Consider the following 55,343-nt stretch of genomic DNA (forward strand, 5'->3'; position numbering starts at 1 on the left):
ACCCACGCGAGCGCCCGCCGGAGCGCCAACAGGCCGCCGACCAGGCTCATGCTCAATGGAAAGACCCGGATTCGGATTTCGCCGGCTTGGTCAATCTATGGCGCGGTTTCGAAGAGCAGCGCCAGGAACTGACGGCCAGCCCGCTGCGTAACTGGTGTCGCAAGAACTTCCTCAATTATCTGCGCCTGCGCGAGTGGCGTGATTCTCATCGTCAGTTGAGCCTGATCTGCCGCGACATGCAGTTGACGGTCAACAAAGAGCCGGCGGACTTCCCGAAACTGCACAAGGCGGTGTTGTCCGGCCTGCTCAGCCAGATCGGCCAGAAGACTGAAGACGGCGATTACCTTGGCGCGCGTCAACGGCGTTTCTGGATTCATCCCTCGTCGGGCATCGGCAAGAAGCGTCCGCAATGGTTGATGACCGCCGAGTTGGTGGAGACCACCAAGCTGTATGCGCGCATGGTCGCCAAGATCGACGCCGACTGGATCGAGCCGCTGGCCGGGCACCTGATCAAGAAAAACCACTTTGAGCCCCACTGGGAGAAGAAACGCGGCCAGGTCGTGGCCTTTGAGCAGATCACCCTGTTCGGGCTGATCGTGGTCGGCCGTCGCCCGGTGCATTACGGGCCGATTGACCCGGTGGTGTCCCGCGAGTTGTTTATCCGCGAAGGCCTGGTGCGTGGCGAGATCCAATCGCGGGCTAAATGCCTCACCGCCAACCAGCAGTTGCTGGAGCAACTCGACGAACTGGAAGCCAAGGCGCGCCGTCGCGATATCCTGGCGGATGAAGAAACGCTGTTCGCCTTCTACGATGCGCGTTTGCCGGCGGAGATTCACCAGACCGCGACCTTCGACAGCTGGTACAAGGTCAACAGCCAGAAAGACCCGCAATTGCTGATCATGCGCGAGGAAGACGTGCTGGTCCGCGAGGCCAGTGAAGTCACCGCCGCGCATTACCCGGACACCCTGCACCTGGGCGACCTGGAACTGGCGTTGAGTTACCACTTCGAACCCAACCACCCGCGTGACGGCGTGACCCTGCGCGTGCCGGCACCGTTGCTGCCGGCGCTGCCGCCCGAGCGCCTGGAGTGGCTGGTGCCCGGGGTGATCGAAGCCAAGTGCATCGCCCTGGTGCGCAACCTGCCCAAGGCGCTGCGCAAGAATTTCGTGCCGGTGCCGGACTTCGTCAAGGCCGCCCTACAACGCATCGAATTCGGCCAGGGCTCGTTGCCCCAGGCGCTGGGCCGCGAGCTGCTGCGCATGACCGGGGCACGGGTCAGCGATGAGGCCTGGAACGAAGCCGCGCAGCAGGTCGAAAGCCACCTGAAGATGAACCTGGAAGTGGTCGACGGCCAGGGTAAGTTCCTCGGCGAAGGCCGCGACCTGGCTGAGCTGACGGCGCGGTTTGCCGAGGCCAGCCAGGCCGCGCTGGCCGTGCCGCAGACTGCGAAAAGCCAACAGCCGGTGGAAGCCAAGGTATTTGCGGCGGTGGCCGAAAAGACGCAGCAGAAGATCGCCGGGCTGTCGATGACGGTGTACCCGGCGCTGGTGGAAGACAATGGCACGGTCAAGGAAGGGCGCTTCTCCACCGCCGCCGAGGCTGAATTCCAGCATCGCCGTGCGTTGCAGCGCCTGCTGATGAAGCAACTGGCGGAACCGGCGAAATTCCTGCGCGGCAAATTGCCGGGCCTGACCGAACTGGGGCTGATGTACCGCGAACTGGGGCGTATCGATGCGCTGGTAGAAGACATTCTGCTGGCCAGCCTCGACACGTGCGTGTTGGAAGGCGAAGCCAGCCTGCCGCGTGACGGCGCCGGTTTGGCGGCCTTGGCCGAGCGCAAGCGCGGCAGTTGGACAGAACACGCCGAACGGCTGGCGCGCCTGACCCTGGAGGTGCTGAAACTCTGGCACGGCTTGCAAAAACGCTTCAAAGGCAAGATCGACCTGGCCCAGGCCGTGGCGTTGAACGACATCAAGCAGCAGTTGAGCAACCTGGTCTACCCAGGGTTTGTGCGGGAAACGCCGGCGCAGTGGTTCAAGGAGTTGCCGCGTTACCTCAAGGCCATCGAGTTGCGCCTGGAGAAATTGCCCAGCCAGGTGCAAAAAGACCGGGTGTGGAGCGGCGAACTGGGCGGTCTGTGGACGCAGTATGAAAACCGTTTGAAAAAACATGCCCAGGAAGGCAAGCGCGATCCCCAGCTGGAGCTGTATCGCTGGTGGTTGGAGGAATATCGGGTGTCATTGTTTGCCCAGCAGTTGGGGACCAAGGTGCCGATTTCCGACAAGCGCCTGAGCAAGCAATGGAGCCTGGTAGAGGCCTGAACCTTTCCCGGTTTCCCAGGCGAGGCAGGTCCAGTGTAGGCGCGGGCTTGCTCGTGATGCGGCCATTCAGTTGACACCTGCGTGACTGAAGCGCCGCTTTCGCGAGCAAGCCCGCTCCCACATTAAAATGGGCTCATCTGCGAGATGGCGCCAAATGCCGGGGTTTGTGGCAAACTTCGCGGTTATAAATGCCGGGATCGTCGTGAAGGGCTGCGACGCGATGGAATAAAGCGATGCCAGTTTGGTGTCCGCGGTGCGGAATCGGACTACTTACAGTTTGGTACGACGGTACCAATATCTTCTGCCTGACAGATTTAGAGGAACGACCGTGCATAACGTCGTCATCAGCGGCACTGGCCTGTACACCCCGGCCAACAGCATCTCAAACGAAGAGCTGGTGCAGTCTTTCAATGCCTACGTGCATCAGTTCAACAGCGACAATGCCGACGCCATCGAGCGCGGTGAAGTGCAGGCGCTGACTGAATCCAGTGCAGCCTTCATCGAAAAAGCCTCGGGTATCAAGAGTCGCTTCGTGATGGACAAAGACGGCATTCTCGACCCTCAGCGCATGACCCCACGCCTGCCCGAGCGCAGTAACGACGAGTGGTCGGTACTCTGCCAGATGGCCGTCGGCGCCGCTGAACAAGCCTTGCAACGCGCCGGCAAGACCGCCGCTGACATCGACGGTGTGATCGTCGCCTGTTCCAACCTGCAGCGCGCCTACCCGGCCATCGCCATTGAAGTCCAGGAAGCCCTGGGCATCGAGGGTTTTGGATTTGACATGAACGTGGCGTGTTCCTCGGCCACCTTCGGCATCCAGAATGCCGCCAACAGCATCCAGCTGGGGCAGGCGCGGGCGATCCTGATGGTCAACCCGGAAGTCTGCACCGGTCACCTGAACTTCCGCGACCGCGACAGTCACTTCATCTTTGGTGACGCGGCCACTGCCGTGGTCCTGGAGCGTGCCGACCTGGCGACCTCCAAGCATCAGTTCGACGTGGTAAGCACCAAGCTGCTGACCAAGTTCTCCAATAACATCCGCAATAACTTCGGTTTCCTCAACCGCACTGCGCCAGAGGGTGTCGGCGCGCCAGACAAGCTGTTCGTACAGGAAGGCCGCAAGGTGTTCCGTGATGTGTGCCCGATGGTGGCTGAGCTGATTGGCGTGCACCTGGAAGAAAACCAGCTGAACGTGGCCGATGTGAAACGCTTCTGGCTGCACCAGGCCAACCTGAGCATGAACCACCTGATCGTGAAGAAACTGCTGGGCCGCGAAGCGTCGGTGGAAGAAGCACCGGTGATCCTCGATACCTACGCCAACACCAGCTCGGCGGGGTCGGTGATTGCGTTCCACACCTACCAGGATGACCTGCCCGAGGGCTCCATTGCGGTGCTCAGTTCGTTCGGCGCGGGTTACTCGATCGGCAGCGTGATCCTGCGCAAACGCTGATCGAGCGGGTTAACACCGTCAAGTGTGGGAGCCGGGCTTGCCGGCGATGCAGGCACCTCGGTCTGTCAGTCAGGTCAAGGTGATGCCATCGCAGGCAAGCCAGCTCCCACATCGATTGCATTCCCACAGTGGGATTGAGGTAGACATGGCAGCAGCGGACGACGCGCACCTGCTTGAACGGCTGCTCCAGGGTGAGCAACGGGCCTTCAAGGAGCTGGTCACCACCTACCAGAGCGCCATGCGGGCGGTGGCCTATGCCATCGTCGGCCAGCGCCACGCCGATGAAGTCGTGCAGGATGCGTGGCTGTCGGTGGTGCGCAACCTGGCCAAGTTCGAAGGGCGTTCCAGCCTAAAGACCTGGCTGCTGACCATTACCGCCAACGCCGCCAAGGGGCGCTACAAGCAGAATCGACGCGAGGTATTGCTCGACGACCTGCCTTCGCCCCATGGCACGATCGGCGATGATCGCTTCACCCCCGACGATGGGCACTGGGCGGTAGCGCCCTACGCCTGGCACCAGGACACCCCGGAAGCCCTGCTGACCGAGGATGAGCTGCGTAAATGCCTGGAGCATACGTTGCTGAGTCTGTCGGCGTTGCAAAGCAGCGTGCTCGTGCTGCGTGAACGCCAGGGCCTGGAGTTGGAAGAAATCTGTAATCTTCTGACGCTGTCGCTCTCCAATGTCCGTGTGCTGTTGCATCGAGCACGGCTTAAAGTCTTCGCGACGGTGGAGCATTTTGAGGAAACGGGCGAATGTTGACCTGTAAAGAACAAGTGGCACGTTCCAGTGACTATCTCGATGGGCAACTGACCTTTCGCGAGCGTCTGCTGGTGCGTCATCACTTGATGTTTTGCCCGAACTGCCGGCGCTTTATCCGTCAGATGCGCCTCATGCAGGCAACCCTGAAGATCATGCCGGACGAGCCGGTAGAGGGTGTGGATGCCCTGGCGCAGCGGCTGGCTGCCGAGCGGCTCAAGGATCACAAAGGCGGGGAATAACCAGGCTCGCGTGGGGGGAGCGGACGGATGATGGGGACCGGCCCACCCACGCAAGGCTGTAAGGAAGCAGCTTCAAGCGGTTAGCTCCAAGCTGCGAGTGGCCTGCTCTTCCTTGAAGCGTGTAGCTTGAAGCGTTCAGCGGTCTTTCTTAGAACTTCGCTTCTGCGTCCAACTGCAGGGTATTGGCGTTGGCATCGCGATAGCCAGTGGCGCTGGCGTAGTCCGCTTTGGTCAGGAAGTATGTGGCGCCGATGGCAAAGTTCTTGTCGATGTCGTAACCGACTTTGAACTTGTGACCGCGTGCACCGGTAAAGCCGCCGGCGAAGTCCGAGTCGGTGAAGGCACCCACCACCGCATACCGTTGTACATCGCGGTAGTTGTAGTCCAGGTTGAAGCCGAACACTTTGGACTTGGCACCGAGCAGCCAGGCGGTGTCCTTGTCTTTATCCGTGGCCTTGGTGTTTTGCACGTACTGGCCATAGAACGACAACGGAACAGCCAGGCCGCCGATATCCACTTGGCTGAAGCCTTCGTACAGGCGGTACTCGCTGGCATTGCCGGCCGTTGTATTCGCCACTGTTTCGCTTGGGGTCAAGCAGCCAGGCGTGGTGCCGGTGGTGGTCGGGCAACGGCTGTCTTCATCGTTCTGGAAGGCATAGACGCTGCCGCCCAGGGTCAGCTTCAGATTGTCGGTCAGCGAGAAACGAGACCCCAACTGGCCGGCGGTCATGCGCAGGTCATTGCGAAACTGCACGCCGTCGCCGTTGACGTTGTCCTTGAGGCTGTAGTTACCCAGGCTGCCGAACAGCTCGGCGCTGCTGCCCAGTGGGTATTTGTAGGTCAGGGCCAGGCCTTCCGGGTTGATATCGCTGTCCCAGATCACGTCACCCATGCTGACCCAAGGTTGCAGCATCTTGCCGCCGATCACGTGCAGGTTCTTGATTTGGGTCGGGTGGTAGTCGATGTAGCCCAGGTCCAGCCAGATCGACTTCTTGTTGAAGTAGCCATCCAGATCCTGGTTGGTGGAGCGAGCGTCGTCACTGCTGCCGGTGGCGACACGAATGCCAGTGTCGACTTGCGAGTTGATCTCGGTGAACGCGCCCAGGCGGGCACGGATACGCTCGCGGTCCTTGTCCTTGCCGCCATTGTTGGGGGTGCCGTCGATCTTGATGGTCTCGTGGCGGAAGCGCACGTCGCCCTTGAGCTGGGTCTTGGCAGCCCAGGCCAGCTTCTGGTCGAAACTGCTCAGCTCATTGGTTTTCTTCGCGGTGGCCGCGATCTGTTCGTTGGTCTCTTGTTGAGCTTGCCGTGCGATCTGCTGTTCTTTCTGGTCTTTGGCCAATTCACTTTGCAGTTCGGTGTACTGCGCAGCGGTGATCTGGCCGTTGGCCTTGAGCATGTCGAGCAATTTAGCGTCGACTGCAGCGCTGGCTGGAACGCTCAGGGCCAGTAGCAGGCCACCGCACAGGACCGCCGCAGTTTTAGTGGAAGCAAGACGCATATCAATCTCCGAAAGTGAGGAGGGATGGCAGACCATCCAGGACACAACCGACCGATGACGGACGGAAAAATAACCACCTGCTAGAACCAGGCGCTCTAAAAACAGGCGTCAGTATCACGACCGTTTATGACGACGCAGTGGCGAAGTGATGTCATCTACATGACAAATTTTTCATGTTCGGAACTATTGTTTTAGAGCCTTGTCGCGCGAAACGGGGGTGTGCGATGTCCGGCGATCAGCGATACTCGCCAAGCTTTCACGCCCTGAAGTAGTGAGGATGCCGATGCCGTTGCAACGCCTGGACAGCTTGTCCGAAATCGCCCCGCAGGCCTGGGATGCCTTGGTGCCACAGGCCCAGCCGTTCGTGCGCCATGCCTTCCTGAGTGCCTTGGAAGACAGCGCCAGCCTGGGCCCGCAATCGGGCTGGCAGCCTGAGCATCTGTTGCATTGGGAGGGCGATCGGCTGGTGGCAGCGTTACCCAGTTATCGCAAGTGGCACTCTTACGGCGAGTATGTGTTCGATCACGCCTGGGCCGATGCCTGTGAGCGTGCCGGTATCGACTATTATCCCAAGCTGCTGACGGCGGTGCCCTTCAGCCCTGTGAGCGGTCCGCGTCTGTTGGCCGCCAGTGCTGATGAGGGTTTCGAGCTGCTCAAGAGCCTTCCGGGCTACCTGGAGATCGAAGGGCTTTCCAGTGCCCATATCAACTTCACAGATGACCTGGCCGACGCTGCACTGGCCCAGCAACCGGGTTGGTTGCAGCGCCTTGGTTGTCAGTTTCACTGGCAGAACCGTGGCTACCGCGACTTCCAGGACTTCCTCGACGCCCTGAGCTCTCGCAAGCGCAAGCAGATGCGCAAAGAGCGCGAACAGGTGGCGGGGCAGGGCATCGATTTCGAGTGGCTGCAAGGCCATGAGCTGAGCGAAGCGCAATGGGACTTTGTCTACGCCTGCTACGCCAACACCTACGCTGTGCGCCGCCAATCGCCCTACCTGACCCGCGCGTTTTTCAGCCTGCTGGCCGAGCGCATGCCCGAGGCGATCCGCGTGGTGCTGGCCAAACAAGGCACACGCCCGGTGGCCATGGCCTTCAGCCTGATCGGTGGCGACAGTTTCTACGGCCGCTACTGGGGCTGCCTGGCCGAGTTCGACCGCCTGCACTTCGAAACCTGCTTCTACCAGGGCATGGACTACGCCATCGCCCACAGCCTGCAACGCTTCGACGCGGGCGCACAGGGCGAACACAAGTTGATTCGCGGGTTTGAACCGGTGATTACGCGGTCGTGGCACTACCTGCGCCATCCGGGGCTGAAGAATGCCGTTGAGGATTTCCTGGAGCGCGAGCGGATTGGGATCGCGGCATATGCCGAGGAGGCGAGGGCAGCCCTGCCTTATCGGCAGGGCTGAGTCCACCGGTCGGGTAGCGCTTTCCTGAACGGCTGAGATCGCTACCCTGTATGTACAAAAGTACATACAGGATGTGCCATGTTATTTGAGTGGGATGAGTCCAAAAATAAAGCCAATATTGTTAAGCACGGCATCGATTTCAATGACGTCCCAGATATCTTTAGGCACCCAATGCTGGCCTTACGCGATGATCGAGCGGATTATGGCGAGGAGCGTTGGATTAGTATTGGCTGGATCAAATTGTTAATGGGTGTGGTCGTATACACCGAGCGACGTGGTGACGTGATCCGTATCATCTCCGCCCGAAAAGCAACCAAGAAGGAGGCCAAATATTATGACGCAAACATCGAAAACTGATTGGGAGCGCTTGGCCAAGATGAATGATAAAGAGATCGATACCAGCGATATTCCTGAGCTGGATGCCGATTTTTTCCGGCATGCAGAGTTACGTGTTCCAGTGAAGCAGGCGGTCACTATCCGGCTGGATGCTGATGTACTGGAGTGGTTCAAAGGTCAAGGGTCTGGTTACCAGACGCGTATCAACCAGCTATTGCGCCAGTACATGCAGGCCCATCAAGGGTGAGAGTCCGCCCTATGAGGGCAGCCCTGCCTTACCGGCAGGGCTGAACCCGTTTTGCCTCAGCCTGGCGCCTCCTCGCCCAGCCAACGGTAGGTGAGACCACCGGTTACCGCGCCGAGCATCGGCGCGAGCCAGAACATCCACAATTGCTGGATCGCCCACCCGCCGACGATCAGTGCCGGGCCCGTACTGCGGGCCGGGTTGACTGATGTGTTGGTGACGGGGATGGAGATCAGGTGGATGAGTGTCAGCGCCAGCCCGATTGCGATGGGCGCGAGACCCGGTGGGGCGCGACGGTCGGTGGCGCCGAGGATGATCAACACGAACATGGCAGTCATCACCCACTCAGTGACAAACCCCGCCGCCAACGAATAACCGCCCGGCGAATGTTCGCCATAGCCGTTGGACGCCAGGCCTGATGCCAGTTCGAACCCCGGTTTGCCGCTGGCGATGAAATACAACAGCGCAGCGGCGATGGTGCCACCGACGACCTGCGCCACGATATACGCCGGTAACTCCCTGGCCGGAAACCTTCCGCCCACGACCAGCCCCACCGATACCGCCGGGTTGAGGTGACATCCGCTGATATGCCCAATGGCGAACGCCATGGTCAGCACTGTGAGCCCGAACGCCAGGGCTACGCCCAACAACCCGATCCCGACTGCGGGAAATGCTGCGGCCAACACCGCACTCCCGCACCCACCCAACACCAGCCAAAACGTACCCAGCCCCTCTGTGATTGAACGCTTGAACAAAGACATGCAGCCCGTCCTTGATAGATCGCTCTACCCAATCAGTAAATCAGTGATGCTCCCTGCAGATTTACTTCAGCGCCCGTCTGGGCACTGCACTGATTACAGCAGGGTTGGGGCACAAATCCAGGGCATGAAAAACGCCAGGGCTCTTTGGATCAGGGCGACTGGCGCAAATCAAGTGGTGGGAGCTGGCTTGCCTGCGATAGCGGTGGGGCAGTATCGGGGGGCTGGCTAGTAGACTGACATCGCAGGCAAGCCAGCTCCCACACGGGGTCGGGGTGATGTTTCAGTCAATACCCACAAACCCACCGGTCTGGTGCTGCCACAACCGCGCATACAAGCCGCCGTGGGCCAGCAACTCGGCGTGGCTGCCACTCTCGGCAATCTGGCCTTTCTCCAGCACCACCAGGCGGTCCATCCGCGCAATGGTCGACAACCGGTGCGCGATCGCGATCACCGTCTTGCCCTGCATCAGGGTTTCGAGGCTTTCCTGGATCGCCGCTTCCACTTCCGAATCCAGCGCAGAGGTGGCTTCGTCCATGATCAGGATCGGCGCATCCTTGAGCAGTACCCGGGCGATGGCGATACGTTGGCGCTGCCCACCGGAGAGCTTCACCCCGCGCTCACCCACGTGTGCGTCCAGCCCGGTGCGGCCCTCGGAGTCCGACAGCAGCGGGATGAACTCATCGGCACGCGCCTTGTGTACCGCGGCCCAGAGTTCTTCGTCGGTGGCGTCGGGCTTGCCGTAGAGCAGGTTATCGCGGATCGAACGGTGCAGCAGCGAGGTGTCCTGGGTGATCATGCCGATCTGCTCGCGCAGGGTTTCCTGGGCCACTTCGGCGATGTCCTGGCCGTCGATCAGGATGCGCCCGCCTTGCAGGTCGTAGAGACGCAGCAGCAGGTTGACCAGAGTCGACTTGCCCGCGCCGGACGGGCCGATCAGGCCGATCTTCTCACCGGCCTTGATCTCAAGGTTGAGGCCGCCAATGATGCCGCTCTTCTTGCCGTAGTGGAAATCCACCTGCTCAAAGCGCACTTCGCCATGGGGCACGCTCAGGCGCGGGGCGTTGTCGCGGTCGATCACGGCCAGTGGCTGTGCGATGGTTTTCAGGCCGTCCTGCACCTGGCCGATGTTTTCGAAAATGCCATTGACCACCCACATGATCCATCCGGACATGTTGACGATACGAATCACCAGACCGGTGGCCAGGGCAATCGCGCCCACCGAGATCAGCGACTGCGTCCACAGCCATAGCGCAAGGCCGGTGGTGGTGACGATCAGCAGGCCGTTCATGGTGGTGATCACGATGTCCATGCTGGTGACAACGCGGCTGGCCAGCTGGGTTTTCTCGGTCTGCTCGATGATCGCTTCCTTGGCGTATTCCTGCTCGTACTGGGTATGCGCGAACAGCTTCAAGGTGGTGATGTTGGTGTAGCCGTCGACGATACGGCCCATCAGTTTTGAGCGTGCCTCGGAGGAAATCACCGAGCGCTCCTTCACCCGCGGTACGAAATAGCGCAGCGCCAGGCTGTAGCTGACGATCCAGGTCACCAGCGGGATCATCAGGCGCCAGTCGGCCTCGGCGAACAGCACCAGGGAACTGACGGCATAGATTGCCACGTGCCAGATCGCATCCACCGCGGCCACGGCGGAGTCGCGCAGCGAATTGCCGGTTTGCATGATGCGCTGGGCAATGCGCCCGGCGAAGTCATTCTGGAAGAAGTTGATGCTCTGCTTGAGCACGTAGCTGTGGTTCTGCCAACGAATCAGGCTGGTCATGCCGGGGCTGATGGTCTGGTGCACCAGCAGGTCATGCAGGGCGCCGAAGATCGGGCGCAGCAACAGGGCGACCACGGCCATCCAGATCAGCTCGGTGCTGTGCTGTTGGAAGAAGTTGGCTGGCGGCGTGCCCTGGGCCAGGTCGATGATGCGACTCAGGTAGCTGAACAGCGCCACTTCGATCAGCGCACCGATCAGGCCCACCACCAGCAAGGCAGCGAAATGCGGCCATACCTGGCGCAGGTAGTAGAGGTAGAAGGGCAGGACTTTATCGGGCGGGGCGGCGCTGGGGGCGTCGCGGAAAATATCGATCAGTTGTTCAAAACGACGATAGAGCATTAAGTATGACGCCCGCAGGGCGGGCTCTCCTTTCAAATGCGCGCGCGGCCTTGTGGGCTGCGCGCGGAACTACCTGCTACCTCAGTCGATGCGCTTGGCCGACTTGATGTACACAGGATCGATTGGCACGTTCTGCATGCCCTGCTTGGTAGTGGTCTGCGAATTGACGATCACATCGACCACGTCCATGCCCTTGACCACCTTGGCGAACACGGCGTAACCGGCGTCGCGGCCCGGATCGAGGAAGGCATTGTCGGCGACGTTGATGAAGAATTGGCTGGTGGCCGAATTCGGATCGTTGGTACGTGCCATGGACAAGGTGCCACGTACGTTATGCAGGCCGTTGCTGGCCTCGTTCTTGATCGGGTCCTTGGTTGGCTTCTGGGTCATTGCCTGGGTGAAGCCGCCGCCCTGGACCATGAAGCCCGGGATGACACGGTGGAAAATCGTGTTGGTGTAGAAGCCGCTGTCGACATAGGCGAGGAAGTTCTTGGTGCTGATCGGCGCCTTGACCGGGTCGAGTTCGATCTCGATGTCGCCATTGGTGGTGGTGATCAGGACGTGAGGCGCCTTGGCGGGTTCGGCCGCCATCAGGTTGGCAGCGAACAAAACAGAACCGGCAAAGAAGGCGATTTTTTTCAGCATGGGTCAGTGATCCTGGGTAGTGGTTTCGACGGTCTTTAGAAAATCGAGCAGGGTTGCGTTAAAGACTTCGGGTTGATCCAAGGGCGTGGCATGGCGAGAATCTTCGATCACCACCAGTCGCGCATCGGGCAGCAGTTTTACATAGTTTTCTTTTTGCGCCACGGGGGTGTAGTCGTGGTCGGCGCTGATGACCAGGGTTGGACAGGTGACCCTGGAAAGTCGTTCCTGGACGCCCCAGCCCACAATCGCATCGAAGCTGGCGAGATAAGCACGTTTGTCGTTCTTTGCCCAGCGTTCGGCCATCTTGCGGCGCATGTCGGCCTGGTGTGGCTTGGGAAACAAGCGGTCGCCCAAGGCCTTGCCGATGGTATCCAGGCTGAGCACGCGCGCCAGGCTCCAGCGTTTGGCCCATTGCCAATAATCGTCGACACTGCGCACCTTCACCTGCGGCGCGCTGTTGACGATGCACAGGCTTTTGACGCGTGCAGGTTCGTCCACGGCCAACTGGAAGGCGATCATGCCGCCCATGGACAACCCCACCACATGGGCGGGCGGCAGGTCCAGGTGTTCGATCAGCGCCAGCAGATCAAAGGTGAAGCCCTGGATGCTGTAGCGTTCGCGGGGTTTGTCCGAGCGCCCATGGCCACGCACGTCCACCACGACCAGGCGGTAATGCCGGGCGAGCACCGGCACCTGCAGTTCCCAATCCTGGCTGCTGGAGCCCAGGCCGTGGATCAGGATCAGCGGCGTGCCGTGGCCGTATTCCTCGTAGTGCAGGCTGCATCCTTCATGGTCGAACCAGGCCATGCATGAACTCCGTTTCAGGCTTGCTGGGGGGCGGCGAAAGGCGCGTCCAGCGGGGCGGTATCAAAGGTGCGCAGCAGTTCCACGAGGATCTGCGTCGCCGGGCCCAGGGGTTTGTCTTTGTTCGAATACAGGTAGAACGTTGGATTGCGGCTGCCGCCTTTTTCCAAGGGTAGCTGCTTGAGCAGGCCTTCCTTGAGTTCGCGCTCGATCAGGTGGCGAGGCAACCAGGCAAAGCCCAGGCCGCTGCTGACGAACGTGGCGGCGGTGGCCAGGCTGCCGACCGTCCAGCGCTGTTCGGCGCCGAGCCAACCCACATCCCGCGGTTGCTGGCGGCCGGAGTCGCGAATGACCACCTGCATCTGGCTTTCCAGGTCCTGGAAGCTCAGTTCGCGGTTCAGGCGATGGAGCGAGTGGTCGGGGTGGGCCACGGCGATGAATTCCACATCGCTCATTTCCGTGCCCAGGTAGCCGGGGATGATGAACCCGCTGATGGCCAGGTCGGCCATGCCATCGAGCAGCAGTTCCTCGACGCCCGACAACACCTCTTCACGCAGGCGCACGCGGCAACCGCGACTTTGCGGCATGAACGCGGTGAGCGCCCGGACCAGGCGCGCATTCGGATAGGCCGCGTCTACCACCAGCCGCACCTCGGCTTCCCAGCCCTGTTCCATATGGTGGGCGAGGTCTTCCAGCTGGCTGGCGTTTTTTACCAGTTGCCGCGAGCGGCGCAACAGCACTTCACCGGCGTCGGTGAGCACTGCCTTGCGCCCATCGATGCGCAGCAGCGGCACACCGAGCTGGTCTTGCATGCGGGCCACGGTGTAGCTCACCGAGGACTGCGAACGGTGCAGCGCTTCAGCCGCCTGGGCGAAGCCACCATGGTCGACCACGGCCTGCAGCGTGCGCCATTGATCGAGGGTAACGCGGGGCGCTTTCAAGATGGGTTCCTCTTGTCCTAAGCTGGCAGTCCTTATTGGAGACTGCCGAATGAGAAAATTCTGTTGTGTGTTGCTGGCGTTGCTGCCGATGAGCGCGTTCGCGTACCCCATCGACGTCACTAAAAAGATCGACGGCGTGAGCATCGATTACACCGCCTCCGACGTGGATGGCGATATCAGCTCGATCCAACTGAATAACTACGGCACCCAGGACGCCGTTTGCTCGGTAACCTTCACCAACGGCCCGGAATCGCCGCGCCGCAGGACTGTCACGGTGCCAGCGGGCAAAAGCACCAACACCACGGCCAAGTTCAACCGCGCCATTATCAAGATGCGTATCGCCCTGGCCTGCTCACCGAAGTAGTACGGCAGCGGAGCATGCTGACAGCAATGCTTCGCTTATAAACAAATTTATAGATGGGTTATAGCAGTTTTTTGCGCTTTTTTATCGAATTGGCTCTGTTTAATCTTCACTCCATCGACTTACAGCAATTACAGATGGAGCCTACAAAGCCATGTCCAATGTTCTGATCATCGAAAGCAGCGCCCGCCAGCAGGATTCGGTTTCCCGCCAACTGACCCAGCAGTTCATCAGCCAATGGCAGGCCGCGCACCCGGCGGATCAGATCACCGTGCGTGACGTGGCCCTCAACCCGGTCCCGCACCTGGACGCCAACTTGCTGGGTGGCTGGATGAAACCTGCGGATCAGCGCAACGAAAGTGAGCAAGTCTCTCTGGATCGCTCCGACGAATTGACCAACGAACTGCTGGCCGCCGACGTCCTGGTGATGGCCGCACCGATGTACAACTTCGCCATCCCCAGCACCCTCAAAGCCTGGCTGGACCACGTGTTGCGGGCCGGCGTGACGTTCAAGTACACCGCCACCGGACCCCAGGGTTTGTTGACCGGCAAGCGCGCCTTCGTGCTCACCGCTCGCGGCGGCATCCACACCGGCGCCAGCTCCGATCACCAGGAACCGTACCTGCGTCAGGTCATGGCTTTTATCGGGATTCATGACGTCACCTTCATTCATGCTGAAGGGGTGAACCTCAGTGCAGACTTCCAGGAGAAGGGCATCAACCACGCCAAGGCGTTGTTGGCACAGGTCGCCTGATCCTTTAATCGCCAGATAATCCCGCGATGTTTATCTAGTCCCACGCAAACCCTTCAAGTACGCGTAACGAACCTCCCTTTGCACTTTTGCTCCTGAGTGCTCCTGCCCGACTGACGCTTTAGCGAGGTCGGGTTTTTTTTGCCCCGAGTTTCTTCAACCGCCGAAAACCTTTAATGTCCCGCCCATTCGAAATGAGGCGCGCATGGGCTACTTACTGGTTGTTACCCTGATTCAGGCATTTTCCTTCAGCTTGATCGGCGAATACCTCGCCGGTCACGTCGACAGCTACTTCGCCGTGCTGGTGCGCGTGCTGCTCGCCGGGTTGGTTTTCATCCCGCTGACCCGCTGGCGCTCGGTGGAGCCGGCGTTCATGCGCGGCATGCTGGTGATCGGCGCGCTGCAGTTTGGCGTGACCTACGTGTGCCTGTACCTGAGCTTTCGCGTGCTCACGGTGCCAGAGGTGCTGCTGTTCACTATCCTCACGCCGCTGCACGTGACCCTGATCGAAGATGCCCTCAACCGTCGCTTCAACCCCTGGGCGCTGATCGCCGCGCTGGTGGCGGTGGCGGGCGCGGCGGTGATCCGCTTCGACCAGATCACGCCGCACTTCCTTGGGGGCTTCTTGCTGCTGCAACTGGCCAACTTCACCTATGCCGCCGGGCAGGTCATGTACAAGCACTTGGTGGCGCGTTATCCGAGCGATTTGCCGCACTATCGGCGTTTTGGTTACTTCTATGTGGGCGCGTTGCTGGTGGTGTTGCCGGCGTTCCTGCTGTTCGGCAAGGCTGACTTCCTGCCGGACGCGCCACTGCAATGGGGCGTGCTGGTGTTCCTTGGCCTGGTCAGCACTGCGCTGGGGATGTACTGGTGGAACAAGGGGGCGTGCCTGGTACAGGGTGGCACGCTGGCGGTGATGAACAACTTGCATGTGCCGGTGGGCTTGCTGCTCAACCTGCTGATCTGGAACCAGCACGAACCGCTGGGCCGTTTGGCCCTGGGTGGGTTGGTGATTGTGGGGGCGGTGTGGCTCAGTCGGTTGGGCGTGAAGTCGCCCAACCGCTCCGTGGCTTAGATCGAGCGACTTTCCGGGGCCGGCAGCTGGCTGGCCCCCATCACCGCCGGCAAGATGCCCGCCCGCAGGTCGTTGCCGCTTGGTTGTTGATACAGGCTCAAGCCAAACTCGGGCAACACCGCCAGCAAGTAATCGAAGATATCCCCCTGTATGCGCTCGTAATCGGCCCACGCCGTGGTACGGGTAAAGCAGTAGATCTCCAGCGGCACGCCCTGGGCGGTGGTCTGCATCTGGCGCACCATGCAGGTCATGTTCGGTTGGATGTCCGGGTGGCTTTTCAGATAAGCCAGGGCATAGGCACGGAAGGTGCCGAGGTTGGTCATGCGGCGGCGGTTGGCCGACAGTTGCGCACTGTGGCCCTGGGCTTCGTTCCAGGCCTTGAGCTCAGCCTGCTTGCGCCCGATGTAGTCGGTGAGCAGGTGTACCTGGGTCATGCGCAGCTCTTCATCGTCACGCAGGAAACGCACACCGCTGGCATCGATGAACACGCTGCGCTTGATACGGCGCCCACCGGACGCCTGCATGCCGCGCCAGTTCTTGAACGACTCGGACATCAGGCGCCAGGTGGGGATGGAGACGATGGTCTTGTCGAAGTTCTGCACCTTCACCGTGTGCAGGGTGATGTCCACCACGTCACCGTCGGCGCCGACCTGGGGCATTTCGATCCAGTCGCCGACCCGCAGCATGTCGTTGCTGGTCAACTGCACGCTGGCGACGAACGACAGCAGGGTGTCCTTGTACACCAACAGGATCACCGCCGACATCGCACCGAGACCTGACAGCAGCAACAGGGGCGAGCGGTCGATCAGGGTGGCGACGATGATGATCGCGCCAAACACGAACAGCACCATCTTCGCCAACTGCACATAGCCCTTGATCGAGCGGGTGCGCGCGTGCTCGGTGCGGGCGTAGATGTCGAGCAAGGCGCTGAGCAGGGCGCTCATGGCCAGCACCAGGAACAGAATGGTCAGCGCCAGGGCGACGTTGCCGATGAACAGGATGGCGGTCTTGCTCAGGTCCGGCACCAGGTAAAGGCCGAACTGGATCACCAGGGACGGCGTCATCTGCGCCAGGCGATGGAAGACTTTGTTGTGCCGCAGGTCGTTGAGCCAGTGCAGGGCCGGCTGCCGGCCGAGCAGTTTGACGGCGTGGAGGATGAGGTAACGCGCCACGCGCCCGAGCAACAGGGCCACCACCAGCAGTACCAGCAAACCGAGGCTGGCGTGCAGCAGTGGGTGTTCATCGAGGGCGCCCCAGAGGTCCTGGGCGTTGAGCCAGAGCTGTTTGATATCCATGGGTGAAAACGATTCTTCTGTTGGGACAAGACGGGGCGATTAGAGCATTTAAGTGCATCAAAGTTGACGTCGCGGACAAATACCCTGACAAAAAAGCAGCTCAATAGCACCGTTCGCGTAAAGAAACTCGGTTTGGACGCCCGAAACCGGTAACCTATGCAGCTGATTTTTTGTATTTCTTCGAGGTAGCACCCGTGTTTTCCCAATTCGCCCTGCACGAACGCCTGCTCAAAGCCGTGGCCGAGCTTAAATTTGTCGAGCCTACGCCTGTGCAAGCAGCGGCCATCCCGCTCGCGCTCGAAGGGCGTGACCTGCGGGTGACGGCTCAAACCGGTAGCGGCAAGACCGCCGCTTTCGTCCTGCCGATCCTGCATCGCTTGATCGGCCCGGCCAAAGTCCGCGTGAGCATCAAGACCCTGATCCTGCTGCCAACCCGCGAGCTCGCCCAGCAGACCCTGAAGGAAGTGGAGCGTTTCTCGCAGTTCACCTTCATCAAGTCCGGCCTGATCACCGGTGGCGAAGACTTCAAGGTCCAGGCTGCCATGCTGCGCAAGGTGCCGGACATTCTGATCGGCACCCCGGGCCGCATGATCGAGCAGCTCAACGCCGGCAACCTCGACCTCAAGGAAGTCGAAGTGCTGGTGCTCGACGAAGCCGACCGCATGCTCGACATGGGCTTTGCCGACGACGTACAGCGCCTGGTGGGCGAATGCGTCAACCGCCAGCAGACCATGCTGTTCTCCGCCACCACCGGCGGTTCGACCTTGCGTGAGATGGTCGCCAAGGTGCTGAACAACCCTGAGCACCTGCAGGTCAACAACGTCAGCGACCTCAACGCGACGACGCGCCAGCAGATCGTCACGGCTGACCACAATGTGCACAAAGAGCAGATCCTCAATTGGCTGCTGGCCAACGAGACCTATCAGAAAGCCATCGTATTCACCAACACCCGCGCTGCCGCCGACCGCATCTACGGTCGCCTGGTCGCCCAGGAATACAAGGCGTTCGTGCTGCACGGCGAGAAAGACCAGAAGGATCGCAAACTGGCCATCGACCGCCTCAAGGCTGGCGGCGTGAAGATCCTCGTGGCTACCGACGTTGCCGCGCGCGGCCTGGACGTGGACGGCCTGGACCTGGTGATCAACTTCGACATGCCGCGCAGTGGCGACGAATACGTACACCGTATCGGCCGTACCGGGCGTGCCGGCAATGATGGCCTGGCCATCTCGCTGATTTGCCACGGTGACTGGAACCTGATGTCGAGCATCGAGCGCTACCTCAAGCAGTCGTTCGAGCGTCGCACCATCAAGGAAGTCAAAGGCACCTACACCGGGCCGAAGAAGGTCAAGGCGTCGGGCAAGGCTGTCGGCGTGAAGAAGAAAAAGACTGACGCCAAGGGCGACAAGAAGAAGACCGGGGCCAAGTCACCGACCAAGCGCAAGATCGCCAACCGTCCGAAGACCGACAACCTGTCGCTCGTCAGCAAGGACGGCATGGCGCCACTCAAGCGCCGCAAGCCGGAAGCGCCAGCGGCTGAATAAGCCTCTTGTGACATAAAAAAACCGGACGTTTGTCCGGTTTTTTTTCGCCATCAGTTTTTGGCTTTAGCCGCGGCTTCCTTGAGTTCCTTGAGCCGGGCGTCGATCAACTGGCATTTGTCGGGGAACTCCGCGCTTTGCGTATCCAGGTCCATCTTCTGCAGCTCGTCGTTCATCTCCTTGGCCTTGGTCGGGTTCTGTTCGGTCAGTTTGGCCACTTCCTGGGCCAGTTGCTCACGCTTGGCCGTGGCCTCATCGGGCGTACAGGCCCAGGCGGGCAGGGCGGCGGCTAGCATGGCGACGATGGCCAGGTTCATCAGGGTTTTCATGGGCAGACCTCCTTGGCGGTTATGTGCTGTTGAGGCCGCGAACGTCTGGAAAGTTCAGAGAAATGACGTCCGTCTATTCGGCTGAACGGCCAGTGACGCGACCTGTCACAACCTTGACGGGCTACTTTCCACCAGCCTGCAGGAGGAATCAGGATGACGACTTACAACTGGGATCTGATCGAACGTCTGCTGCATGAAGTGCAGAACGGCGAGGGCAGCTTCGCCCCGCGCAAATACGCCGAGCAGGAGGCGGCCGAAAAGGCCACGGCGGGCGAGTCCACCGGCAACCTCGACGCGCTCAAGAAGACCGCCGCGGATTATGAAGCGCTGCTGTTCAAGCGTGGCTTTATCGAATCACGCCCCGAGGAAGAGGGCGGTAATGGCGAGAATTTCATCCTTACGGCGCTCGGTGCTCAGTTGTTGGCGCTGATCGACAGCTCGATTCCCGGCAATGACCATCCGCGTCAGGTGCTGGATGAGCAGGTGGATGCGCTGGATCCCGCGACCTTTACCGAGGTGGCGTCCAAGGCTCAGATTGCCTGAGTGACCACCACGCGGGCGAGTGTGGGGGCGGGTGCGCTCACGAAAGCGGGTGTCAGGCATTGCAATTGGCACTGACGCATCGCTTTCGCGAGCAAGCCCGCTCCCCGCTGTTTAGCTCGCAGTGGCCTTTAGGCATTTAAGCGCCTTGAAGTCGCTGCGTACGCCGTCGATTTTCTGCGTCAGCTTCAGGCGCTGTTGGACGGTGCTTTGCGCCATCAGATCCACGATCAGGCTGCGTGCTGCGGCTTCGGTCTGCGCATAGGCGACGCGGTATTCTGGCGTCCATAGGCTTTCCCGATCTACCAGCAATTGCTGCATCTTCTGCGCGAAATCAGCGTCCGTGCGGTGCTTCACGGCGTCGATAAATTGCGCCTGCCAGTGCGCGCGGTTGCCGATCCATTGCTGGTTTTGTTCTCCAAGGCCAATGGACCAGGCCGTGACCCGGTTTTTCTGGCTGTCACTCAGGGGACCCATCCATGCATCCAGGCGCTTATTCATCCGCTCGGCGCGTTGCTGGATCTGCTTGGCCAGCGGCGGCTTGAGGTATTCGTCCTGGCGCTTGCGCAGGTCCTTGGCCAGGGCGTCGTTCATTTCCGCGACCTGCTGGTCGTCCAGCCCTTGCAACAACTCAATGGCCGACGGCGTAATTTCGCGGGCGACTTCAGCAATGGCTTTTTTGGCTTCGGTGGTGCGGGTCTGCAACGCGGCGTCGGTGACCTTGTTGTCGTCGACCATCTGCTGCAGGCGATCCAGCCAGTCCAGGTAGCCCGGAAGCTGTGTGGTGCAGTGCCAGGCCAGGTGCTCCTTGAGTGTGTCGTTGAACCAACTTTTCTGCCCGGCGTTCATGTCCAGGTAGTCGTTGAGTGTCCAAGGGATGATCACGTCCAGGTTGCGATAGGCCAGGCCCACGCGATTACAGCCAGCGAGCACGAGGCTCAGTGTTAGTAATACCACCAGTAATTTGAGCCGACGCAGCATGGGCGGGTCCTTCGCAATGTGGGTTATTGCATGTGAACCTGCGCCGGGTGCGACAGTTCAGCCCATTAATAAAACGACCGCGCAGCCTTCAGCGTCAACAGGCCATCGCATTGCGAATTGTGTCCGGAATAGGCCGAGCAATCTCCGCCGCTCAGGCTGGAATCGCTGTAGATAAGGTTCAGATCAACGCCCATCCACTCGCGGGAGAACTGCACTGACCAGTCGCTGAAGGTGCGAATGGAACCGCCGTCCACCGACACCGGTGTACCCAGCTGATGGGTGGTGTATTTCATGCTGACCCCGATGCCGAAGGGCTGCGTCCCGCCGAGGTCGGCGAACAGGGTGCTGTCCTGACGGTCCGGGTCGTTGCTGAAGGACGCGCCAAAGCGATTGCCCAATAGGTTCAGGCCGCCGTAGAACTCCTGGCTGTCGAGGGGGCTGAGCGTGGGGTAGCTGTAGTGGATCAAGCCCACTTCGTAGCCCAAGGTCTGGTCGAAGGGGTGTTTGAACCCCATGTAGGAGTCGACTTCGAGGTTGCTGGATGAGGACAGGCCCATGTTCGGAGAAAACTGACCGAAGTACAGGCCGCTGTCGTGGCTCAGGTCCAGCCCGCCGTGGAACGAGTCGCTGCCAGGGGACGTCGGCTTGACCAGGCCCTGGGCCATGCTGCGACTGGGCGTAGTGCCTAATTTCAGGTCGAAGTCGCCCAATTCGCGCTGAAAGATCTGCGCTTCGGCGAGAGGGCTGGCAACCAGGGCACCGACCAGGACTATGCAGGATTTGAACATGCTTCACTCCATGAAAAGCGAGGAGCAGTGACGGAGAAAATCGGGCAGATGCCCGTGCTAGACGTGTGCAAGCATACCGGCGAATGCCCGCAGATGAGGCCCGTTCGTCGATTAGCGTGGTTGTGAAAGGGTGGGGATCGTGTTTCGGGGTCTAGTCCTAGCGCCTTGAAGGCAAGACGCGTAGGGACCAGGAGTGTTGCGCGGTATTACTTTTTACCCAGGCTGATCTGCTTGGATGGGCCGAATGTCTGGCCACTGACGCCCTTGGCAATTTGCTGGATTTCGCCGCCGGACTTGAGGAACGCAGCAATCTGGCTGTTGATCGACTCGCTGGTTTCAACGGCGGGAGCTGGCTTTGCTTTGCTGTTGGATGCTTTTACGCGCATGGCGGCCACTAACCTGTAGAAAATTAACTTGGCCAGGCATCGTACAGGAAATACTTGACAATTGCTTGGTAAATATCCTCAGGGAATAAGTTCCGGGGCCGGAAACAGTCATAGTTAATCTTTGAAATAAGCCTCTAACTTGCTGTTTTAACTGGAAACCATTGGCGCTGGGGACGGTTGGCAGTGCTTGAAAATTCAGCCGATCGATCAGACGAGCGGGGGCGTGCCACTGGAAGGCCACGCCAGGCCGCGTTTTTTCAGGCGCGCGCGCGTCGCGGGCGCAACTCGGGTAGAATGTCGCCCACGCAATGAGGGTATTGGAAATGGCTTTAGTCGGGCGCTACAACAGTTTGCAAGTGGTTAAACACACTAACTTTGGTTTGTACCTGGACGGTGCGCAAGACGGTGAAATCCTCTTGCCGAATCGGTATATCCCCAAGGATATTCCCAGTGAAGATGAAGACTGGCTTAACGTTTTCATTTACTTGGACAGCGATGACAAACTTATCGCCACCACTGAAAAGCCCAAAGTTCAAGTTGGCGAATTCGCCAGTTTGAAAGTGGTGGAAGTCAACAGTATTGGCGTGTTCCTCGACTGGGGTTTACCCAAGGATCTGTTGCTGCCGTATTCGGAAGAAAAACGTCAGTTGAGCGCCGGTGAATATTGCGTCGTGCACGTCTATCTCGACAAGCACACCAAGCGCATCACCGCCACTGCACGCCTGGATCGCTACCTGGACAAGACCCCTGCCAACTACCAAGTGGGCCAGGAAGTCGACCTGCTGGTGGCCGAAGCCACCGACATGGGCTTCAAGGCGATCATCAACAACAAGCACTGGGGCTTGATCCACAAGAACGAAGTGTTCAAGTTCCTGCGCCCGGGCAAGGAAGAAAAAGGTTTTATCAAAGAGATCCGCGCCGACGGCAATATCAGCCTCAGCCTGCAACCGGTTGGCCAGGAAGCGGCCTCCAGCCTGAACTCGAAGATCCTGGCCAAGTTGCGTGAAAACAACGGCACCTTGCCGGTCAGCGACAAGAGCGACCCGGCGGTGATCAGTAACGTGTTCGGCGTGAGCAAGGGCAACTTCAAGAAAGCCATCGGTGCGCTGTATAAGCAGGGCCAGATCGTGATTCACGCGGATCGCATTGAACTAAGCTGAGTGCGTTTTGCTCTTCTGTAGGCGCCGGCTTGTCGGCGATGATGCCAGTGGTTTCGGGATGTTCTCTCGGACGCCATTGCTGGAAGCCCGCTCCTACAGAAGGTGTATCGATGTCCAAGAAATCGTTGTTCGCCTACCTCGGCACGTTGATCGCCTTCCTGATCCTGGATGGGCTCTGGCTCGGCGTTGTCATGGGGCCCACCTATAGATCCCTGCTGGGTTCGCTGATGCTGGATCAACCCCGCCTATTGCCTGCTGGGCTGTTCTATCTGTTGTACGTCTTTGGCTGTGTGGTCTTTGTGGTGCTGCCCAGCGCAAGCTGGCAACGTGCCGCACGTTTGGGTGCGTTGCTGGGCCTGGTCGCCTATGGCACCTATGACCTGAGCAACTGGGCCACGCTGCAAGGCTGGTCTGCCCAGCTTGCGGTCATGGACATGGCCTGGGGTACATTCCTGACCGCCGCATGCTGCACGGTGGGTTACCTGTGTGCACAACGAGTGCACCGCTGATTGTGTACAGGATGTATGTGCACCGTTGCTGAGCGTATCCCTATTCTATAGCCCTGTATCAACCCCTTTGGAGCGCCGTACCAGAGGGATTGGGTTCAATTGGCACGCATTCTGCTGACTGTCTCGTATACAAACCATGCCGCCTCCCGTATGCACCCCGCAACGGAAGCGCAGGCCGGTATTTCGAGGAGCCCAGCGATGACCGAACAATTGCCCAAAGGCTATAGCCCGCGCCTGTATAACCAGGACTTGGGGCCACTGCCGCAGAAGTGGACCTGGTACAACATTTTCGCTTTCTGGATGAGCGACGTGCACAGCGTCGGCGGTTACGTGTTTGCCGCCAGCCTGTTCGCCCTGGGGCTGGCTAGTTGGCAGGTCTTGATCGCCTTGCTCGCGGGTATCTGTATCGTGCAGTTGATCGCCAATCTGGTGGCCAAGCCGAGCCAGCAGGCCGCCGTGCCTTATCCGGTGATCTGCCGGCTGGCGTTTGGTGTGTTCGGCGCGAATATTCCGGCGGTGATTCGCGGCTTGATTGCGGTGGCCTGGTATGGGATCCAGACGTATCTGGCTTCGAGTGCCTTGATCATCGTGGTGCTGCGTTTCTTCCCACAGATGGCGGTTTACGCAGAGCCGCATTTTGCAGGCCTGTCCTACCTCGGCTGGTTTGGTTTCCTTAGCCTGTGGTTTTTGCAAGCGGCGGTGTTCTGGGCGGGCATGGAGTCCATCCGCCGTTTCATCGATTGGGCGGGGCCGGTGGTGTACGCGGTAATGTTTGCCCTGGCTGGCTGGATCGTGTGGAAGGCCGGTTGGTCGAATATCAGCTTTACGCTGGCGGAGAAGTCATTGTCGGGCTGGCAGGCGTTTGGCCAGGTGATCGTGGCGACGGCGCTGGTGGTGTCGTATTTCTCCGGGCCGACCCTGAATTTCGGCGACTTCAGCCGCTACTGCCGCAGCATGCAGGACGTGCGGCGCGGCAACTTCTGGGGGCTGCCGGTAAATTTCCTGGCATTTTCCCTGGTGACCGTCGTGATCGTCTCGGGCACCTTGCCGGTGTTTGGTGAAATGCTTCATGACCCGATCGCCACGGTTTCACGCATCGATAACAACATGGCGGTGCTGCTGGGCGCCTTTGCTTTCGTCACCGCGACCATTGGCATCAATATCGTCGCCAACTTCGTCTCCCCGGCGTTTGACTTCGCCAACGTCGCACCGAGCAAAATCAGTTGGCGCGCGGGCGGGATGATCGCTGCCGTGGCATCGATCTTCATCACCCCGTGGAACCTGTTCAATAACCCGCTGATGATTCACTACACACTGGATATCCTCGCAGCCTTCATCGGGCCGCTGTTCGGGATTCTGCTGGTGGATTTCTACTTGATCAAAAAGCAGAAGATTGACGTGGATGCGCTGTTTGACGACAGCCCAAGCGGGCGCTACTACTTCGACGGCGGCGTGAACTGGACGGCAGTCAAGGCGCTGGTGCCGGCGACGCTGGTGGGCGTCGCGATCACCTTCACCCCGGCGTTGCAGGGCATGGCCAACTTTGCCTGGTTTACCGGGTGCTTCCTGGGTGGGCTGTTTTTCCTGGTGCTGGCGCGGCGTGAGCAGGTGCGTGTGCCTGCGCCAATGGTTGCCGGCTGACCAGCACCGAGCCCGCCACCAGCAAGCCTGTGCCGGCGATTACCAGTGCCGGTTGCAGGCCACCGCTCAGGTGGCTGCTGACCGACGCCAGCAGCGGACCGCTCAATTGGCCGATGGCAAAGCTCGCGGTCAGCAGCCCGGTGCTGCGCTGATAGCCGTGAGGGGCGACGTCCCGCAAGCGTGCCATCACCAACTGCATGCACGCCAGGAACGGCCCGCCACATAGCAACACCCCAAGTGCCAGGCCCCACCCATTGCCCAGCAGGCAGGCAAATACGCCGGCCGCCTGCAGCCACAGCGTGGTCATCAGCCAGCGGCGGGTGGTGTCTGGATCCTTGCGACGCAGGGTCGCCACCCCTACGCCGATCGCGGCCGCCAGGCCAAAGCACGGCCAGAACAGGTCAGCCTGCCAGGCGCCCCTGAATTGCGCGCTGGCCATCTGCGACAAGAATGTCGCCGGGATGATGTAGCCCAGGCCGTACAACACGTAGATCCAGCACAAATGCGCGATGCTGGCATTACTGCCCGCCGCTGAGTGGCCGGCGTCGGGGATGGCGGCGGCAGACGGCTTGGGCAGGAACGGCAAAATCGCCAGCAACATCACCAACGCTACCGCGCCGTACACCAGCCACAAGGTTGCCGAGCGTTGCCCCAACAGGTTGGAGCCCAGCGCCAGCAACCCGGTCAGCAGAATGCCCAGTCCAGGCCCGGCGAATACCAACGCACCCAGGCGCGGACGCCCGGCAGCTATTGCCAGCGGCTGGCTCAGGCTGGTGATCATCACCAGTGCCCAGGCACTCGCGACACCGGTACCAAAGCGCAGCAACAGATGTGGCCAGAACCCATGGGCCCAGTACGACGCCAGCGTCAGCAGCACACACAACCACAGCCCGCCATACAAGCGCCCGCGCACGTGGTGATGGCTGCGCGCAAAGATCGAATCGACTGCCCCCACGAAATAGCCCAAGTAATTGGCGGCAGCAATCAGGCCTGCGCCGGTCAAGTCGATCTGCCCCTCACTGAGCAGATGCGGCATTTGTGGCGTGAGGGCGAAGCGGCCAATGCCCATCGCCATCATCAGGGCGACAAAGCTGGCAAGTAAGCGAATCAAAGGGGACATGGTCAAGTTTCCTGCGGGTAAACGAATACCTTCAGACTAAAGCGGATTGACTTTCTGTAAAATTGAATAATAGTGAGTAACTTGTTCAGTTTTGGAGAAAGGTATGGAGTTCAGTCAATTGCGCATTTTCCAGGCCGTGGCGGAAGAGGGCTCCATTACCCGTGCGGCCGAGCGCCTGCACCGCGTGCCGTCGAACCTGTCGACCCGGCTCAAACAGATGGAGGAGCAACTTGGGGTCGAGTTGTTCGTGCGCGAGCGCCAACGCTTGCAGCTTTCTCCAGCGGGCAAAGTGTTGCTGGACTACAGCACCCGTCTGCTGGCCCTGCACGACGAAGCCCACGGCGCCGTACAAGGTGGGCAACCGGCTGGTGACTTTGTGCTGGGCAGCATGTACAGCACGGCGGCGGTTCATTTGCCGAAGTTGCTGGCGGGTTATCACAAGGCTTATCCGATGGTGAACCTTCAGGTGCAGTCGGCACCCAGCGGCGAGCTGCTCGAAGGCCTGATTACCGGTCGCCTGGATGCTGCCTTTGTGGACGGCCCCATCACCGTCGCCTCCCTGGACGGCGTAGCCCTGTGCGAGGAACGCCTGGTGCTGATCTGCGAAGCCGATCACCCGCCGGTACGCGGGCCGCAGGACGTGGCGGGCCGCTCGGTGTTCACCTTCCGTCGCAGTTGCGCCTACCGCACACGCCTGGAAACCTGGTTCTCCCACGAGCGGGTGGCCATGGGCCGGGCGATTGAGATCGAGTCGTATCAAGGCATGCTCGCCTGCGTGATCGCTGGATCCGGGGTGGCGTTGATGTCTGAATCCATGCTCGCCAGCCTGCCAGGCAAGGACAGTGTGTCCGTTCATCCGCTGACAGGGCCTTTTGCTACTGCGACAACCTGGCTGATGTGGCGAAAGGGTATGCTCGGCGCTAACCTCAACGCATGGATCGACCTGCAGCAAGGGGGCAAGGCCAAGGTCCTGCAAGACGCACGAGCGATTGCTTGAACGATCCGTCAGGATTTGGATCAATTCAGTAATAGTTCGTTGTGGTTTCGTTCAAGCAATACGTAGGACTTAGGGCTACTATCAGTGTAGGAAAAGGCGACAGAACTTGCGCCTACCAGCATTACCCTCAAAGGGGGCAACCATGAAAGAGAAAATTCAAAACTGGCTCCATGATCTGGGTGTTGCACTGGGCTTGATCGAGCCTCCGCTGCAGCCGGTGCCTATTCGCACAGATGACGAGCAGCGTCGCCCACGTCGCAGGTAAGTCGTGAAGCGCTCACGCGATCCCGTCGCGCGGGCGCTGCACCGTGGGGCATTCAACAGGGCGTGTTCCATTCCCTGTTATTCGAGTGCAGCCGTTGTTCATTTCGTACTGCCCGCAATTATCTGACGTTGCGCGTCTCGTTGTCAGAGACTTCTTCTTATTCCGTCATCCGTGCCCTTTTCCCGCTCGTCCTTCTATATTTTCGCCTTCACATGGATGAATGGGCATTGGAATGTCGCGCATTGATAACGAAGGAATGTTGATGTCCGACAGGGTCAAACCCCGTCGGTTTCAAACGATCGAACACGGTGATTTGCGCGGCGTGAGCGCGCTGGTGGTCCATCAGACGGACGCCCCAACCGCCCAGCACACCTTCAACGGTTACCTGACCAAGGGAAGCGGGGCGCATTTTCTCATTGAGAAAAATGGTGTGATCTACCAGACGGCCAGCCTCAAAAAACGCTGTTACCACGTGGGTCGCTACCTGCGTTCCAAATGCCTGGCCACTGATCAGGCCAAGTGCGACACCGCGCAAATTCAGACAATCCAAGCGCTCACTTGGACGTTGCAGATTCGCGCGCTGGACCGCTATGAGCGCACCAAGGACTACCCTGAGCGATACCCGATGAACGCGGATTCCTTGGGGATTGAATTGGTTGGCAAGCATCTGGATGCTGCCCGTTACGAAGAGGTGACTGCCCTGCAGAATCAAGCGCTGCAGTGGTTGGTGGCAGAGTTGTATGGTCATTTCGGCCTGACCCCCGAAGACGTCTACACGCATCCGCAAATCGCCTACAAACACCCAGGCGAAGCCAGCAGCGCGGTGTGGCAATGAGCCTGCGGCCATGGTTGTTTGGCGTGTGGGTAATACTCGCCGGGTGCGCAGCTTCCCCTCCAGATATTGACGAAATTTCCATATCGAATTTTCGCTCTGGCGAGCCCGAACGCTGTCGACCCAGTGACGTTGCGCTGGATGAGGGCGAGATCGCATCCTTCTTCAAGCGCGCTGAGCCTATTGATGGGCGCACGCTGCATGACGAGTACGACTGGGCGCCTTGTTACCTGGAAGGTACGCTGAAATATCGCGGCAAGGCCTGTATTTGGCGAGTGAGGGCGGGCGCGACAGGGGAGATCGAGTGCCCGGCAACCGAGCTGTATTTTTTCGGCTGCAAGGCGTGCGGTGATTTGTTTGGAAGGTCAACGCGGTAAGGGTGCGGAACAACCCCAAGGAATCTATCCGTCAGGCTTTGGCGTCTTATGGTCGGAATTGGACTACCTGACAGTCAGAATTGGCTGGCTTATCCAATTCGAGAGATACGCATAGGTTAAAACGCCAGCGCATTTTTACAGCGCCCCAACGTGATTGAACGCCCCTTTTGGGGCATCAGTCAGAACGGTTGGAGACACATCTATGTTGCTCTCTTCAGTTCCGCCCGTCGCCGCGTCACTTATCGCCACAACCGGCAATATTCTGCATATCGCACCGGCCTCGAGGGGTTGGAAGGCACGGGCGCCCGATAACGTCGTGTTTCTTCCCCCGACGATCGGCAAACAGGCACTGCTTATCCAGATCGGGCTCTTGCGTCCATCGATGATGATTGTCGGCGGCCAAGCCATCGATGCCGATGTCATTGAGCAATGGCGAATATCCCACCCTTTTGGGGACCTCCATTTAATCCGCAGAGGCAACAGCCTGGATAACGTACGGCTGAATTTGTGCGAGTCCAAGGGTATCCGCGTCGGCAACACGCCAGGGGTTGAAGCGTCGCATGTCGCTGTCTATATCGCGCACTGGTTGAAGCGGGCCGATGGCTCCCTACCTCCTGATATTTGTGTGCTGGGATACGGCAATGTGGGTAAAGAGCTTGTCAAACGCTTACTTGATCGTGATCCGGAGGTCCGGGTCAAAGTAGTGGATAGACACGGCCGTTCAGCGGGCAATATTAACCGTCGAGTGTCATTCGTGGAGGACTGGTCCGAGGCGCTGGAGGGGGCCTGTGCTGTCGCCCTTTGCTTATCCCTGAAGGGTGACGCCGCTTATCGCATTGAGAGAGCCCTGATTCAGCGTATGGACAAAGTCGCTCGCCTGGTCTGTGTCTCCAAACCGGATATCTTCAGTGATGACGCGTTGCAGACCCTGGCAATTGCCGAACACACCCAGCTTGTACTGGACTGTGCGCCCGGGGCATTGGATGCATTTCGGATGCGCACGCAAGCGCTCGGTTGCAGTGTCTCCACCTGGCGTAAGCCCGCGACGCTGACTACACACGCGGCCACCACCGAAGCTTGCCAGTGCGACCTAGATTGCGCCGTTTCAGTGCAGTTGAGCTTGAAGGCCTTGCACGGCATAGTCAGGCGCAAGCGCGCGCAGTCATTGATGATCCCCGCCCAGCACGCCTTTGCCGATGCGCCCTGCGTCTCCATCATCGGTCGAGGTATCAACGGCCTGCTGCAAGCCTTGATGTTCCGCCTGGCAAATTATCGGGTCACGGTATACGAGGGAAGTCAGGCCAACGATGGAGTCGGTCGAGGGGCTGTGATGACGACTGCCAATGCGCAGCATGACGATTACCTACTGCTCGCGAATCCGTATTTGACTGGCAAGTTCAACGGCGTAGGCATCGAGCTGTTTGAAAAGCTCCTGGCGGACAATCCTTCGATTGATGCATCAGCAGACGGTCTGGAATCCAGCTGTTTCCTGGCTGGGATTACGTCGCTGTTGCTCCGGTCTGGGGTTGAATTCACTCCCAAGCATCTGGGCCTGGTGCAAATTGCAGAGCTGAGCAGGGAGCAGTTCGTGATCACTGCGCAGGGGGGAGGGGCGCTGGATGGAATTTCGATAGTCCATTGCGCCGCATCCAACCTGATTGTGGACGGGGCAACATATTCCGAGTGCATAACACTTGGGTTGATCTGGGCCTGCCTGGTCCAGGAAATCATCCAGGCAAAAGCTGCTGCGAGTTCGGCACTGTATCAATGAAAAAAACGGGCACGACCTCCGACGTCGCGCCCGCTGAAGAAACCGCTTTAAACCCCGCGCGCTCTCAAGCCGCGCGAGCCGCCACGCCCTCTGGTCGGCGCGACAGCAAGCTCACCAGCACAAAACTCACCAAGCCAATCGCCAGGCTGTAGTAGATCGGCGTGTTTGCATCCAAGCCATCCTTGAACATAAACACCAGCGCCGTCACAAAGCCCAGGGTCATGGAGGTGATCGCACCCGATGTCGTCGCGCGTTTCCAGAAGATCGCGCCGATCAGCGGGATCAGCATACCGCCCACCAGCAGGTTGTACGCCAGGGTGAGTGCGCTGATCACGTCGCTCACCACCAATGCGATCCCCAGCACGGCAATACCGGTCAGCATCGTGAACAGGCGGTTGACGGCCAGGCTCGACTGTTTGCCGCCACGCAGGCGCGGCAGCAGGTCTTCGGTCAGCACGGTGGAGGCGGCGAGGAGGCCGGCGCTGGCGGTGGACATCATCGCCGCGAGAGCAGCGGCGATCACCAGGCCACGGATGCCGTCCGGCAGCGACATTTTCACAATGGCTGCGAATGCGTTGTTGACGTTATCCAGGTCCGGGATCAGCACGTGCGCGGCCATGCCGATCAGTGCACACGCCAGGCCGTAGAGGATGCAGTAGAAGCCGGCGAACGTGCCTGCATACTTGGCGACCTTTTCGTCACGCGCGGTGAATACCCGCTGCCAGATGTCCTGGCCGATCAGGATGCCGAAGAAGTAGATCATGAAGTAGGTGATGATCGTGTCCCAGCCGATCGCGGTGAAGCTGAAGCTCGACGCGGGCAGCTTGGCCACCAGCTCGTCCCAGCCGCCAACGCGGTACAGGCAGATCGGCAGCAGGATGAACATCAGGCCGACGGTCTTGATCACGAACTGCACGATATCGGTCAGGGTCAGCGACCACATGCCGCCAATGGTCGAGTACACCACCACGACACCACCGCCGAGCAATACCGAGATCCAGAACGGCAGGCCGAACAGCACTTGCAGCACGGTCCCGATGGCCAGGATCGAGGTCACGCCGATCATCAGCGCGTAGGCCAGCATGATCACGGCGCTGGCCTGTCGGGCCATGGGGTTGTAGCGTTTTTCGAGGACCTGGGTCACGGTGAAGATCTTCAGCTTCAACAGCGGCTTGGCCAGGAACAGGTTCAGCGCAATGATGCCCATGCCCAGCGCGGCACACAGCCAGAAGCCGGAGATGCCATGCACGTAGCCCAGGCGCACGGTGCCGACGGTGGACGCGCCGCCCAAGACCGTGGCGGCCATAGTGCCCATGTACAGCGACGGGCCGAGGTTGCGCCCGGCTACCAAGTAGTCCTCGTGGGTCTTGGCGCGGCGCATGCCGTAATAGCCGAGCACGAGCATGCCGGCGGCGTAGATGAGTACGACGAATAAATCCAAAGCCATGACGGCGAGTCTCCGATTATCGTTTTTATGGGGATCAGGCGGCCTGTTGCAGCGCCGGTTTAACGTGCGCATCCATGCGCTTGCTGCGGGGGTCGGTCGGCCCGTATACGGCCGCCGGTTCCGGGAACACGCGAAGCAAGGTCAGGTACACCACCGAGGCCAGTCCCAGGGTTACCGGCAGGCTGATATCGATGCCGTCGGCCAGGTTGCCCAGTGGCCCGACGAACTGCCCCGGCAGGTTGACGAAGCACAGGCCCACCAGCGCACTCGGAATCCACGCGCCCAGGCCACGCCAGTTCCAGCCATGGCTGAACCAGTAGCGGCCACCGGTTTCACCGCGGGTGAACACCTGCAGGTCATCCGGGCAGTAGAAGCCGCGGCGCACGATCAGGCCGATGATCATCATCACCATCCACGGCGTGGTGCAGGTGATGATCAGCACGGCGAAGGTCGACACGCTCTGCACCAGGTTGGCGGCGAAACGTCCGATAAAGATGAAGGCAATCGACATCACCCCGATCAGCAAGGTGGCCTTGACCCGCGACAGCAGCCGCGGGAACACGCTGGACATGTCCAGGCCCGTGCCATACAGCGAGGTGGTGCCGGTGGACATGCCGCCGATCACCGCGATCAGGCACACCGGCAGGAAGAACCAGGTCGGCGCCACTGCGAGCAAACCGCCAACATAGTTATTGGCCGCGATGTAGTCCGGCGCCTTGATCGCCACGATGGTCGCGGTGGCCAGGCCGAACAGGAAGGGGATCAAGGTAGCGATTTGCGCCAGGACCACTGCCAGCATGATGCGCATTTTTGGCGTTTCACGCGGGATGTAGCGCGACCAGTCGCCGAGGAACGCACCGAAGGAAATCGGGTTGCTCATGGCCACCAGCGCGGCGCCGATGAAGGCGGCCCAGAAACCGGTCTGGCCCAGGCCCACCGTGCCGGCGAAGTGGCTGTCGAAAGCCGGCGCGAAGGCGAAGATGCCCAGCAAGAACAGCAGGCTCGCCGCCCACACCGCAATGCGGTTGACCCACAGCATGAAGCGAAAGCCGTAGATGCACACGGTCAGTACCAGAATTGCGAACACACCGTAGGCCAGGCCCAGGGTCAAGTCGGTTTCCGGCAGGCCAACCAGGCGCTTCGCACCGCCGACCAGTGCGTCGCCCGAACTCCACACCGACAGTGAGAAGAACGCAATGGCGGTCAGCAGCGAGAGAAACGAGCCGACGATCCGCCCGTGCACGCCAAAATGCGCACCGGAAGACACGGCGTTGTTGGTGCCATTGATCGGCCCGAACAGGCCCATGGGCGCCAGGATCAGCGCACCCACCAGCACGCCCAGCACAATCGCCCAGGCGCCGGCCTGGAATGAGAGGCCGAACAGCACGGGGAAGGAGCCCAGCACGGCGGTGGCAAAGGTGTTGGCACCGCCGAAGATCAGGCGGAACAGATCCTTGGGGCCGGCGGTACGTTCATCGTCCGGGATCTGTTCGACCCCGTTGGTTTCTATCTTGCGAATACGTTTATCGTTGTTTTTATTATTCATGATCAGCTCCGATCACATTGGCTAATGGGGCGGCAGCCCTTCCGGCATAGCGGACAAATGTTCGTGACAGGCCAGCCACAGGCCTTCTTGTTGTTCTGCGCCAAGTCCTTGCCGTTTGAAGACAATGGTCTCGCGTTCCTGGCTATTGAATTGCTCCCCGTTCATGCGCAGCTCGGTGGCCACGTCATGAATAAATATCGCCACGTCACCCTGCAGGCTGACAACGGCGTTGCTCGATGTGCATGACAGCACCTCGAACCCCTCGTCCCGGCGCCAGCTGTCCCACAACGCCTGGTAGGCATCGCGACTGAGCAGCGGCTGGGGGAGGGTGTAGAACACAAAGCTGGCGTCGACCGTGAACGCGCCGAAGTAGGCGGCGCGGTCATTGCGGGCGAAGGCCGCCACCAGGTCGGCGGCGGCTTGCAGCACTTGGTGCGTGCTCATCAGCGGTGCGCCACGCCAGGCAGTACGCAGAGCATTTCGTACAGCAGGTTGGCACCCAGCAACGAGGTGTTGCCGGTGGTGTCATAGGGCGGCGAAACTTCTACCAGATCGCAACCAATCAGGTCGAGGCCCTGGCAGCCACGGATGATCTCGATTGCCTGGATGGTGGTCAGCCCGCCGATTTCCGGGGTGCCGGTGCCGGGTGCCCAGGCCGGGTCGATGCCATCGATGTCAAAGCTCAGGTACACCGGGCCGCCGCCGACTTTTTCCCGCACTTCGGCCATCAGCGGCGCGAGCGAGTGGTGCCAGCATTCTTCAGCCTGGACCACACGGAAACCCTGCTTGCGGCTCCAGTTGAAGTCTTCGGCGGTGTAGCCCTGGGCGCGCAGGCCGATCTGTACCACGCGGTCACAATCGAGCAGGCCTTCTTCCACGGCGCGGCGGAAGGTGGTGCCGTGGGCGATTTTCTCGCCGAACATATGGTCGTTCACATCGGCGTGGGCATCGATGTGCACCAGCCCGACCTTGCCGTGCTTCTTGTGGATCGCCCGCAGGATCGGCAGGGTGATGGTGTGGTCGCCGCCCAGGGTCAGCGGGATCACGTCGTGCTCGAGGATGTCATCGTAGGCTTCTTCGATGATGCGCACGGCGTCCAGCAGGTTGAAGGTGTTGATCGCCACGTCACCGATGTCCGCAACCGACAGTGAATCGAACGGTGCGGCGCCTGTGGCCATGTTGTAGGGGCGGATCATCACGGATTCGGCGCGGATTTCACGCGGCCCGAAACGGGTGCCGGCGCGCAGCGAAGTGCCGATGTCCAGAGGCACGCCGACAAAGGCGGCATCCAGGCCCTTGGCCGTTTGCAGGTGGGGAAGACGCATCATGGTGGCGATGCCGGCAAAGCGCGGCATTTCGTTGCCGCCCAGTGGTTGGTGAAAAATCTTGTCCACGGGAGTGCCTCATCGTTGTTTTGTTTATTAGGGGCCGATTCTGCGAAATACGTGGAAACGAAAGAATCGGCAGGGGCAAATACTTAGTTCAGATTTTTCTAAACTAATGCGTGAGGTAAACTCGGTTCAAAGGTGGGAGCGGGCTTGCTCGCGAATACGGTGTGTCAGCCACAGATAGCTCCACTGATCCACCGCATTCGCGAGCAAGCCCGCTCCCACCGGTTTTTGTGTGTTTCTGGAGAACCCATGGCCAACGCCTTGCCCGACCTGAAACTCCTGCGCATCTTCGTCAGCGTTGTGCGCCACCAGGGGTTTGCCAATGCCCAGCACGAACTCAACCTGTCCACCTCGGCCATCAGCACTTATATGAGCCAGCTGGAGTCGGCGTTGGGCCTGGTGCTGTGCCATCGCGGCCGGGGCGGCTTCAGCCTGACGAGCAAGGGCGAGCTGTTCCATCAGGAAACCCTGCGGTTACTGGGTGAGCTGGAAGGCTTCGAGCAATACGCTGCGGCGTTGAAAGGCGAGTTGCGCGGCACGCTCAAGCTCGGTGTGCTCGACTCGACGGTCAGCGACAAAGCCCTGCCGTTCGCCGAAGTCATCGGTGCCTACAGCCTTGAGCACCCGGCGGTGCACTTGCATTTGTCGGTGATGAGTCCCTATGAGCTGCAACTCGGTGTGCAGGACAATCGCCTGGACTTGGCCATCGGCGCCTTTTCCAATCGCATGAGCGGGTTGATCTACATGCCGCTCTACCGCGAACAGCACTGGCTGTATTGCAGTACCCGGCACCCGCTGTTCAACGAGCGGCGAATCCCCGAACAGGTGATCACCCAGCAACGCATGGTCGGTCGCGGCTACTGGAGCCAGGCCGAGTTGGCGCGCCACGGTTTCAAGCACAGCGCCGCGACGGTGGAAAGTATGGAGGCACAGTTGATCCTGGTGCTGTCCGGCGCCTATATCGGCTACCTGCCCGAACATTACGCCCAGGCCTGGGCCGACAAGGGGGATTTGCGCGTATTACTACCGGCGACCTTTGGCTACCAGGCGCCGTTCTCGATGATCATGCGGCGTGGCCGTAGCCGTGAACCACTGATCCAGACCTTCCGCGACTTGCTCAAAACCCAGCTCAACCAGGCCTGAAAACACCATGTCCAGACCCCGATGCCCCCGCTGCCTGCGGCCCACTGCCCATTGCTTGTGCGCGCTGATCCCCAGCCTCGATAGCCGCACGCGGGTGTTGCTGTTGCAGCACCCGAGCGAGGTCAACCACGCCCTGAATACCGCGCGGCTGGCGGCGCTGGGCTTGAAGAATGCGCAGTGCGTGGTGGGTGAGGTATTCGATGATCTGCCAACCTTGTTGAACCCGCCCGGTTATCAGGCGCGCCTGCTGTTTCCGGCGGACGATGCGCAGCCGCTGCAGGCCTACGTACCGGGGGATCAACCCTTGTTACTGGTAGTGCCTGATGGTACTTGGCGCAAGGCGCGCAAACTGTTGCACCTCAATCCATTGCTGGCGGCGTTGCCCCGAGTGACAGTGGCAGAGGGCGCCGTGTCCCGCTATCGGCTGCGCAAGGCGCCTGGTCCGGGTGCGCTGTCGACCGTGGAGGCGATTGTGCAGGCATTGCAGGTGTTGGAAGCGCCGACTTCATTCGAGCCGTTGCTCAAACCTTTCGATGCATTGATCGAGGGGCAGATTGCAGCGATGGGGCACGAGATATTTCGCAAGAATCATGGCGACGGACAGATGCAGTAGCAGGCAAGCCAGCGCCTGCATGGATGGGGCCGCTTCGCAGATTCCAGGTTGATCCCACGATCTCTGTGGGAACTGGCTCGCCTGCGATAGCGTCCTCCCAGTGGACACAGTCCCTGCTTATTCCTTTAAGCCATAAGCACCGCACTTTGCGTGATATGGCGCGCCAGGCTTTCCCGGTATGATGTTCGCCCCCGCAGTCTGGATTGCGAATACGCCATGACCTTGCAGTACCCTACAATCGCCGATTGCGTCGGCAATACACCCCTGGTCCGCTTGCAACGCATGGCGGGTGAAACCAGCAATACCCTGTTGCTCAAGCTCGAAGGGAACAACCCGGCCGGTTCGGTAAAAGACCGCCCGGCGCTGTCGATGATTACCCGCGCCGAGTTGCGTGGGCAGATCAAGCCCGGCGACACCCTGATCGAAGCCACGTCGGGTAACACCGGGATCGCGCTGGCCATGGCCGCGGCGATCAAGGGCTACAAGATGGTGCTGATCATGCCTGACAACGGCAGCGCCGAGCGCAAGGCAGCGATGACCGCCTATGGCGCAGAGCTGGTGCTGGTGACCCAGGAAGAAGGCATGGAGGGCGCACGCGACCTCGCCGAGCGCATGGCCGCCGAAGGCCGTGGTCAGGTGCTGGACCAGTTCGCCAACGGTGACAACCCCGAGGCGCACTACACCACCACTGGTCCGGAAATCTGGCGCCAGACCCAGGGCACCATTACCCATTTCGTCAGCTCCATGGGCACCACCGGTACCATCATGGGCAACTCGCGCTACCTCAAGGAGCAGAACCCGGCGATCCAGATCGTTGGCCTGCAACCGATGGAAGGCGCGGCCATCCCGGGCATCCGCCGCTGGCCCGAAGAGTATCTGCCGAAGATCTACAACGCCACGCGCGTGGATCGCATCATCGACATGGCCCAGCGTGAAGCCGAAGACACCACTCGCCGCCTGGCCCGTGAAGAAGGCATCTTCTGCGGCGTGTCCTCCGGTGGCGCCGTGGCCGGTATGTTGCGCTTGTCCAAAGAGGTGGAAAACGCGGTGATCGTCGCGATCATCTGTGACCGAGGCGACCGTTACCTGTCGACCGGCATCTTCGACGCGCCCAACTGATGGCCAAGCACGAGAGAGGCTTGCGCTTCCAACCGACCGGCGGCAGCCGAGCCCCGCAGATTCCCGTGGGCAAGAAACAACGCCTGGTCATCGAGCGCCTGGCCAATGACGGGCGCGGCATTGTGTTCTTTGAGGGCCGCACCTGGTTTGTGAATGGCGCGCTGGCCGGCGAAGACGTGGAAGCGCGGGTGCTGGGCACCCACGGCAAAATCGTCGAGGCCCGCACCGAGCGCGTGTTCACGGCCAGCGAACTGCGTCGCCCGGCACCCTGCGCGCACTTTGGCCGTTGCGGTGGTTGCAGCGTGCAGCACTTGCCCCATGCCGAACAACTTGCCCTCAAACAGCGCATGCTCGCCGAGCAACTGTCCCGTGTGGCGGGTGTCGAACCGCAAGAGTGGGCCGCGCCGTTGAGTGGGCCGGAGTTCGGCTACCGTCGCCGCGCCCGTGTGGCGGTGCGTTGGGATGCCAAGGCCAAGCACCTGCAAGTCGGTTTCCGCGCCGTGGCCAGCCAGGACATCGTCGCGATCGACGATTGCCCGGTGCTGGTACAGCCCTTGCAACCGATCATGCAGCGCCTGCCCAACATGCTGCGTCGCTTGAGCAAGCCCCAGGCGCTCGGGCATGTGGAGTTGTTCAGTGGTACGTCCACCGCCGTGTTGCTGCGGCACATGGCGGCGCTGTCGGAAGCGGACGTGCACATTTTGAAAGAATTTTGCACCTTCCATGACGCGCAACTGTGGCTGCATGGCGAGGGACAGCCGGAACCTGTCGAGCCAAGCCAGGCCCTCGGCTTCCGCCTGGATGCATGGGATCTGGAACTGGCCTACCGGCCGGGAGATTTCGTGCAAGTCAACGCCGGGGTCAACGCGGCGATGGTCGCCCAGGCGCTGGAGTGGCTCGCGCCACAACCCGATGAACGGGTGCTGGACCTGTTTTGCGGCTTGGGCAATTTCGCCTTGCCGCTGGCTCGCCAGGTGCGCGAAGTGGTGGCCGTGGAAGGTGTACAGACCATGGTGGACAGGGCGGCCGGCAACGCCGCCAGCAACAATTTGCATAATGCGCAGTTTTTTCAGGCCGATTTGTCCCAGCCTTTGACTGACGCGGAATGGGCCAAACAGGGCTTTTCTGCGGTACTCTTGGACCCACCTCGCGATGGTGCCCTGGAGGTTGTGCGCAAGCTCGCGACCCTTGGGGCCAAGCGTCTGGTGTATGTGTCCTGCAACCCGGCCACGCTGGCGCGGGACACGGTTGAGTTGGTCAAGCAAGGCTACCGGCTAAAACGTGCCGGAATCCTCGACATGTTTCCGCAAACCGCGCATGTCGAGGCGATGGCGTTATTTGAAGCGGGCTAGGATGCCCGTTTAATCCGACTGGCCTGCATTCTCCAAGGCCGTGACCTGCCAGGGAGTGTGTGTAAGCTTTGCTACGGTAAAGCAGGTCAGCGATGATTTTTGACGCATCCAAGGTGCGTCGTAGGGAAGGTAAGCAAGATGGTACAGGTGAGAGCACACCAGCCGATCAACACCGACGGCAGTATCAATCTCGAGGCATGGCTGGATCATGCCATCAGTGTCGACCCGGCACTGGACCGTGAAGCCTTGAAAGCAGCCTGCGAGTTCGCTCGTGAGTCTGAGCAGCAAGACAATGCGGCCAAGAACCTGTGGGCCGAAGGCACTTCAAGCTTTCGCACCGGGTTGGAGATCGCCGAGATCCTCGCGGACCTCAAGCTGGACCAGGATTCGCTGATCGCCGCCGTGCTCTATCGCGGCGTGCGTGAAGGGCATATTCCGTTGCCCACCGTCAGCCAGCGTTTTGGCGCAGTGGTGGCGAAGCTGATCGATGGCGTGCTGCGCATGGCCGCGATCAGCGCCAGCCTGAGCCCGCGCCAGTCCATGGTGCTGGGGACCCAGGGCCAGGTCGAGAACCTGCGCAAGATGCTGGTGGCGATGGTCGACGACGTACGCGTCGCCCTGATCAAGCTGGCCGAGCGTACCTGCGCGATCCGTGCGGTGAAAACCGCCGACGACGAGAAACGCAACCGCGTCGCCCGCGAAGTCTTTGATATCTACGCCCCGCTGGCGCACCGCTTGGGTATCGGCCATATCAAGTGGGAACTGGAGGACTTGTCCTTCCGTTACCTCGAGCCCGATCAATACAAACAGATCGCCACACTGCTGCACGAGCGGCGACTCGACCGCGAGCGCTTTATCGCCGACGTGATGAATCAGCTGCGCTCGGAGTTGCAGGCCACCGGCGTCGAAGCCGACATCAGCGGCCGTGCCAAGCACATTTATTCCATCTGGCGCAAAATGCAGCGCAAGGGCCTGGCCTTCAGCCAGATCTACGATGTGCGTGCCGTACGCGTGCTGGTGCCGGAAATGCGCGACTGCTACACCGCACTCGGTATCGTCCACACCCTGTGGCGGCATATCCCCAAGGAATTTGACGACTACATCGCCAACCCCAAGGAAAACGGCTATCGCTCGCTGCACACGGCGGTGATCGGGCCCGAGGGCAAGGTGTTGGAAGTGCAGATCCGCACCCACGCCATGCACGAAGAGGCCGAGTTGGGCGTGTGCGCGCACTGGCGCTACAAGGGCACTGACGTCAAGGCCGGCTCCAACCAGTACGAAGAGAAAATCTCCTGGCTGCGCCAAGTGCTGGAATGGCACGAAGAACTCGGCGATATCGGCGGCCTGGCCGAACAGTTGCGCGTGGATATCGAGCCGGACCGGGTCTATATCTTCACCCCGGACGGTCATGCCATCGACTTGCCGAAAGGTGCCACGCCGCTGGATTTTGCCTACCGCGTACACACCGAGATCGGTCACAACTGCCGGGGCGCCAAGATCAACGGGCGCATCGTGCCGCTCAACTACAGCCTGCAGACCGGTGAACAGGTCGAGATCATCACCAGCAAGCACGGTACGCCGAGCCGCGACTGGCTGAACCCGAACCTTGGCTATATCACTACATCGCGGGCGCGGGCGAAGATCGTCCACTGGTTCAAACTGCAGGCACGCGACCAGAACGTTGCCGCCGGTAAAACCTTGCTCGAGCGCGAACTGGCGCGCCTGGGCCTGCCCCAAGTGGACTTCGACAAGTTGGCCGAAAAAGCCAACATGAAGATCGCCGAAGACATGTTCGCCGCGCTCGGTGCCGGCGACCTGCGCCTGGCGCAACTGGTCAACCTGGCCCAACAACTGGTCGAGCCGGAACGCGGCAGCGAACAGCTGGAGCTGATCCCTCGCAAGGCCACCGGCTACAAGCCGGGCAAGCGCGGCGATATCCAGATCCAGGGCGTAGGCAACCTGATGACGCAAATGGCTGGCTGCTGCCAACCGTTGCCGGGCGACGCCATCGTCGGCTACATCACCCAGGGCCGCGGCGTGAGCATTCACCGCCAGGATTGCGCCTCGGTCCTGCAACTGGGCGGTCGCGAGCCGGAGCGCATCATCCAGGTCAGTTGGGGCCCGGTGCCGGTGCTTACCTACCCGGTGGACATCGTGATCCGTGCCTACGACCGTTCCGGTTTGTTGCGTGACGTGTCGCAAGTGCTGCTCAATGAGCGGATCAACGTGCTGGCAGTCAACACCCGCTCGAATAAAGAGGACAACACCGCGTTGATGTCCCTGACCATCGAGATTCCGGGGTTGGACGCCTTGGGACGGTTGCTGGGGCGGATTTCCCAGTTGCCGAACATCATCGAGACGCGGCGCAATCGCACCCCATGATGCGGTTCAGAAGGTGGGAGCTGGCTTGCCTGCGATAGCATCGACTCGGTCTGCCCGACCTACCGAGGCGCCCGCATCGCAGGCAAGCCAGTTTCCACATTTGACCTTCAGCATGCTCGAAATAAGCGCAGAGATTGACTGATGTATTCACTTGAAGACCTGCTGCACCTGATGAACCGCCTGCGGGACCCACAATACGGGTGTCCGTGGGACCTCAAGCAAACCTATGCCACCATCGTCCCGCACACCCTGGAAGAAGCCTATGAAGTCGCCGACGCCATCGAGCGCGGCGACTTCGATCACCTGCAAGGCGAGTTGGGCGACCTGCTATTCCAGGTGGTGTATTACAGCCAGCTGGCGCGGGAAGAAGGGCGCTTCGAATTTGCCGGGGTGGTCGACAGCATTACCCGCAAGCTGATCCGTCGCCATCCCCATGTATTCCCTACCGGCGACCTGTATGCACCATTGGATGTCCCGCAACTGAGCGAAGAGCAGGTCAAGGAGCGCTGGGAGCAGATCAAGGCCGAGGAGCGCGCGGAGAAGTCCGACGCCCCCGAGCAGCTTTCCCTGCTGGATGATGTGCCCACCGCCTTGCCGTCCCTGTCCCGTGCCGCCAAATTGCAGAAGCGCGCCGGCCAGGTCGGCTTCGATTGGCCCTGCGCCTTACCGGTGGTGGACAACGTGCGCGAAGAGCTGGATGAAGTGCTCGAAGCCATGGCTGACAACGACCCGGTGGCGATTGCCGATGAGGTTGGCGACCTGCTGTTCGCAGCGGTCAACCTGGCGCGTCACCTCAAGGTCGACCCGGAATCCGCGCTGCGTGGCGCCAATGCCAAGTTCGAACGACGTTTTCGATTTATCGAACAAGCATTGCGCGATACGCACCAATCCATAGAAGATTGCACCCTCGAAACGTTGGACGCCCTGTGGGGCGAAGCCAAACGTCAGGAAAAGAATGTGTCCAGCTGCGGTTGAGCAGTTGCCTAAGTGAGTAAGCACCATGAGCCTTTCCCTTCGCGACCAGTTGCTCAAAGCAGGTCTGGTCAACCAAAAGCAGGCCAAGCAGGTCGGCAAAGAGAAACAGAAGCAGCAGCGCCTGGTCCACAAAGGCCAGATCGAGGCCGATGACACCCAGGCCCGCCTGGCTGCCGAGGCGCAGGCCGAGAAGGTCAAGCGCGACCAGGAACTGAACCGCCAGCAGCAGGAAAAAGCCGAGGCCAAGGCCCGCGCTGCCCAGGTCAAGCAGCTGATCGAAACCTCGCGCCTGCCCAAGCTGACCACCGAGGACTACTACAACTTCGTGGATGACAAGAAGGTCAAGCGCCTGTCGGTCAACACGTTGATGCGCAACAAGCTGAGCAACGGCTCCCTGGCGATCGTGCACCATGGGGGCGGCTATGAGGTGATCCCGCGCGAAGCGGCACTGAAGATCCAGGAGCGCGCACCGGAGCGTATCGTGCAGCTTAATATCCTCACTGAAAGCCAAGTGCCGGATGAGGATGATCCATACGCCGCCTACCAGATCCCCGATGATCTGATGTGGTAAGGCTGTAGCAACGAAAAACCCCGCTCAAAAGGCGGGGTTTTTGTTTGCAGGCGGTCCAGCTGCTGTGTGGGGCTGGACGCCTGCGCGATTTCAGAGTCTCAGGAGCCTTGCGCCTGGCGTCTCATCTCAAGGGCTTCGAGCTCGTTTTTATAATTATGAGCGTCGCTCTCGTTGTGAAACATGCCGACCAACAGGTCTTGTTGGTGTACATCCCAGATATGAATCCCATGGCCCAGTGCTTCGTGGGACATATGTTCGTCGTCGCGTTCAGTTACTTTTACAGTCATCTGCTTGCTCCAATCTCTGGTGGATCTGCGGCAAGTCGTCGCAGGCCTTTGTTATATGTTTTGTTAGCTTGCTAAGTAAACCGATTTTGCACGCAACAATTCATTGCACAAAACGCAACAGTGCCGCAGGCCGCGTAAACCGTGACATTGCGTCGCAGGGTGCTGAGTTTTATGACAAAAGTTTCATGTTGGTGTAAGGCTTCAGCCTTGTATTGACTGGGCCGCCGCTATCGCAGGCAAGCCAGCTCCCACCTTTGGAATGCAGTTCAAAATGTGGGAGCTGGCTTGCCTGCGATAGCGGTCGACGCTTCAACACAAAACCTCCAGGCGAAAAAAAGCCCCGCATCTGCGAGGCTCTTTGTCCCATCTACCGATCAGCTACCTTTGACAGCCTTGCCGTCAACAGTACCGTCCTGCAGCATGATGTTGTATTCCTTGCCGTCGGTTTCGACCTGGCGCAGGGCAACCAGGATGCCGCCCTGGTCCTTGGCAAACCACATCTGGGTGATGCGCTTGCTTTGTGTCGGGTCACGCACGCGCTCAACCTTGATCGCATCGATGGAGCCGACCTTGGTCTGGACCTTTTCCGGGCCGATCACGCGGAAGTCGTAGGTGTCGACGTCGGTGCCTTCAACCACGTTGTAGCTCATGCTTTTCTTGCCGGCAGCCACATCTCGCTGCAGGGCCAACTGGTAGGTCGACTTGTCGAGCATGCCGCTTTGCAGGGCCACGTTGACCGGATCTTTGTTTTCGAAGCCGGTGACTTTCTTGGTAGCTTGGTCGAAGTCCAGGTTGATCTTCTTCGCCTTGCCCAGGCCGCCGCGTTCGAAGGTGTAGCTCTTCGGTTGCAGGGCGTCTTTGTCAAACTGGATCACGCTGGTTTCGGTCAGGCTGGCGATCATCATGGAAGCCTTGAAGTTCAAGGTCCAGGTGCCGTCGCCGTTCTTGGCCAGGCTGCGCTCAGCCGAGCCGCTCATGGGCAACTGTTTCCAGTCGGCGGTGTAGCTTACGGAGAAAGGGTGAAGGTCTGCTGCCTGCACGGCAGGCAAGGCGAACAGCGCAAAAGCGAAGAGCAGGGCGCGACGCATAAAATCTCCTAGGTTCGAATCAAGTGGCCGCTGGCCGCGAGTAACTGACCGTCCAATAATGCACCCTGGTCACCAAGAATCAACCGCCCCTCGGCAAACCAGCGAACAGCCAGCGGGTAAATCCTGTGTTCCTGGGCATGAACCCGTTGCGCAAGGCTCTGCGCCGAGTCGTCAGACTCTACCGGAACCACTGCCTGTACGACCAGAGGCCCGCCATCGAGTTCCTCGGTGACAAAGTGCACGCTGCAGCCGTGCTCGCTGTCGCCAGCATCAAGCGCACGCTGGTGCGTGTGCATGCCTTTGTACTTGGGCAGCAGGGAAGGGTGGATATTCAGCAGGCGCCCTTCGTAATGCCGCACGAAATCAGCGCTGAGGATGCGCATGAAACCGGCGAGTACGACGAGTTGGGGCTTGAAGGCGTCGATCAGTTCAATCAAGGCGCTGTCGAAGGCTTCACGGCCGTCGAACGCTTTGTGATCCAGGGAGCGGGTGTCGATACCTGCGTCCCTGGCGCGTTGCAGGCCGTAGGCGTCGCTGCGGTTGGAGATCACCGCAGCGATGCGCACCGGGCTGTCGCCGGTGCGCGTGCTGTCGATCAAGGCCTGCAAGTTACTGCCGGTGCCGGAAAGCAGCACCACGACATTACAGGTCTGCGACATCAGTGAGCCTTGAGATTCTTTAGCTCAACCTGAGCTGCGCCTTCCGGGGCAGTGGCGATCTGGCCGATGACCCAAGGCTGTTCGCCGGCTTCACGCAGTACGTTCAGCGCGCTTTCAACATGCTCTTGAGCCACGCAGATGACCATGCCCACGCCGCAGTTCAGCACGCGGTGCATTTCGGTTTCATCGACGTTGCCTTTCTCTTGCAGCCAGTCGAATACCGCAGGACGCTGCCAGCTGGCCACGTCGACGATTGCCTGGGCGCCTTTTGGCAGAACGCGCGGGATGTTGTCCAGCAGGCCGCCGCCAGTGATGTGGGCCATGGCCTTGACCGCGCCAGTGTCCTTGATCAGCTTGAGCAGTGGCTTGACGTAGATGCGGGTCGGGGCCATCAGCAGGTCGGTCAGCGGCTTGCCGTCGAGCTGGGTGTTTTCGATCTCGGCGCCGGACACTTCGATGATCTTGCGGATCAGCGAGTAACCGTTGGAGTGCGGGCCGGACGACGGCAGGGCCAGCAGGGCGTCACCGGCGGCAACCTTGGAGCCGTCGATGATCTCGGCTTTTTCCACGACGCCGACGCAGAAGCCGGCCAGGTCGTAGTCTTCGCCTTCGTACATGCCTGGCATTTCAGCGGTTTCGCCGCCGACCAGGGAGCAACCCGACAGTTCGCAGCCAGCGCCGATGCCGGTGACCACTTGTGCAGCGGTGTCCACGTTCAGCTTGCCAGTGGCGTAGTAGTCGAGGAAGAACAGCGGCTCGGCGCCGCACACCACCAGGTCGTTGACGCACATGGCAACCAGGTCGATGCCGATGGTGTCGTGCTTGTTCAGGTTCAGTGCCAGGCGCAGCTTGGTGCCCACGCCGTCGGTGCCGGACACCAGCACAGGCTGCTTGTAGCCGGCCGGGATTTCGCAGAGGGCGCCAAAACCGCCCAGGCCGCCCATGACTTCGGGGCGCGCAGTGCGCTTGGCGACGCTCTTGATGCGTTCGACCAATGCTTCACCGGCGTCGATGTCTACACCGGCGTCCTTGTAGCTCAGGGAGGGTTGCTTGCTCATGATCCAGGCCTTTAGGGGGGATTCAGGGGTAACGACCGAGCGGGCAGGCGCTTTGGGTAAAAGGCCCAGCCGTTGACGGTCTGCGAAGGCGCGCGATTTTATCAGGCTTGAGGGGCAGCGGCCATCCTCGGGCCGACGGGCAGGGCCATATAGGCAAAAAAAGCCGGTTAAAAAAATGCTAATCGGCTCTGCTTTGGCGCGTATTAAGGTATAGCCTTTAACCCGCTATCGTTATGACAGTACAAAAACTGCCAAGACCCTGTGAATGTTTTATCGGTGGTTGTGGTCACAGCCTTGCCAAACCGAGTTCACGCGGTCTGTTCCAGCCGCTAAATTTGTCGTTCGGGAATCTTCCATGCGTCTGTGTAAATTCTTCTTTGTAGGCTGCTTGTCGTTGGTCAGCCTGGCGAGTCATGCCGAAACACTCAATGGCCTTTATCAAGTACTCGAACCCGTCAGCAGCCAATCGCCGCAAGAGCGAGACCAGGCCACACAGCGTGCCGTGCAGACCCTGGTGATCCGCCTGACCGGCGACGCCAAGGCTGCCGATGGCCCAGGCCTGGCGGCCGTTCGCAAAGACCCGCAACAAATCATCAGCCAATATGGCTACGACGCCGGTCCGCCGGAAAGCCTGCAAGTGGATTTCGACCCGGTAAGCACTGATCGCGCCCTGCGTGATGCCGGCCTGTCGATCTGGGGCAGCAACCGGCCATCGATTCTCGGCTGGTGGCTGAACGACTCTACCGAAGGCAGCAGCCTGGTGGGCGATGGCCAGACCGTGGCCCAGGCGCTGCGCCGTGCGGCGCAGCACCGTGGCTTGCCGTTGCGTCTACCGTTGGGCGATCTGGATGAGCAGGTGGTCGCCACCGCGCCTAACCTGGAAAGTGCCGACGCCACGCCGCTGCGCGCGGCTTCCGAGCGTTACGGCGCCGACGCCTTGCTGGCCGTGCATGCGCGCCAGGAAGGCAGTCAATGGCAAGCCAAATGGCGTCTGTGGTTGGGCGACAAGAGCGAGCAGGGCACGGCCCAGGGAGCCGACACCGGCGCCGTGGCCGATGCGGTGATGCTGGCGGTCAGCCAAAAACTGGCACCGCGCTTTGCGGTCAAGCCTGGGGTAAGCACCGAACAATTGCTGGAAGTGCAGGGAATGACCCTGGAGCGCTATGCCGCGCTGGGTCATCTGCTCGAGCCTTTTGGCGCTCAGCCGCAGCTCGTGGATGGCAGTCGCATCGTGTATCGCGTCAACGGCAGTGCCGACCAGTTGCGCACGCAGTTGAGCCTGGCCAAGCTGCAGGAAATACCTGCGGGTGAGGCGCCGGTACAGCAACCGGTGACAGAGGGTGCCCAGCCGGCGGCTGCACCAGAACCTCAGGCACAACTGCGTTTTCGTTGGTAGAAGTTTTCTTCTTTATATAGATGGAGTGGTTTATGGCGGATACGCGTCGTTGGGTGTGGCTTGGCGGGATTGTCCTGCTGTGCGTTTTTGTATTCTTGCTGCATTCGATCCTGACGCCGTTCCTGGTCGCGCTGCTGCTGGCCTACCTGTTCGATCCGGTGGTGGATCGCCTGGAGAAAGCCGGGCTGTCGCGTACCTGGGGGGTGGTGGCGGTGTTCGCACTGTTTACCCTGATCATCACGGCGTTGGTGCTGGTGCTGGTGCCGATGCTGGCCAAGCAGCTGTTCCGGCTCTATGAGCTGGCGCCGCAGATGCTCGATTGGTTGCAGCACACGGCGATGCCATGGGCCCAGGCCAAGCTGGGGTTGGCGGATGGCTTCTGGAAGTTCGACAAGGTCAAGGCAGCGATCAGCGAGCACATGGGGCAGACCACCGATATCGTCGGCGTTGTGCTAAGCCAGGCCACTGCGTCCAGCCTGGCGCTGATCGGTTGGCTGACCAATCTGGTGCTGATCCCGGTAGTCGCGTTCTACCTGCTGCGCGACTGGGACCTCATGATGGCCAAGATCCGCAGCCTGCTGCCGCGTGACCGTGAGGAGCGCATTGTCTCGCTGGCCGAAGAATGCCATGAAGTGCTCGGTGCCTTCGTGCGTGGCCAATTGCTGGTGATGTTGGCCCTGGGGATCATCTATGCGGCTGGCCTGATGGCTATCGGCCTGGAACTGGGCCTGTTGATCGGCCTGATCGCCGGCCTCGCTGCGATCGTGCCGTACATGGGCTTTGTGATTGGTATCGGCGCGGCGTTGGTGGCGGGGCTGTTCCAGTTTGGCAGCGACCTGTATCCGATGCTCGGCATCGTTGCGGTCTTCATGGTCGGCCAGGCCCTGGAAGGCATGGTGCTGACGCCGCTGCTGGTCGGCGATCGGATTGGCCTGCACCCGGTGGCGGTGATCTTTGCGATCCTGGCGGGCGGTGAGCTGTTCGGCTTTACCGGTATCCTGCTGGCGCTGCCGGTGGCGGCGGTGATCATGGTGCTGGTGCGCCATGTGCACGACCTGTACAAGGATTCGGATGTGTATACGGGGGTTGAAGACCCCGACTTGTAATGGCTTCGTCATAAACCCGGCTCAGGCCGGGTTTGTTGTTTCAGGGGTGGCGGTGTCAAACAATTTGCGTAAATCCAACAAGTTAACGCAAACCTTTGATTTTGCTTGGGGTCTGTTGCATTGTGCGCCCGGCGTCACGGGTATAAACTTTGCAAACTTTACATAGAGGCCACTAACGGTTCGTTTGGAGCCGTTCAGTCAGCATGAAACCGATTCAGCTGCCCTTGGGTGTGCGTCTGCGTGATGACGCCACCTTTATCAACTACTACCCAGGCGCCAATGCCGCTGCACTCGGCTATGTCGAGCGGCTCTGCGAAGCCGACGCCGGGTGGACCGAAAGCCTGATCTATCTGTGGGGCAAGCACGGCGTAGGGCGTACCCACCTTTTGCAGGCCGCGTGCCTGCGTTTCGAGCAAATGGGCGAACCGGCGGTTTACCTGCCCCTGGCGGAGTTGATGGACCGCGGCATCGGTATCTTCGACCATCTTGAGCAATACGAGCTGGTGTGCCTGGACGATCTTCAAGCGATCGCCGGCAAGGCGGATTGGGAAGAGGCGCTGTTTCATCTATTCAACCGCCTGCGTGACAGCGGTCGGCGGCTGTTGATTGCCGCGTCGACCTCGCCACGCGAGCTGCCGATCAAGTTGGCCGACCTCAAGTCGCGGCTGACCCTGGCGCTGATCTTCCAGATGCGCCCGCTCTCCGACGAAGACAAATTGCGTGCCTTGCAATTGCGCGCCTCGCGGCGCGGCCTGCACCTGACCGACGAGGTGGGGCACTTTATTCTCACCCGTGGCACGCGCAGCATGAGCGCGTTGTTTGACTTGCTCGAACAGCTCGATCAGGCGTCTTTGCAGGCCCAGCGCAAGCTGACCATCCCTTTCCTGAAAGAAACCCTCGGCTGGTAGCCGGGCCTTTATTTTCGCGGGTTCCGGCAAATTCCAGGCGCCAGAAAACCTGCGTTTTGACCGGTTTGGCCACGCAAAAGGCAGGTAAAGGATGTTAAGGGCTTAGATGTCATCGTCCAAACAAGAAGTCACATAGATCACGATTGAATTTGCAAATCGATGTGATAGTGGGCATAGTCTCGACTTCTTTACATATCAGCCACGGTCGTGCCCATGCTAAATCGCTTCGCACCCCTCGTGCCTCTCGCACTCGTTACCCTGTTGTTTGGTTGCGCCTCCCACCCTCAACAGGTGGCAGAACAGCAAAAACCACAGGTTCAAAACCAGGCAAAATTCGTTGCTGCACAGTCTGCTTCTGTTTACGAAGAAGAAGTGGCAACCGAAAAGGAACTGGCCAATTTCTCCGGCAACAAGCCTTATCAGCTTCCAGTTCTGGCCGACAGCATCCTCGAACGCGGCATGTCCCTGATCGGTACCCGTTACCGTTTCGGCGGTACCTCTGAAGCCGGTTTCGACTGCAGTGGCTTCATCGGCTACCTGTTTCGTGAAGAAGCTGGCATGAACCTGCCACGCTCCACTCGCGAAATGATCAACGTGAATGCACCGTTGGTCGCGCGCAACAACCTCAAGCCTGGTGATCTGCTTTTCTTCAGTACAGCTGGCCGTGGTCGAGTGAGCCATGCCGGTATCTACCTGGGCGACAACCAGTTTATCCACTCCAGCAGCCGTCGCAGTGGCGGTGTTCGAGTCGACAACCTGGGTGACAGTTACTGGAGCAAAACCTTCATCGAAGCCAAGCGCGCACTCGCCATGGCCCCGACTACGGTTACCGTTAGCAAGTAAACTTAAAGTGATACTTGAAGTTTGACGTGTAAGCGCTAGAATCCCTGGACATTGTTGTAATCCGTTCGCGCGAGCTTTGCTTGCGCGTTCTGGTTTTCAGCGTTCGGCAGCGAAAGCCGCATCCAGACCAGGATTGTTCTGCACATGTCGACCTCGGCCCGCCTGATTCTCATTGTTTGCGCCGCGCTGCTCAGCGCCTGCGCAAACCGTCCACCGCCGCCCGCTCCCGTAGCGGTCAAACCCAAGCCGGTGTTCAACTATTCCACGCAAAACTTCTCGCCTGCGGCCGAAGATGTGCTCTTTCGCGCACTGGGCCTGGTCGGCACGCCTTACCGTTGGGGGGGCAACACCCCGGATTCCGGGTTTGATTGCAGCGGCTTGATCGGTTTTGTCTTCCGCGATGCGGCCGGGATCTCCCTGCCGCGTACCACCCGCGAGCTGATCGTGATGCGCGCACAAGATGTCAGCGAGCAGAACCTGCAGACTGGCGACCTGCTGTTCTTCGCCACCGGTGGCGGTTCCCAGGTGAGCCACGCCGGGATCTATGTAGGCGAAGGCCGCTTTGTGCATGCGCCGCAAACCGGCGGTACGGTGAAGCTGGATACCCTGTCCAAGGCGTATTGGCAGAATGCTTACCTGAGCGCCAAGCGCGTGTTGCCAGCAAACCTGGCGCGCAATCCCTGAGTTGACGTCGCTCTACAGGGGAGAGCGGGCTTGCCCGCTCCCCCCTTGTTGTGTGGCGTTCTTGAGATGAGTTATTTAGCTGCCCAAACGCGCCACACCTTATTCCCCACATCATCCGCCACCAGCAAATCCCCCTGCTGATCAATCACCACGCCCACCGGCCGGCCCATGGCTTTCTCATCCTTGTCGAGGAACCCGGTCAGCACATCCACCGGCTGCCCTTTGGGTTGCCCGCCCTCGAACGGCACGAAGATCACCTTGTAGCCACTGTGTGGCTTGCGATTCCACGAACCATGCTGGCCGATGAACGCGCCGTTGCTGAACTGCGCCGGGAGTTTGCTGCCCTCGGCGAACGTCAGCCCCAGAGACGCCGTGTGCGGGCCCACGGCGTAGTCCGGCGCAATCGCCTTGGCCACCAGGTCCAGATTCTGCGGTGTCACGCGCACATCGATGTGCTGCCCGTAATAGCTGAACGGCCAGCCGTAGAAGGCGCCATCCTTGACTGAAGTGATGTAGTCCGGCACCAGGTCGCTGCCGATCTCGTCACGCTCATTGACGGCAGTCCACAGCTGGCCGCTCTGGGGCTCCCAGGCCATGCCGTTCGGGTTGCGCAGGCCGGAGGCAAAGATGCGATGCTCGCCGCTGGCGCGATCCACTTCCCAGATCGCTGCCCGACCTTGTTCGGCTTCAGGACCGTTTTCCCCGACATTGCTGTTGGAGCCGACGCTCACATACAGCTTGCTACCGTCCTTGCTGGCCACCACGTTCTTGGTCCAGTGGTGGTTGATGCTGCCGCCTGGTAGGTCGACAACTTTGGTGCCTGCTTGCTTGATCGTGGTTTCGCCCGGTTGATAGGGGAAGCGCAGCAGCTTGTCCGAGTCGGCCACGTACAGGTCGTTGCCGACCAGTGTCATGCCAAACGGCGAATTGAGGTTCTCCAGGAAAACCGTGCGGGTTTCCGCGACGCCGTCGTGATCGGCGTCACGCAGCAGTGTGATGCGATTCGGGCTCGGCACCCCTGCACCGGCGCGGCCCATGACTTTTTCCATGACCCAGCCACGAATGCCCTTGGCGTCATCCGGCTTGGGTGGTGCGTTGGTTTCCGCCACCAGCACGTCGCCATTGGGCAGTACGTACAGCCAGCGCGGGTGGTCCAGGCCCTCAGCGAACGCCGCCACCTGGGTGCCAGCGGTAGCCGTTGGTTTCGCGCCCTCGGGCCAGCCGATGGCCGGTGCGATGTTGACGGTGGGGATCAGGGTTTTGTTCGGTTCCGGCAACTTGGGCGAAGGCCCGGTGCCGTCGGAGACCTGAAGGGTGGAGCTTTCACCGCAGGCGGCGAGGGTGCCGGCGACCATGATGAGTAGGGCGAGTCTGGTTTTATGCATGGTGTTCTCCTTGATACCTGTAACGGTAGAGGAGGGCGGCGGTGCGATGGTTCAAGTGTAAGGTCAGCTTTAATTGACGCTCCACCCCCAACCCACTAACCTTCGCCGCTTGTTACAGGTGCTCTGTGACCCATGGGTCGACGGAGTGAAACAGGGAAGCCGGTGAGTGAGCGCACTTGTACACAGTGTTGCCGCGATTCCGGCGCTGCCCCCGCAACGGTAAATGAGACAAGACGCTGCTTTTTGCCACTGTATCGCCCGCGATATGGGAAGGCGCCGCGTCGGCCAGCACCTGCTCTCTCTACACAGCAGGCGCACCACTCATGAGCCCGGAGACCGGCCTGAAACATCCAACAGCATCACGGTGGGCGATGCTTGGCTGTCTGTTTTTCTTTTTTCCTGCCCGCCGTTTTTGTCCAGCCCCAACGGAGAGCTGCCATGACCGATTCCCCCGACCGCGACGAACGCCACCTGGCACGCATGCTGCGCAAAAAAGCCGTGATCGACGAGCGCATCGCCAATTCCCCCAACGAATGCGGTTTGTTGCTGGTATTGACCGGCAACGGCAAGGGCAAAAGCAGTTCCGCGTTCGGCATGCTGGCCCGGGCCATGGGCCACGGCATGCAGTGCGGTGTGGTGCAGTTCATCAAGGGGCGTAACAGCACCGGTGAAGAATTGTTCTTCCGCCGCTTCCCTGAGCAAGTGCGCTTCCACGTGATGGGCGAAGGCTTCACCTGGGAAACCCAGGACCGCCAGCGCGATATCGCTGCCGCCGAGGCCGCCTGGGCGGTGTCCCGCGAGTTGCTGCAAGACCCGGCCGTCGGCCTGGTGGTGCTGGACGAACTGAACATCGCGCTCAAGCACGGTTACCTCGACCTCGACCAAGTCCTCAGCGACCTGCAAGCCCGCCCGCCGATGCAGCACGTGGTGGTCACCGGCCGTGGCGCCAAGCCAGAGTTGATCGAAATGGGTGACACGGTCACCGAAATGGGCATGCTCAAGCACGCGTTCCAGGCCGGTATCAAGGCACAGAAGGGCGTCGAACTTTGAATCAGCCCCGTCATTGCCCTGCTGTCCTGATCGCCGCACCGGCATCCGGCCAGGGCAAAACCACTGTCACCGCGGCGCTGGCCCGCTTGCACCGCAACCTGGGGCGCAAGGTGCGCGTGTTCAAATGCGGTCCGGACTTCCTTGACCCGATGATCCACGAGCGCGCCAGCGGTGCGCCGGTGTATCAATTGGACATGTGGATGGTGGGTGAGCAGGAAAGTCGCCGCTTGCTGTGGGAAGCGGCGCAGGACGCCGACCTGATCCTGATCGAAGGCGTCATGGGCCTGTTCGATGGCACGCCGTCCAGCGCCGACCTGGCGCGACACTTTGGCGTGCCGGTGCTGGGCGTGATCGACGGCACGGCCATGGCGCAGACATTTGGCGCGTTGGCCTTGGGCCTGGCCCGTTATCAGCCGGATCTGCCGTTCGCCGGTGTACTGGCTAACCGTGTCGGCACCCTGCGCCATGCGCAATTGCTCGAAGGTAGCCTCACCGAAGGCCTGCGCTGGTACGGTGCGTTGTCCCGCGAGACCGGTATCGAGTTGCCCAGCCGCCACCTCGGCCTGGTGCAGGCGAGCGAACTCAATGACCTCGACGTGCGCCTGGACGCTGCTGCCCAGGCGTTGGGCAGCAGTTGCGAAGTGGCCTTGCCGCCGCCCGTGACCTTTGCCGCACCGCAAGTGATCGAGGCTGAGCCCTTGCTCAAAGGCGTGCGCATCGCCGTGGCTCGTGACGAAGCCTTCGCCTTTACCTACGGCGCCAGCCTCGACCTGCTGCGTGCGATGGGCGCCGAGTTGAGTTTCTTCTCGCCGATCCATGATCGCCAATTGCCTGACGCCGACAGCCTCTACCTGCCCGGCGGTTACCCGGAATTGCACCATCAGGCGCTGTCGGAAAACACTTCGATGCTCGACGCCATTCGTGCTCACCACGCGGCCGGCAAACCCTTGCTCGCCGAGTGCGGCGGCATGCTCTACCTGCTCGACTCGCTGACCGACGTCGACGGCACCCGCGCCGAACTGGTCGGCCTGCTGCAGGGCGATGCGGTGATGCAAAAGAAACTCGCGGCGCTGGCCCTGCAAAGTGTCGACCTGCCCGAAGGCACGCTGCGTGGCCATACCTATCACCATTCCCTGACCAGCACCGAATGGCAGCCGATTGCCCGTGGCCTGAGCCCCAATGGCGGGCGCGGTGCCGAGGCGGTGTATCGGCAGGGGCGGATGACCGCGTCCTACGTGCATTTTTATTTCCCGTCGAATCCGGCTGCGGTAGCGGCCTTGTTTGCGCCGAGCCTTGAGACCGTTATCGCCGACAAGCCGGCGCCGACATCGACAGTGTTCACCAATCAACCTGTGGGAGCGGGCTCGCCCGCGAAGAGGCCATGACCGATAACGCCTTCCCCGAGGCCGATCGCCAGGCCGTCTACCGCGCTATCGCCGAACGCCGCGACATGCGCCACTTCAGCGGCGGCACTGTCGCTCCCGAATTGCTGCAACGGCTGCTCCAGGCTGCGCACCAGGCGCCGAGTGTCGGCCTGATGCAGCCGTGGCGTTTTATTCGTATCAGCGACCGCACCTTGCGTAGCCAGATTCAACAGGTGGTGGAAGAAGAGCGCGTACGCACCGCCGAGGCCCTCGGCGAGCGCTCCGACGAATTCATGAAGCTCAAGGTCGAAGGCATTCATGACTGCGCCGAAGTGCTGGTCGCGGCGTTGATGGATGATCGCGAGCGGCACATCTTCGGTCGGCGTACCTTGCCGGAAATGGACATGGCGTCGTTATCCTGCGCGATCCAGAACCTGTGGCTGGCAGCTCGCGTCGAAGGCCTGGGCATGGGCTGGGTCTCGCTGTTCGAGCCCCAGGCGCTGGCCGATCTGCTGGGTTTGCCGCCGGGCGCGAAACCCCTGGCCGTCCTGTGCCTTGGGCCGGTGACCGAGTTTTACCCGGCACCGATGTTGCAACTCGAAGGCTGGACCGAGCCTCGGCCATTGAGTGACATGGTGTATGAGAATGCGTGGGGAGTGAGTCAATGAGTGTGGCCTTGTTGTGTGTCGCTGCCGTGGCGCTGGATGCGCTGCTGGGCGAACCGAGGCGCTGGCATC

General features: G+C 60.5%; 57 protein-coding genes and 1 riboswitch (2 of these 58 cut by a window edge). Of the genes, 36 read left to right on the top strand and 21 right to left on the bottom strand.

Features of this window, described 5'->3' with window-relative positions; all coding sequences use genetic code 11:
* The 4 genes from hrpA to CQ002_RS10650 all read left to right on the top strand — a co-directional run.
* Positions 1-2,321, top strand: the 3' portion of a protein-coding gene (gene hrpA / locus CQ002_RS10635) for an ATP-dependent RNA helicase HrpA (RefSeq protein ID WP_105162674.1). It extends 1,591 nt beyond the left edge of the window; 2,321 of the gene's 3,912 nt are visible here — the last part of the coding sequence; the start codon falls outside the window, past its left edge; it ends in the stop codon at positions 2,319-2,321.
* A gap of 328 nt (positions 2,322-2,649) precedes the next feature.
* Positions 2,650-3,771, top strand: a complete 1,122-nt coding sequence (locus CQ002_RS10640) for a beta-ketoacyl-ACP synthase III (RefSeq protein WP_034108123.1) — start codon at positions 2,650-2,652, stop codon at positions 3,769-3,771.
* Between the two features lie 145 nt (positions 3,772-3,916).
* Positions 3,917-4,531, top strand: coding sequence for an RNA polymerase sigma factor (locus CQ002_RS10645; RefSeq protein WP_034108122.1), 615 nt, complete (start codon positions 3,917-3,919; stop codon positions 4,529-4,531).
* Entirely contained in the window at positions 4,525-4,770 is a 246-nt protein-coding gene (locus CQ002_RS10650) for an anti-sigma factor (RefSeq protein ID WP_049712065.1), read from the top strand. Before CQ002_RS10645 ends, CQ002_RS10650 begins: the two co-directional genes overlap by 7 nt.
* A 148-nt stretch (positions 4,771-4,918) precedes the next feature.
* Here CQ002_RS10650 and CQ002_RS10655 read toward each other — a convergent pair whose 3' ends face one another.
* The gene (locus CQ002_RS10655; protein ID WP_105162673.1) at positions 4,919-6,271 is read right to left on the bottom strand and encodes a putative porin; all 1,353 of its coding nucleotides are present in this window, start codon (positions 6,269-6,271) and stop codon (positions 4,919-4,921) included.
* Between the two features lie 283 nt (positions 6,272-6,554).
* On the opposite strand from CQ002_RS10655, the gene CQ002_RS10660 reads away from it, so the two are divergent.
* From CQ002_RS10660 to CQ002_RS10670, 3 genes are all read left to right on the top strand, one after another.
* Positions 6,555-7,679 carry a GNAT family N-acetyltransferase gene (locus tag CQ002_RS10660; protein ID WP_105163156.1) on the top strand — a complete coding sequence of 375 codons (1,125 nt, stop codon included), beginning with the start codon at positions 6,555-6,557 and terminating at the stop codon, positions 7,677-7,679.
* Between the two features lie 78 nt (positions 7,680-7,757).
* Positions 7,758-8,036 (top strand): BrnT family toxin, encoded by a 279-nt coding sequence (locus CQ002_RS10665; RefSeq protein ID WP_034108117.1) that lies wholly within the window; start codon positions 7,758-7,760, stop codon positions 8,034-8,036.
* Positions 8,014-8,262 carry a BrnA antitoxin family protein gene (locus tag CQ002_RS10670; protein WP_034108115.1) on the top strand — a complete coding sequence of 83 codons (249 nt, stop codon included), beginning with the start codon at positions 8,014-8,016 and terminating at the stop codon, positions 8,260-8,262. The genes CQ002_RS10665 and CQ002_RS10670 overlap by 23 nt, the downstream gene beginning before the upstream one ends.
* 56 nt (positions 8,263-8,318) lie before the next feature.
* On the opposite strand, the gene aqpZ is transcribed toward CQ002_RS10670, so the two are convergent.
* The 5 genes from aqpZ to CQ002_RS10700 form a co-directional block, all read right to left on the bottom strand.
* Entirely contained in the window at positions 8,319-9,020 is a 702-nt protein-coding gene (aqpZ, locus tag CQ002_RS10675; RefSeq protein WP_034108114.1) for an aquaporin Z, read from the bottom strand.
* Between the two features lie 280 nt (positions 9,021-9,300).
* Entirely contained in the window at positions 9,301-11,133 is a 1,833-nt protein-coding gene (locus tag CQ002_RS10685; protein ID WP_069077972.1) for an ABC transporter ATP-binding protein, read from the bottom strand.
* Positions 11,134-11,214: 81 nt separating this feature from the next.
* Positions 11,215-11,778, bottom strand: a complete 564-nt coding sequence (locus CQ002_RS10690; RefSeq protein ID WP_010208614.1) for a peptidylprolyl isomerase A — start codon at positions 11,776-11,778, stop codon at positions 11,215-11,217.
* Positions 11,779-11,781: 3 nt separating this feature from the next.
* Complete coding sequence (locus tag CQ002_RS10695) at positions 11,782-12,585, bottom strand: alpha/beta fold hydrolase (protein ID WP_105162671.1); 804 nt, start codon at positions 12,583-12,585, stop codon at positions 11,782-11,784.
* A 14-nt stretch (positions 12,586-12,599) separates the two neighbouring features.
* The gene (locus CQ002_RS10700; RefSeq protein ID WP_034108106.1) at positions 12,600-13,523 is read right to left on the bottom strand and encodes a LysR family transcriptional regulator; all 924 of its coding nucleotides are present in this window, start codon (positions 13,521-13,523) and stop codon (positions 12,600-12,602) included.
* Positions 13,524-13,572: 49 nt separating this feature from the next.
* Between CQ002_RS10700 and CQ002_RS10705 the strand changes: the two genes are divergently transcribed.
* The 3 genes from CQ002_RS10705 (at position 13,573) to CQ002_RS10715 (ending at position 15,710) form a co-directional block, all read left to right on the top strand.
* Positions 13,573-13,887, top strand: a complete 315-nt coding sequence (locus tag CQ002_RS10705; protein ID WP_034108105.1) for a 3-phosphoglycerate kinase — start codon at positions 13,573-13,575, stop codon at positions 13,885-13,887.
* 151 nt (positions 13,888-14,038) lie between these two features.
* Complete coding sequence (locus CQ002_RS10710; protein ID WP_034108103.1) at positions 14,039-14,638, top strand: FMN-dependent NADH-azoreductase; 600 nt, start codon at positions 14,039-14,041, stop codon at positions 14,636-14,638.
* A gap of 202 nt (positions 14,639-14,840) precedes the next feature.
* Positions 14,841-15,710 (top strand): carboxylate/amino acid/amine transporter, encoded by an 870-nt coding sequence (locus tag CQ002_RS10715; protein WP_098467187.1) that lies wholly within the window; start codon positions 14,841-14,843, stop codon positions 15,708-15,710.
* Here CQ002_RS10715 and CQ002_RS10720 read toward each other — a convergent pair.
* Positions 15,707-17,005 carry a mechanosensitive ion channel family protein gene (locus tag CQ002_RS10720; protein ID WP_034108099.1) on the bottom strand — a complete coding sequence of 433 codons (1,299 nt, stop codon included), beginning with the start codon at positions 17,003-17,005 and terminating at the stop codon, positions 15,707-15,709. The genes CQ002_RS10715 and CQ002_RS10720 overlap by 4 nt on opposite strands.
* Positions 17,006-17,199: 194 nt before the next feature.
* Between CQ002_RS10720 and CQ002_RS10725 the strand changes: the two genes are divergently transcribed.
* Complete coding sequence (locus tag CQ002_RS10725; RefSeq protein WP_034108097.1) at positions 17,200-18,546, top strand: DEAD/DEAH box helicase; 1,347 nt, start codon at positions 17,200-17,202, stop codon at positions 18,544-18,546.
* A gap of 50 nt (positions 18,547-18,596) precedes the next feature.
* On the opposite strand, the gene CQ002_RS10730 is transcribed toward CQ002_RS10725, so the two are convergent.
* Complete coding sequence (locus CQ002_RS10730) at positions 18,597-18,872, bottom strand: hypothetical protein (protein WP_105162670.1); 276 nt, start codon at positions 18,870-18,872, stop codon at positions 18,597-18,599.
* Positions 18,873-19,025: 153 nt separating this feature from the next.
* On the opposite strand from CQ002_RS10730, the gene CQ002_RS10735 reads away from it, so the two are divergent.
* Positions 19,026-19,415, top strand: coding sequence for a transcriptional regulator (locus tag CQ002_RS10735; RefSeq protein ID WP_098467185.1), 390 nt, complete (start codon positions 19,026-19,028; stop codon positions 19,413-19,415).
* A gap of 111 nt (positions 19,416-19,526) precedes the next feature.
* On the opposite strand, the gene CQ002_RS10740 is transcribed toward CQ002_RS10735, so the two are convergent.
* The 3 genes from CQ002_RS10740 to CQ002_RS10750 form a co-directional block, all read right to left on the bottom strand.
* Positions 19,527-20,393: a DUF6279 family lipoprotein gene (locus CQ002_RS10740; protein ID WP_098467184.1), complete on the bottom strand. Its 867-nt coding sequence runs from the start codon at positions 20,391-20,393 to the stop codon at positions 19,527-19,529.
* 65 nt (positions 20,394-20,458) lie between these two features.
* A complete protein-coding gene (locus CQ002_RS10745; protein WP_034108089.1) occupies positions 20,459-21,181 on the bottom strand; it encodes a TorF family putative porin in 723 nt (240 codons plus the stop codon).
* Between the two features lie 206 nt (positions 21,182-21,387).
* Positions 21,388-21,567 (bottom strand): hypothetical protein, encoded by a 180-nt coding sequence (locus CQ002_RS10750; RefSeq protein ID WP_003193095.1) that lies wholly within the window; start codon positions 21,565-21,567, stop codon positions 21,388-21,390.
* A gap of 323 nt (positions 21,568-21,890) precedes the next feature.
* Between CQ002_RS10750 and CQ002_RS10755 the strand changes: the two genes are divergently transcribed.
* The 3 genes from CQ002_RS10755 (at position 21,891) to CQ002_RS10765 (ending at position 24,877) form a co-directional block, all read left to right on the top strand.
* A complete protein-coding gene (locus CQ002_RS10755) occupies positions 21,891-22,727 on the top strand; it encodes a S1 RNA-binding domain-containing protein (protein WP_034108087.1) in 837 nt (278 codons plus the stop codon).
* A gap of 110 nt (positions 22,728-22,837) precedes the next feature.
* On the top strand, positions 22,838-23,236 hold the full coding sequence (locus CQ002_RS10760; RefSeq protein ID WP_034108086.1) for a DUF2177 family protein: 399 nt from the start codon (positions 22,838-22,840) through the stop codon (positions 23,234-23,236).
* A gap of 198 nt (positions 23,237-23,434) precedes the next feature.
* On the top strand, positions 23,435-24,877 hold the full coding sequence (locus CQ002_RS10765; RefSeq protein ID WP_034108085.1) for an NCS1 family nucleobase:cation symporter-1: 1,443 nt from the start codon (positions 23,435-23,437) through the stop codon (positions 24,875-24,877).
* Here the strand turns inward: CQ002_RS10765 and CQ002_RS10770 are convergent.
* Positions 24,789-25,997 carry an MFS transporter gene (locus CQ002_RS10770; protein WP_105162669.1) on the bottom strand — a complete coding sequence of 403 codons (1,209 nt, stop codon included), beginning with the start codon at positions 25,995-25,997 and terminating at the stop codon, positions 24,789-24,791. The two genes, CQ002_RS10765 and CQ002_RS10770, sit on opposite strands and share 89 nt — an antisense overlap.
* A 103-nt stretch (positions 25,998-26,100) precedes the next feature.
* On the opposite strand from CQ002_RS10770, the gene CQ002_RS10775 reads away from it, so the two are divergent.
* The 5 genes from CQ002_RS10775 (at position 26,101) to CQ002_RS10790 (ending at position 30,239) form a co-directional block, all read left to right on the top strand.
* Positions 26,101-26,994: a LysR family transcriptional regulator gene (locus CQ002_RS10775; protein ID WP_105162668.1), complete on the top strand. Its 894-nt coding sequence runs from the start codon at positions 26,101-26,103 to the stop codon at positions 26,992-26,994.
* A gap of 142 nt (positions 26,995-27,136) precedes the next feature.
* Positions 27,137-27,259, top strand: coding sequence for a PA1414 family protein (locus CQ002_RS28535; RefSeq protein WP_003193089.1), 123 nt, complete (start codon positions 27,137-27,139; stop codon positions 27,257-27,259).
* 232 nt (positions 27,260-27,491) lie between these two features.
* Complete coding sequence (locus CQ002_RS10780; protein WP_105162667.1) at positions 27,492-28,094, top strand: peptidoglycan recognition family protein; 603 nt, start codon at positions 27,492-27,494, stop codon at positions 28,092-28,094.
* Positions 28,091-28,468, top strand: coding sequence for a hypothetical protein (locus tag CQ002_RS10785; protein WP_034108075.1), 378 nt, complete (start codon positions 28,091-28,093; stop codon positions 28,466-28,468). The genes CQ002_RS10780 and CQ002_RS10785 overlap by 4 nt, the downstream gene beginning before the upstream one ends.
* Before the next feature lie 202 nt (positions 28,469-28,670).
* Positions 28,671-30,239, top strand: coding sequence for an NAD(P)-dependent oxidoreductase (locus CQ002_RS10790; protein ID WP_105162666.1), 1,569 nt, complete (start codon positions 28,671-28,673; stop codon positions 30,237-30,239).
* A gap of 64 nt (positions 30,240-30,303) precedes the next feature.
* Here CQ002_RS10790 and CQ002_RS10795 read toward each other — a convergent pair whose 3' ends face one another.
* Genes CQ002_RS10795 through speB form a run of 4 tightly spaced genes read right to left on the bottom strand, consistent with a single transcriptional unit; the run spans position 30,304 to position 34,626 of the window.
* Positions 30,304-31,686, bottom strand: a complete 1,383-nt coding sequence (locus tag CQ002_RS10795; protein ID WP_034108071.1) for a sodium:solute symporter — start codon at positions 31,684-31,686, stop codon at positions 30,304-30,306.
* Between the two features lie 34 nt (positions 31,687-31,720).
* Positions 31,721-33,232: a cytosine permease gene (locus tag CQ002_RS10800; protein ID WP_034108069.1), complete on the bottom strand. Its 1,512-nt coding sequence runs from the start codon at positions 33,230-33,232 to the stop codon at positions 31,721-31,723.
* Positions 33,233-33,253: 21 nt separating this feature from the next.
* Positions 33,254-33,676 (bottom strand): nuclear transport factor 2 family protein, encoded by a 423-nt coding sequence (locus CQ002_RS10805; protein ID WP_069077961.1) that lies wholly within the window; start codon positions 33,674-33,676, stop codon positions 33,254-33,256.
* Entirely contained in the window at positions 33,676-34,626 is a 951-nt protein-coding gene (speB, locus tag CQ002_RS10810) for an agmatinase (RefSeq protein WP_034108065.1), read from the bottom strand. The genes CQ002_RS10805 and speB overlap by 1 nt, the downstream gene beginning before the upstream one ends.
* 246 nt (positions 34,627-34,872) lie before the next feature.
* Here speB and CQ002_RS10815 point away from each other — a divergent pair, with 246 nt between their 5' ends.
* The 7 genes from CQ002_RS10815 (at position 34,873) to CQ002_RS10845 (ending at position 42,778) form a co-directional block, all read left to right on the top strand.
* Positions 34,873-35,766: a LysR family transcriptional regulator gene (locus tag CQ002_RS10815; protein ID WP_034108063.1), complete on the top strand. Its 894-nt coding sequence runs from the start codon at positions 34,873-34,875 to the stop codon at positions 35,764-35,766.
* Between the two features lie 7 nt (positions 35,767-35,773).
* Positions 35,774-36,379: a tRNA-uridine aminocarboxypropyltransferase gene (locus CQ002_RS10820; protein WP_034108061.1), complete on the top strand. Its 606-nt coding sequence runs from the start codon at positions 35,774-35,776 to the stop codon at positions 36,377-36,379.
* Positions 36,380-36,595: 216 nt separating this feature from the next.
* Positions 36,596-37,498, top strand: coding sequence for a cysteine synthase CysM (gene cysM, locus CQ002_RS10825; protein WP_025855807.1), 903 nt, complete (start codon positions 36,596-36,598; stop codon positions 37,496-37,498).
* Positions 37,498-38,850, top strand: coding sequence for a 23S rRNA (uracil(1939)-C(5))-methyltransferase RlmD (gene rlmD / locus CQ002_RS10830; RefSeq protein WP_105162665.1), 1,353 nt, complete (start codon positions 37,498-37,500; stop codon positions 38,848-38,850). Before cysM ends, rlmD begins: the two co-directional genes overlap by 1 nt.
* 138 nt (positions 38,851-38,988) lie before the next feature.
* Entirely contained in the window at positions 38,989-41,232 is a 2,244-nt protein-coding gene (relA, locus tag CQ002_RS10835; protein ID WP_034108057.1) for a GTP diphosphokinase, read from the top strand.
* Positions 41,233-41,373: 141 nt separating this feature from the next.
* Positions 41,374-42,207, top strand: a complete 834-nt coding sequence (mazG, locus tag CQ002_RS10840) for a nucleoside triphosphate pyrophosphohydrolase (RefSeq protein WP_105162664.1) — start codon at positions 41,374-41,376, stop codon at positions 42,205-42,207.
* Between the two features lie 25 nt (positions 42,208-42,232).
* Positions 42,233-42,778 carry a DUF2058 domain-containing protein gene (locus CQ002_RS10845; protein WP_025855811.1) on the top strand — a complete coding sequence of 182 codons (546 nt, stop codon included), beginning with the start codon at positions 42,233-42,235 and terminating at the stop codon, positions 42,776-42,778.
* A gap of 98 nt (positions 42,779-42,876) precedes the next feature.
* Here CQ002_RS10845 and CQ002_RS10850 read toward each other — a convergent pair whose 3' ends face one another.
* The 4 genes from CQ002_RS10850 to purM form a co-directional block, all read right to left on the bottom strand.
* Positions 42,877-43,065, bottom strand: coding sequence for a hypothetical protein (locus tag CQ002_RS10850; protein ID WP_010208657.1), 189 nt, complete (start codon positions 43,063-43,065; stop codon positions 42,877-42,879).
* 374 nt (positions 43,066-43,439) lie between these two features.
* The gene (locus tag CQ002_RS10855; protein ID WP_034108052.1) at positions 43,440-44,153 is read right to left on the bottom strand and encodes a DUF3108 domain-containing protein; all 714 of its coding nucleotides are present in this window, start codon (positions 44,151-44,153) and stop codon (positions 43,440-43,442) included.
* An 8-nt stretch (positions 44,154-44,161) separates the two neighbouring features.
* Positions 44,162-44,812 (bottom strand): phosphoribosylglycinamide formyltransferase, encoded by a 651-nt coding sequence (purN, locus tag CQ002_RS10860; protein WP_034108050.1) that lies wholly within the window; start codon positions 44,810-44,812, stop codon positions 44,162-44,164.
* Positions 44,812-45,870 carry a phosphoribosylformylglycinamidine cyclo-ligase gene (gene purM, locus CQ002_RS10865; protein WP_034108048.1) on the bottom strand — a complete coding sequence of 353 codons (1,059 nt, stop codon included), beginning with the start codon at positions 45,868-45,870 and terminating at the stop codon, positions 44,812-44,814. The genes purN and purM overlap by 1 nt, the downstream gene beginning before the upstream one ends.
* Before the next feature lie 355 nt (positions 45,871-46,225).
* Between purM and CQ002_RS10870 the strand changes: the two genes are divergently transcribed.
* The 5 genes from CQ002_RS10870 (at position 46,226) to CQ002_RS10890 (ending at position 50,807) form a co-directional block, all read left to right on the top strand.
* On the top strand, positions 46,226-47,266 hold the full coding sequence (locus CQ002_RS10870) for a DUF2066 domain-containing protein (RefSeq protein WP_069077956.1): 1,041 nt from the start codon (positions 46,226-46,228) through the stop codon (positions 47,264-47,266).
* Positions 47,267-47,298: 32 nt separating this feature from the next.
* The gene (locus tag CQ002_RS10875; protein ID WP_105162663.1) at positions 47,299-48,372 is read left to right on the top strand and encodes an AI-2E family transporter; all 1,074 of its coding nucleotides are present in this window, start codon (positions 47,299-47,301) and stop codon (positions 48,370-48,372) included.
* 203 nt (positions 48,373-48,575) lie between these two features.
* Positions 48,576-49,280: a DnaA regulatory inactivator Hda gene (gene hda / locus CQ002_RS10880; protein ID WP_025855817.1), complete on the top strand. Its 705-nt coding sequence runs from the start codon at positions 48,576-48,578 to the stop codon at positions 49,278-49,280.
* A 213-nt stretch (positions 49,281-49,493) separates the two neighbouring features.
* A complete protein-coding gene (locus CQ002_RS10885) occupies positions 49,494-50,123 on the top strand; it encodes a C40 family peptidase (RefSeq protein ID WP_105162662.1) in 630 nt (209 codons plus the stop codon).
* Positions 50,124-50,267: 144 nt separating this feature from the next.
* Positions 50,268-50,807 (top strand): C40 family peptidase, encoded by a 540-nt coding sequence (locus CQ002_RS10890; RefSeq protein ID WP_034108041.1) that lies wholly within the window; start codon positions 50,268-50,270, stop codon positions 50,805-50,807.
* Between the two features lie 71 nt (positions 50,808-50,878).
* Here the strand turns inward: CQ002_RS10890 and CQ002_RS10895 are convergent, their stop codons facing one another.
* Positions 50,879-52,192 carry a sorbosone dehydrogenase family protein gene (locus CQ002_RS10895; protein WP_105162661.1) on the bottom strand — a complete coding sequence of 438 codons (1,314 nt, stop codon included), beginning with the start codon at positions 52,190-52,192 and terminating at the stop codon, positions 50,879-50,881.
* A 99-nt stretch (positions 52,193-52,291) separates the two neighbouring features.
* A riboswitch (cobalamin riboswitch) is annotated at positions 52,292-52,552 on the top strand.
* A 78-nt stretch (positions 52,553-52,630) separates the two neighbouring features.
* On the opposite strand from CQ002_RS10895, the gene cobO reads away from it, so the two are divergent.
* The 4 genes in view from cobO to cbiB are tightly spaced (each overlapping or abutting the next) and all read left to right on the top strand, a layout consistent with a single transcriptional unit that may run on beyond the window.
* Entirely contained in the window at positions 52,631-53,242 is a 612-nt protein-coding gene (gene cobO / locus CQ002_RS10900; RefSeq protein ID WP_034108037.1) for a cob(I)yrinic acid a,c-diamide adenosyltransferase, read from the top strand.
* Positions 53,239-54,627 (top strand): cobyrinate a,c-diamide synthase, encoded by a 1,389-nt coding sequence (locus CQ002_RS10905; RefSeq protein ID WP_098467176.1) that lies wholly within the window; start codon positions 53,239-53,241, stop codon positions 54,625-54,627. The genes cobO and CQ002_RS10905 overlap by 4 nt, the downstream gene beginning before the upstream one ends.
* The gene (gene bluB, locus CQ002_RS10910) at positions 54,624-55,274 is read left to right on the top strand and encodes a 5,6-dimethylbenzimidazole synthase (protein ID WP_034108033.1); all 651 of its coding nucleotides are present in this window, start codon (positions 54,624-54,626) and stop codon (positions 55,272-55,274) included. Before CQ002_RS10905 ends, bluB begins: the two co-directional genes overlap by 4 nt.
* On the top strand, positions 55,271-55,343 hold the start of the coding sequence (cbiB, locus tag CQ002_RS10915; protein WP_034108031.1) for an adenosylcobinamide-phosphate synthase CbiB. The gene runs 836 nt beyond the window's last position; the window shows 73 of its 909 coding nt (coding positions 1-73); it begins with the start codon at positions 55,271-55,273; its stop codon lies off the right edge, out of view. The genes bluB and cbiB overlap by 4 nt, the downstream gene beginning before the upstream one ends.

It is taken from the genome of Pseudomonas sp. MYb13 (genome assembly GCF_002980075.1).
GTDB lineage: Bacteria > Pseudomonadota > Gammaproteobacteria > Pseudomonadales > Pseudomonadaceae > Aquipseudomonas > Aquipseudomonas lurida.

Excerpts from the sequence above, each read along its gene's own strand:
- CQ002_RS28535 (WP_003193089.1), top strand. The coding sequence starts at position 27,137 with ATGAAAGAGAAAATTCAAAACTGGCTCCATGATCTGGGTGTTGCACTG.
- CQ002_RS10850 (WP_010208657.1), bottom strand. The coding sequence starts at position 43,065 with ATGACTGTAAAAGTAACTGAACGCGACGACGAACATATGTCCCACGAA.
- CQ002_RS10780 (WP_105162667.1), top strand. The coding sequence starts at position 27,492 with ATGTCGCGCATTGATAACGAAGGAATGTTGATGTCCGACAGGGTCAAA.
- CQ002_RS10705 (WP_034108105.1), top strand. The coding sequence starts at position 13,573 with ATGAGAAAATTCTGTTGTGTGTTGCTGGCGTTGCTGCCGATGAGCGCG.
- CQ002_RS10760 (WP_034108086.1), top strand. The coding sequence starts at position 22,838 with ATGTCCAAGAAATCGTTGTTCGCCTACCTCGGCACGTTGATCGCCTTC.
- CQ002_RS10875 (WP_105162663.1), top strand. The coding sequence starts at position 47,299 with ATGGCGGATACGCGTCGTTGGGTGTGGCTTGGCGGGATTGTCCTGCTG.
- CQ002_RS10660 (WP_105163156.1), top strand. The coding sequence starts at position 6,555 with ATGCCGTTGCAACGCCTGGACAGCTTGTCCGAAATCGCCCCGCAGGCC.
- cobO (WP_034108037.1), top strand. The coding sequence starts at position 52,631 with ATGACCGATTCCCCCGACCGCGACGAACGCCACCTGGCACGCATGCTG.
- relA (WP_034108057.1), top strand. The coding sequence starts at position 38,989 with ATGGTACAGGTGAGAGCACACCAGCCGATCAACACCGACGGCAGTATC.
- CQ002_RS10750 (WP_003193095.1), bottom strand. The coding sequence starts at position 21,567 with ATGCGCGTAAAAGCATCCAACAGCAAAGCAAAGCCAGCTCCCGCCGTT.
- CQ002_RS10665 (WP_034108117.1), top strand. The coding sequence starts at position 7,758 with ATGTTATTTGAGTGGGATGAGTCCAAAAATAAAGCCAATATTGTTAAG.
- CQ002_RS10690 (WP_010208614.1), bottom strand. The coding sequence starts at position 11,778 with ATGCTGAAAAAAATCGCCTTCTTTGCCGGTTCTGTTTTGTTCGCTGCC.
- CQ002_RS10735 (WP_098467185.1), top strand. The coding sequence starts at position 19,026 with ATGACGACTTACAACTGGGATCTGATCGAACGTCTGCTGCATGAAGTG.
- CQ002_RS10765 (WP_034108085.1), top strand. The coding sequence starts at position 23,435 with ATGACCGAACAATTGCCCAAAGGCTATAGCCCGCGCCTGTATAACCAG.
- CQ002_RS10755 (WP_034108087.1), top strand. The coding sequence starts at position 21,891 with ATGGCTTTAGTCGGGCGCTACAACAGTTTGCAAGTGGTTAAACACACT.
- CQ002_RS10790 (WP_105162666.1), top strand. The coding sequence starts at position 28,671 with ATGTTGCTCTCTTCAGTTCCGCCCGTCGCCGCGTCACTTATCGCCACA.
- CQ002_RS10695 (WP_105162671.1), bottom strand. The coding sequence starts at position 12,585 with ATGGCCTGGTTCGACCATGAAGGATGCAGCCTGCACTACGAGGAATAC.
- CQ002_RS10885 (WP_105162662.1), top strand. The coding sequence starts at position 49,494 with ATGCTAAATCGCTTCGCACCCCTCGTGCCTCTCGCACTCGTTACCCTG.
- CQ002_RS10845 (WP_025855811.1), top strand. The coding sequence starts at position 42,233 with ATGAGCCTTTCCCTTCGCGACCAGTTGCTCAAAGCAGGTCTGGTCAAC.
- hda (WP_025855817.1), top strand. The coding sequence starts at position 48,576 with ATGAAACCGATTCAGCTGCCCTTGGGTGTGCGTCTGCGTGATGACGCC.
- CQ002_RS10670 (WP_034108115.1), top strand. The coding sequence starts at position 8,014 with ATGACGCAAACATCGAAAACTGATTGGGAGCGCTTGGCCAAGATGAAT.
- mazG (WP_105162664.1), top strand. The coding sequence starts at position 41,374 with ATGTATTCACTTGAAGACCTGCTGCACCTGATGAACCGCCTGCGGGAC.
- CQ002_RS10815 (WP_034108063.1), top strand. The coding sequence starts at position 34,873 with ATGGCCAACGCCTTGCCCGACCTGAAACTCCTGCGCATCTTCGTCAGC.
- aqpZ (WP_034108114.1), bottom strand. The coding sequence starts at position 9,020 with ATGTCTTTGTTCAAGCGTTCAATCACAGAGGGGCTGGGTACGTTTTGG.
- CQ002_RS10650 (WP_049712065.1), top strand. The coding sequence starts at position 4,525 with ATGTTGACCTGTAAAGAACAAGTGGCACGTTCCAGTGACTATCTCGAT.
- CQ002_RS10645 (WP_034108122.1), top strand. The coding sequence starts at position 3,917 with ATGGCAGCAGCGGACGACGCGCACCTGCTTGAACGGCTGCTCCAGGGT.
- CQ002_RS10870 (WP_069077956.1), top strand. The coding sequence starts at position 46,226 with ATGCGTCTGTGTAAATTCTTCTTTGTAGGCTGCTTGTCGTTGGTCAGC.
- CQ002_RS10745 (WP_034108089.1), bottom strand. The coding sequence starts at position 21,181 with ATGTTCAAATCCTGCATAGTCCTGGTCGGTGCCCTGGTTGCCAGCCCT.
- CQ002_RS10805 (WP_069077961.1), bottom strand. The coding sequence starts at position 33,676 with ATGAGCACGCACCAAGTGCTGCAAGCCGCCGCCGACCTGGTGGCGGCC.
- purN (WP_034108050.1), bottom strand. The coding sequence starts at position 44,812 with ATGTCGCAGACCTGTAATGTCGTGGTGCTGCTTTCCGGCACCGGCAGT.
- CQ002_RS10710 (WP_034108103.1), top strand. The coding sequence starts at position 14,039 with ATGTCCAATGTTCTGATCATCGAAAGCAGCGCCCGCCAGCAGGATTCG.
- CQ002_RS10655 (WP_105162673.1), bottom strand. The coding sequence starts at position 6,271 with ATGCGTCTTGCTTCCACTAAAACTGCGGCGGTCCTGTGCGGTGGCCTG.
- CQ002_RS10800 (WP_034108069.1), bottom strand. The coding sequence starts at position 33,232 with ATGAATAATAAAAACAACGATAAACGTATTCGCAAGATAGAAACCAAC.
- purM (WP_034108048.1), bottom strand. The coding sequence starts at position 45,870 with ATGAGCAAGCAACCCTCCCTGAGCTACAAGGACGCCGGTGTAGACATC.
- CQ002_RS10795 (WP_034108071.1), bottom strand. The coding sequence starts at position 31,686 with ATGGCTTTGGATTTATTCGTCGTACTCATCTACGCCGCCGGCATGCTC.
- rlmD (WP_105162665.1), top strand. The coding sequence starts at position 37,498 with ATGGCCAAGCACGAGAGAGGCTTGCGCTTCCAACCGACCGGCGGCAGC.
- CQ002_RS10740 (WP_098467184.1), bottom strand. The coding sequence starts at position 20,393 with ATGCTGCGTCGGCTCAAATTACTGGTGGTATTACTAACACTGAGCCTC.
- CQ002_RS10820 (WP_034108061.1), top strand. The coding sequence starts at position 35,774 with ATGTCCAGACCCCGATGCCCCCGCTGCCTGCGGCCCACTGCCCATTGC.
- CQ002_RS10785 (WP_034108075.1), top strand. The coding sequence starts at position 28,091 with ATGAGCCTGCGGCCATGGTTGTTTGGCGTGTGGGTAATACTCGCCGGG.
- CQ002_RS10855 (WP_034108052.1), bottom strand. The coding sequence starts at position 44,153 with ATGCGTCGCGCCCTGCTCTTCGCTTTTGCGCTGTTCGCCTTGCCTGCC.
- CQ002_RS10775 (WP_105162668.1), top strand. The coding sequence starts at position 26,101 with ATGGAGTTCAGTCAATTGCGCATTTTCCAGGCCGTGGCGGAAGAGGGC.
- bluB (WP_034108033.1), top strand. The coding sequence starts at position 54,624 with ATGACCGATAACGCCTTCCCCGAGGCCGATCGCCAGGCCGTCTACCGC.
- CQ002_RS10770 (WP_105162669.1), bottom strand. The coding sequence starts at position 25,997 with ATGTCCCCTTTGATTCGCTTACTTGCCAGCTTTGTCGCCCTGATGATG.
- cysM (WP_025855807.1), top strand. The coding sequence starts at position 36,596 with ATGACCTTGCAGTACCCTACAATCGCCGATTGCGTCGGCAATACACCC.
- CQ002_RS10720 (WP_034108099.1), bottom strand. The coding sequence starts at position 17,005 with ATGGATATCAAACAGCTCTGGCTCAACGCCCAGGACCTCTGGGGCGCC.
- CQ002_RS10895 (WP_105162661.1), bottom strand. The coding sequence starts at position 52,192 with ATGCATAAAACCAGACTCGCCCTACTCATCATGGTCGCCGGCACCCTC.
- CQ002_RS10890 (WP_034108041.1), top strand. The coding sequence starts at position 50,268 with ATGTCGACCTCGGCCCGCCTGATTCTCATTGTTTGCGCCGCGCTGCTC.
- CQ002_RS10685 (WP_069077972.1), bottom strand. The coding sequence starts at position 11,133 with ATGCTCTATCGTCGTTTTGAACAACTGATCGATATTTTCCGCGACGCC.
- CQ002_RS10715 (WP_098467187.1), top strand. The coding sequence starts at position 14,841 with ATGGGCTACTTACTGGTTGTTACCCTGATTCAGGCATTTTCCTTCAGC.
- CQ002_RS10730 (WP_105162670.1), bottom strand. The coding sequence starts at position 18,872 with ATGAAAACCCTGATGAACCTGGCCATCGTCGCCATGCTAGCCGCCGCC.